The 40,922-nt window shown below is 64.6% G+C and carries 44 protein-coding genes; 29 read left to right on the top strand and 15 right to left on the bottom strand.

What is annotated here, in order from left to right; all coding sequences use genetic code 11:
- Nucleotides 1-178: 178 nt before the first annotated feature.
- Nucleotides 179-673 (top strand): DUF2244 domain-containing protein, encoded by a 495-nt coding sequence (locus tag Q0330_RS12850; protein WP_299479828.1) that lies wholly within the window; start codon nt 179-181, stop codon nt 671-673.
- Between the two features lie 76 nt (nt 674-749).
- On the opposite strand, the gene Q0330_RS12845 is transcribed toward Q0330_RS12850, so the two are convergent.
- Nucleotides 750-1,211 (bottom strand): GatB/YqeY domain-containing protein, encoded by a 462-nt coding sequence (locus Q0330_RS12845; protein WP_299479825.1) that lies wholly within the window; start codon nt 1,209-1,211, stop codon nt 750-752.
- Nucleotides 1,212-1,351: 140 nt separating this feature from the next.
- Here Q0330_RS12845 and carA point away from each other — a divergent pair, with 140 nt between their 5' ends.
- Nucleotides 1,352-2,512 carry a glutamine-hydrolyzing carbamoyl-phosphate synthase small subunit gene (gene carA / locus Q0330_RS12840; RefSeq protein WP_299479822.1) on the top strand — a complete coding sequence of 387 codons (1,161 nt, stop codon included), beginning with the start codon at nt 1,352-1,354 and terminating at the stop codon, nt 2,510-2,512.
- A 63-nt stretch (nt 2,513-2,575) separates the two neighbouring features.
- Nucleotides 2,576-4,765, top strand: a complete 2,190-nt coding sequence (locus Q0330_RS12835; protein ID WP_299479819.1) for a glycosyltransferase — start codon at nt 2,576-2,578, stop codon at nt 4,763-4,765.
- A 20-nt stretch (nt 4,766-4,785) separates the two neighbouring features.
- Here Q0330_RS12835 and Q0330_RS12830 read toward each other — a convergent pair whose 3' ends face one another.
- A complete protein-coding gene (locus tag Q0330_RS12830) occupies nt 4,786-7,578 on the bottom strand; it encodes a glutamine-synthetase adenylyltransferase (protein ID WP_299479816.1) in 2,793 nt (930 codons plus the stop codon).
- A 194-nt stretch (nt 7,579-7,772) separates the two neighbouring features.
- Between Q0330_RS12830 and Q0330_RS12825 the strand changes: the two genes are divergently transcribed.
- The 3 genes from Q0330_RS12825 to ilvN all read left to right on the top strand — a co-directional run bounded on the left by Q0330_RS12825 (nt 7,773) and on the right by ilvN (nt 11,075).
- Complete coding sequence (locus Q0330_RS12825; RefSeq protein WP_299479813.1) at nt 7,773-8,600, top strand: arginyltransferase; 828 nt, start codon at nt 7,773-7,775, stop codon at nt 8,598-8,600.
- 160 nt (nt 8,601-8,760) lie between these two features.
- Nucleotides 8,761-10,506 carry an acetolactate synthase 3 large subunit gene (locus Q0330_RS12820; RefSeq protein ID WP_299479810.1) on the top strand — a complete coding sequence of 582 codons (1,746 nt, stop codon included), beginning with the start codon at nt 8,761-8,763 and terminating at the stop codon, nt 10,504-10,506.
- Between the two features lie 8 nt (nt 10,507-10,514).
- Nucleotides 10,515-11,075 (top strand): acetolactate synthase small subunit, encoded by a 561-nt coding sequence (ilvN, locus tag Q0330_RS12815; RefSeq protein ID WP_299479835.1) that lies wholly within the window; start codon nt 10,515-10,517, stop codon nt 11,073-11,075.
- Nucleotides 11,076-11,120: 45 nt separating this feature from the next.
- Here the strand turns inward: ilvN and Q0330_RS12810 are convergent, their stop codons facing one another.
- Nucleotides 11,121-11,483 carry a hypothetical protein gene (locus Q0330_RS12810; RefSeq protein ID WP_299479807.1) on the bottom strand — a complete coding sequence of 121 codons (363 nt, stop codon included), beginning with the start codon at nt 11,481-11,483 and terminating at the stop codon, nt 11,121-11,123.
- 296 nt (nt 11,484-11,779) lie between these two features.
- On the bottom strand, nt 11,780-12,553 hold the full coding sequence (locus Q0330_RS12805) for a M48 family metalloprotease (protein ID WP_299479804.1): 774 nt from the start codon (nt 12,551-12,553) through the stop codon (nt 11,780-11,782).
- Between the two features lie 129 nt (nt 12,554-12,682).
- Here Q0330_RS12805 and Q0330_RS12800 point away from each other — a divergent pair, with 129 nt between their 5' ends.
- Nucleotides 12,683-12,919: a hypothetical protein gene (locus Q0330_RS12800; RefSeq protein WP_299479801.1), complete on the top strand. Its 237-nt coding sequence runs from the start codon at nt 12,683-12,685 to the stop codon at nt 12,917-12,919.
- Here Q0330_RS12800 and Q0330_RS12795 read toward each other — a convergent pair.
- Nucleotides 12,916-13,179, bottom strand: a complete 264-nt coding sequence (locus Q0330_RS12795) for a DUF167 domain-containing protein (RefSeq protein WP_299479797.1) — start codon at nt 13,177-13,179, stop codon at nt 12,916-12,918. The two genes, Q0330_RS12800 and Q0330_RS12795, sit on opposite strands and share 4 nt — an antisense overlap.
- An 87-nt stretch (nt 13,180-13,266) precedes the next feature.
- Between Q0330_RS12795 and Q0330_RS12790 the strand changes: the two genes are divergently transcribed.
- Both Q0330_RS12790 and Q0330_RS12785 read left to right on the top strand, forming a co-directional pair.
- Nucleotides 13,267-13,839, top strand: a complete 573-nt coding sequence (locus tag Q0330_RS12790; protein ID WP_299479794.1) for a nitroreductase — start codon at nt 13,267-13,269, stop codon at nt 13,837-13,839.
- Complete coding sequence (locus tag Q0330_RS12785) at nt 13,836-14,552, top strand: EI24 domain-containing protein (RefSeq protein ID WP_299479791.1); 717 nt, start codon at nt 13,836-13,838, stop codon at nt 14,550-14,552. Before Q0330_RS12790 ends, Q0330_RS12785 begins: the two co-directional genes overlap by 4 nt.
- On the opposite strand, the gene Q0330_RS12780 is transcribed toward Q0330_RS12785, so the two are convergent.
- The gene (locus tag Q0330_RS12780; protein ID WP_299479788.1) at nt 14,509-14,778 is read right to left on the bottom strand and encodes a DUF1467 family protein; all 270 of its coding nucleotides are present in this window, start codon (nt 14,776-14,778) and stop codon (nt 14,509-14,511) included. The two genes, Q0330_RS12785 and Q0330_RS12780, sit on opposite strands and share 44 nt — an antisense overlap.
- A gap of 270 nt (nt 14,779-15,048) precedes the next feature.
- Between Q0330_RS12780 and Q0330_RS12775 the strand changes: the two genes are divergently transcribed.
- Entirely contained in the window at nt 15,049-15,690 is a 642-nt protein-coding gene (locus Q0330_RS12775; RefSeq protein ID WP_366518333.1) for a response regulator, read from the top strand.
- Nucleotides 15,691-15,814: 124 nt separating this feature from the next.
- Here Q0330_RS12775 and Q0330_RS12770 read toward each other — a convergent pair whose 3' ends face one another.
- Entirely contained in the window at nt 15,815-16,543 is a 729-nt protein-coding gene (locus tag Q0330_RS12770) for a GNAT family protein (RefSeq protein WP_299479781.1), read from the bottom strand.
- A 280-nt stretch (nt 16,544-16,823) separates the two neighbouring features.
- Here Q0330_RS12770 and Q0330_RS12765 point away from each other — a divergent pair, with 280 nt between their 5' ends.
- The 4 genes from Q0330_RS12765 (at nt 16,824) to Q0330_RS12750 (ending at nt 21,073) form a co-directional block, all read left to right on the top strand.
- A complete protein-coding gene (locus Q0330_RS12765) occupies nt 16,824-17,969 on the top strand; it encodes a phosphoserine transaminase (RefSeq protein ID WP_299479778.1) in 1,146 nt (381 codons plus the stop codon).
- A 100-nt stretch (nt 17,970-18,069) separates the two neighbouring features.
- Nucleotides 18,070-19,659, top strand: a complete 1,590-nt coding sequence (serA, locus tag Q0330_RS12760) for a phosphoglycerate dehydrogenase (protein WP_299479775.1) — start codon at nt 18,070-18,072, stop codon at nt 19,657-19,659.
- Between the two features lie 104 nt (nt 19,660-19,763).
- On the top strand, nt 19,764-20,525 hold the full coding sequence (locus Q0330_RS12755) for a metallophosphoesterase (protein ID WP_299479772.1): 762 nt from the start codon (nt 19,764-19,766) through the stop codon (nt 20,523-20,525).
- On the top strand, nt 20,522-21,073 hold the full coding sequence (locus Q0330_RS12750; protein ID WP_299479769.1) for a DUF2585 domain-containing protein: 552 nt from the start codon (nt 20,522-20,524) through the stop codon (nt 21,071-21,073). The genes Q0330_RS12755 and Q0330_RS12750 overlap by 4 nt, the downstream gene beginning before the upstream one ends.
- 13 nt (nt 21,074-21,086) lie before the next feature.
- Here Q0330_RS12750 and Q0330_RS12745 read toward each other — a convergent pair whose 3' ends face one another.
- The gene (locus tag Q0330_RS12745) at nt 21,087-21,425 is read right to left on the bottom strand and encodes a carboxymuconolactone decarboxylase family protein (protein ID WP_299479766.1); all 339 of its coding nucleotides are present in this window, start codon (nt 21,423-21,425) and stop codon (nt 21,087-21,089) included.
- Between the two features lie 26 nt (nt 21,426-21,451).
- A complete protein-coding gene (locus Q0330_RS12740; protein ID WP_299479763.1) occupies nt 21,452-22,195 on the bottom strand; it encodes a sugar transferase in 744 nt (247 codons plus the stop codon).
- Between the two features lie 160 nt (nt 22,196-22,355).
- On the opposite strand from Q0330_RS12740, the gene Q0330_RS12735 reads away from it, so the two are divergent.
- The 4 genes from Q0330_RS12735 to rimI all read left to right on the top strand — a co-directional run bounded on the left by Q0330_RS12735 (nt 22,356) and on the right by rimI (nt 24,428).
- Nucleotides 22,356-22,811, top strand: coding sequence for a universal stress protein (locus tag Q0330_RS12735; RefSeq protein WP_299479760.1), 456 nt, complete (start codon nt 22,356-22,358; stop codon nt 22,809-22,811).
- Nucleotides 22,812-22,895: 84 nt separating this feature from the next.
- Entirely contained in the window at nt 22,896-23,450 is a 555-nt protein-coding gene (locus Q0330_RS12730; protein ID WP_299479757.1) for a NifU family protein, read from the top strand.
- Nucleotides 23,443-24,033, top strand: a complete 591-nt coding sequence (gene tsaB, locus Q0330_RS12725; protein ID WP_299479754.1) for a tRNA (adenosine(37)-N6)-threonylcarbamoyltransferase complex dimerization subunit type 1 TsaB — start codon at nt 23,443-23,445, stop codon at nt 24,031-24,033. Before Q0330_RS12730 ends, tsaB begins: the two co-directional genes overlap by 8 nt.
- Nucleotides 24,030-24,428 (top strand): ribosomal protein S18-alanine N-acetyltransferase, encoded by a 399-nt coding sequence (rimI, locus tag Q0330_RS12720; protein ID WP_299479750.1) that lies wholly within the window; start codon nt 24,030-24,032, stop codon nt 24,426-24,428. The genes tsaB and rimI overlap by 4 nt, the downstream gene beginning before the upstream one ends.
- Before the next feature lie 4 nt (nt 24,429-24,432).
- On the opposite strand, the gene secA is transcribed toward rimI, so the two are convergent.
- Complete coding sequence (gene secA / locus Q0330_RS12715; RefSeq protein WP_299479747.1) at nt 24,433-27,138, bottom strand: preprotein translocase subunit SecA; 2,706 nt, start codon at nt 27,136-27,138, stop codon at nt 24,433-24,435.
- Nucleotides 27,139-27,341: 203 nt separating this feature from the next.
- Here secA and Q0330_RS12710 point away from each other — a divergent pair, with 203 nt between their 5' ends.
- The 4 genes from Q0330_RS12710 (at nt 27,342) to Q0330_RS12695 (ending at nt 30,262) form a co-directional block, all read left to right on the top strand.
- The gene (locus Q0330_RS12710) at nt 27,342-28,181 is read left to right on the top strand and encodes a peptidylprolyl isomerase (protein ID WP_299479744.1); all 840 of its coding nucleotides are present in this window, start codon (nt 27,342-27,344) and stop codon (nt 28,179-28,181) included.
- 134 nt (nt 28,182-28,315) lie between these two features.
- Complete coding sequence (gene argJ / locus Q0330_RS12705; RefSeq protein WP_299479831.1) at nt 28,316-29,572, top strand: bifunctional glutamate N-acetyltransferase/amino-acid acetyltransferase ArgJ; 1,257 nt, start codon at nt 28,316-28,318, stop codon at nt 29,570-29,572.
- 50 nt (nt 29,573-29,622) lie between these two features.
- On the top strand, nt 29,623-30,021 hold the full coding sequence (gene mutT, locus Q0330_RS12700) for an 8-oxo-dGTP diphosphatase MutT (protein ID WP_299479741.1): 399 nt from the start codon (nt 29,623-29,625) through the stop codon (nt 30,019-30,021).
- Nucleotides 30,022-30,133: 112 nt separating this feature from the next.
- The gene (locus Q0330_RS12695) at nt 30,134-30,262 is read left to right on the top strand and encodes a hypothetical protein (RefSeq protein WP_299479738.1); all 129 of its coding nucleotides are present in this window, start codon (nt 30,134-30,136) and stop codon (nt 30,260-30,262) included.
- A gap of 187 nt (nt 30,263-30,449) precedes the next feature.
- Here the strand turns inward: Q0330_RS12695 and Q0330_RS12690 are convergent, their stop codons facing one another.
- Nucleotides 30,450-30,842, bottom strand: coding sequence for a LysR family transcriptional regulator (locus Q0330_RS12690; RefSeq protein ID WP_299479735.1), 393 nt, complete (start codon nt 30,840-30,842; stop codon nt 30,450-30,452).
- On the opposite strand from Q0330_RS12690, the gene Q0330_RS12685 reads away from it, so the two are divergent.
- The 5 genes from Q0330_RS12685 (at nt 30,834) to Q0330_RS12665 (ending at nt 35,424) form a co-directional block, all read left to right on the top strand.
- Complete coding sequence (locus Q0330_RS12685) at nt 30,834-30,968, top strand: hypothetical protein (protein ID WP_299479732.1); 135 nt, start codon at nt 30,834-30,836, stop codon at nt 30,966-30,968. The two genes, Q0330_RS12690 and Q0330_RS12685, sit on opposite strands and share 9 nt — an antisense overlap.
- 129 nt (nt 30,969-31,097) lie before the next feature.
- Nucleotides 31,098-33,242 carry a polyribonucleotide nucleotidyltransferase gene (pnp, locus tag Q0330_RS12680; protein WP_299479729.1) on the top strand — a complete coding sequence of 715 codons (2,145 nt, stop codon included), beginning with the start codon at nt 31,098-31,100 and terminating at the stop codon, nt 33,240-33,242.
- Nucleotides 33,243-33,306: 64 nt separating this feature from the next.
- Nucleotides 33,307-34,089, top strand: a complete 783-nt coding sequence (locus tag Q0330_RS12675) for a hypothetical protein (RefSeq protein ID WP_299479726.1) — start codon at nt 33,307-33,309, stop codon at nt 34,087-34,089.
- 75 nt (nt 34,090-34,164) lie between these two features.
- Nucleotides 34,165-34,956 (top strand): hypothetical protein, encoded by a 792-nt coding sequence (locus tag Q0330_RS12670; protein ID WP_299479723.1) that lies wholly within the window; start codon nt 34,165-34,167, stop codon nt 34,954-34,956.
- A 54-nt stretch (nt 34,957-35,010) separates the two neighbouring features.
- On the top strand, nt 35,011-35,424 hold the full coding sequence (locus Q0330_RS12665) for a hypothetical protein (RefSeq protein ID WP_299479720.1): 414 nt from the start codon (nt 35,011-35,013) through the stop codon (nt 35,422-35,424).
- A 146-nt stretch (nt 35,425-35,570) separates the two neighbouring features.
- On the opposite strand, the gene Q0330_RS12660 is transcribed toward Q0330_RS12665, so the two are convergent.
- Nucleotides 35,571-36,233 (bottom strand): peroxiredoxin, encoded by a 663-nt coding sequence (locus tag Q0330_RS12660; RefSeq protein WP_299479717.1) that lies wholly within the window; start codon nt 36,231-36,233, stop codon nt 35,571-35,573.
- A 179-nt stretch (nt 36,234-36,412) separates the two neighbouring features.
- Here Q0330_RS12660 and Q0330_RS12655 point away from each other — a divergent pair, with 179 nt between their 5' ends.
- Complete coding sequence (locus Q0330_RS12655) at nt 36,413-37,864, top strand: aldehyde dehydrogenase family protein (protein WP_299479714.1); 1,452 nt, start codon at nt 36,413-36,415, stop codon at nt 37,862-37,864.
- A gap of 90 nt (nt 37,865-37,954) precedes the next feature.
- Here Q0330_RS12655 and rpsO read toward each other — a convergent pair whose 3' ends face one another.
- From rpsO to Q0330_RS12640, 3 genes are all read right to left on the bottom strand, one after another.
- Nucleotides 37,955-38,224 carry a 30S ribosomal protein S15 gene (gene rpsO / locus Q0330_RS12650; RefSeq protein ID WP_299479711.1) on the bottom strand — a complete coding sequence of 90 codons (270 nt, stop codon included), beginning with the start codon at nt 38,222-38,224 and terminating at the stop codon, nt 37,955-37,957.
- Nucleotides 38,225-38,369: 145 nt separating this feature from the next.
- Nucleotides 38,370-39,173 (bottom strand): calcium-binding protein, encoded by an 804-nt coding sequence (locus tag Q0330_RS12645; protein ID WP_299479708.1) that lies wholly within the window; start codon nt 39,171-39,173, stop codon nt 38,370-38,372.
- Nucleotides 39,174-39,302: 129 nt separating this feature from the next.
- Entirely contained in the window at nt 39,303-39,845 is a 543-nt protein-coding gene (locus Q0330_RS12640; RefSeq protein ID WP_299479706.1) for a pseudouridine synthase, read from the bottom strand.
- A gap of 439 nt (nt 39,846-40,284) precedes the next feature.
- Here Q0330_RS12640 and Q0330_RS12635 point away from each other — a divergent pair.
- Nucleotides 40,285-40,922, top strand: a 638-nt coding sequence (locus Q0330_RS12635) for an aconitase family protein (RefSeq protein ID WP_299479703.1), incomplete at its 3' end; no start/stop codon positions are given.

The raw sequence follows: 40,922 nt of genomic DNA, 5'->3' as shown, positions 1-40,922 counted from the left end.
ACACGCTGGAATGGACCCTGCCCTCGCCGCCGCCCGAACACACGTTCGAGCAGCTTCCCAAGCGCGAGGACTGGGATCACAGCCACGCCCATTGATGGGACGGCAGACCGAATATCGGCCCCGGAGCAATCCGGGGCCGTTTTCACTTCTGGCCCCGTGACCATGGTGGAGGGCGCAGATGCCCTATGAATGGCAGACCGATGGCGACATGAGGCGGCTCAGGGCCTGGCCCTTCCGCTCGCTGCCGCGCAGGGGATTCGTCTGGTTCATCGGGGTGACTGCGGTGCTTCTGGCCTTGCCTTTGCTGGCGGTGCTGGGCAGCGCGGTGCTTTGGGCGCTGCTGCCCTTCATGCTCGCGGCCATCGCCGGCATCTGGTGGGCCATCGAGCGCAGCTATCGCAGCGGCACCAGCGAGGAACGGCTGGAATTGACCGCCACGCGCATCAGCCTGATTCGCCGCGATCCCGGACGGCCCGAGCGCAGCTGGAGCGCCAATCCCTACTGGATCCGCGCCGTGATCCGCCCCGGCCCGGTCGAGAAATATCTGGTCCTGCAAGGCGACCACGAATCGGGGCGCGAGATCGAGCTCGGCGCCTTCCTCACCCCCGAGGAGCGCGAATCGCTTGCGACCGAGATCAACAGCGCGCTGTCCGGCCTGCGACGCTCGCACTGACTGGCCGGCACATGCAAAAGGCGGCACCCCGACCGGGGCACCGCCTCAATACGTCGCCATATCTCAAGCCTGCCGCTTACAGCAGCTTTTCCTTGACCATCGCGCCAACCGCGCCGAAATCCATCTGGCCCGAGAAGCGGGTCTTCAGTTCCGCCATGACCCGGCCCATGTCGCGCACCGAGCTTGCGCCCAATGTGGTCACGATCTCGTCGATGGCGGCACGGGTTTCCTCGGCGCTCATCTTGCGGGGCAGGAATTCCTCGATCACGGCGATCTCGGCATTTTCCTTCTCGGCCAGTTCCAGCCGCCCGCCTTCTTCATAGGCGCGGGCCGATTCCTGGCGCTGCTTGACCATCTTGGCAAGAATCGCGACCAGATCGGCATCGCTCATCGGCGTGTTCTCGCCCTCGCAGGTGCGCGCGGCGATCTCGCGGTCCTTGATCGCGGCCGAGATCAGCCGCAGCGTCGACAGGCGCAACCCGTCCTTGGCGCGCATCGCGTCCTTGGTTGCAGTCTGGATTCTGGTCTTCAGGTCCATTTCGTCCCCATTTCCTGGCCGCTCATGGCTCAAGCGCCTTCAAATAGGCGTGGTTTTGCCCCGGTTCAAGCCCAGGCTCGCTTGACCGCGCAGGTCCCCTTCACTAGGTTCCGCGCGATTGCCAGATCAGGAGCCTTCCCATGACCGCGTCCCCCGCGAAGCCGACCGCCTGCCTCGCCCTCGCCGATGGCACGATATTCATGGGACAGGGGTTCGGCGCCACCGGAGAGGTCGTGGCCGAACTGGTCTTCAACACCGCCATGACCGGCTATCAGGAGATCATGACCGATCCCAGCTATGCCAGCCAGATCGTCACCTTCACCTTCCCCCATATCGGCAATACCGGCGTGACCGAACAGGATGACGAGGCCGCCGACCCGGTGGCCAGCGGCATCGTGGTGAAATGGGACCCGACCGAGCCGTCGAACTGGCGCGCGACCTCGGACCTGCAGGACTGGATGCGCCGGCGTGGCCGCATCGGCATGGGTGGCGTCGACAGCCGCCGCCTGACCCGCGCCATCCGCCAGCAGGGCAGCCCGCATGTGGTGCTGGCCCATGACCCGGACGGGAAATTCGATATCGAGGCGATGATCGCCAGGGCCCGCGACTGGAAGGGGCTGGTGGGCCTCGATCTCGCGCGCGAGGTGACGACGCGGCAAAGCTATCACTGGGAAGGCGGGCTCTGGTCATGGCCGGGCGAATTCGCCCCCCAGTCCGAGCCGCAGCCCTTCAAGGTCGTGGCACTGGATTACGGTGCCAAGCGCAATATCCTGCGCTCGCTGGTGTCGGTCGGGGCCGATGTCACGGTCCTGCCGGCCACAGCCACCGCCGAAGACGTGCTGGCCCATGCGCCCGAGGGGGTTTTCCTGTCGAACGGCCCCGGCGACCCCGAGGCGACCGGCGAATATGCCGTGCCGATGATCAAGGCGCTGCTGGAAAGCGACGTGCCGATCTTCGGCATCTGCCTTGGCCACCAGATGCTGGCGCTGGCACTTGGCGCGAAGACGGTGAAGATGGGCCACGGCCATCACGGCGCCAACCATCCGGTGCGCGACATCGACAGCGGCAAGGTCGAGATCACCTCGATGAATCACGGCTTCGCCGTCGATGCCCAGACCCTGCCCGAAGGCGTGCGCGAGACCCATATCAGCCTTTTCGACGGCTCGAATTGCGGGATCGAGATCGCCGGTCGGCCGGTCTTCTCGGTGCAATATCACCCCGAAGCCGCACCCGGCCCGCAGGATTCGGCCTATCTGTTCGAGCGTTTTGCCGATTCGATGCGCGCCCGCCGCAGCGTTTGAGGCCGATTTAACCGATATTTAACGGCTTCATGGCAGACATGGCGAAACCGAGGGGGATTCGCCATGTCTGCCAAGCTTGCCGCACCCGCCGCTTCGATTCCGCTGCGCCATCCTGCTGCATCACATGTCGGTCCACATGCCGCACATGTGCAACCGACGCTGGCGAGGCGCGATCCGCGGCATCTGGGGCAGATTCTTCTGGAACAGGGCGCGGTCCGTCACGGCGATTTGCTGAAGGCCATCGTGATGCGCCAGCGGCAGAACGTGCCGCTCGGCCAGATCCTGCTGTCGCAAGGCTGGGTCACGGAAGCGGCGCTGACCCATGCCCTGACCCGGCAATGGCGCACCTCCGAGATCGACCCCCTCGCCATGCCGCCCGACGCCCGACTGATCGACGAAATCGGTGCCGGTTTCTGCCTGAAACACGCCGTTCTGCCCTGGCGCCGGATCGGCGGGACCACCTTTCTTGCCACCTCGCGACCCGACGCGTTTGCTGCGCTTTCGGCAAAGCTGCCGCCAGGCTACGGACCGGTGCGCATGCTATTTGCCGCCGAAAGCGGTATTCATGCGGCGATCATGGCACGCCGCTCGACCGCGCTGACGCGGCAGGCCGAACAGAGCGTTCCCGGCCATCTGAGTTGCCGCAGTATGAACGGCGGCCGGGTCGCGCGCCTGGCGGCACTGGCAATCATGACGGTTCTGATCGGGCTTGCCCTTGCGCCTGTGGCGCTGATGGGCGCGCTGACCGCCTGGGCCACGCTGACGCTGCTTGCGGGCCTGATCCTCAAGACCTGCGCCTTCGCCGCAATCCTGCGCCAGACGAGCGAGAACGCGAATGAGCGGGCGCTGATCGCGACCGGACTGAAAGGCGCGCCGCAGCTGAAGGGCGGGTTGCCGGTGATCTCGGTCATGGTGCCGCTGTTTCACGAAAGCGACGTTGCCGGCAAGCTGGTCGGGCGGCTGTCGCGACTCGATTATCCGCGCGAACTGACCGATATCCTGCTGGTCACCGAGGCCACCGATCATGTCACGGCGGCGGCGCTGAAAGGCGTCGCGCTGCCGCATTGGATCCGCGTCGTGACCGTGCCGCCCGGCCCGGTGCAGACCAAGCCGCGGGCGCTGAACTATGCGCTGAATTTCTGTCGCGGCGATATCGTCGGCATCTGGGATGCCGAGGACCGGCCCGACCCCGACCAGTTGCACAAGGTCGCGCGCGGCTTTGCTGTCGCTGCGGATGATGTCGCCTGCCTGCAGGGGCGGCTGGACTATTTCAACCCGCGCACCAACTGGCTCGCACGCTGCTTCACCATCGAATATGCCAGCTGGTTCCGCGCCAATCTGCCCGGCATCGCCCGGCTGGGGCTGGTGGTGCCGCTTGGCGGGACCACCCTGTTCTTTCGCCGCGACATCCTGGAACGGATCGGCGGCTGGGATGCCTGGAACGTGACCGAGGATGCCGATCTTGGCGTCCGGCTGGCGCGGCATGGTCTGCGGACCGAATTGATCGACACCACGACGGACGAGGAAGCCAATTGCCGGCTTCTGCCCTGGATCAAGCAGCGCTCGCGCTGGCTGAAAGGCTATGCCGTCACCTGGGGGGTCCATATGCGCGATCCGGTCGCGCTCTGGCGCGATCTCGGCCCGCTGCGGTTCATGGGTTTTCAGGTCCAGTTCCTTGGCACGATTTCTCAGTATCTTCTCGCCCCCGTCCTGTGGAGCTTCTGGCTGCTCAGCCTCGGCCTGCCGCATCTTCTGGGCGGGCCCATGGTCGCAACGCTTGGCGGCAATGCCCTGGCCGCCATCTTCACGCTCTTCGTCGCCTCGGAACTGGTCGGAATGGCGATGAATTTCTGGGCGGTGCGCGGGGCCAAGCATCGTCACCTGCTGCCCTGGGTGCCGTTCATGCATTTCTACTTTCCGCTCGGCTGCCTTGCCGGATGGAAGGCGATCTACGAGATCGTCGCCAAGCCCTTCTATTGGGACAAGACCGTTCACGGGATTTTCGACGAATCGGAAGCGGTGACCGAGGCCGGGGCGAAGGACGATCAGCTTCAGATCCCGGTCATGGGCCGTATCGGCGATTCGCCACGCGCCGCAGGCATCGCCAGCCTCGCCCCGGCACTTGCTGCCGCATCCGGGGCGGCTGATATGGCTGCACCGGTCACGCCGAAAGCCACGGGCGACACCTATGCATCCGCGCTGCCCAATCCCTTCGATCAGGACAGCCAGTTGCGCAGCGCGAGACAGGCCTGACCCGCAGCCACCCGCCCGACTCAACCGGCGGTGGGTCCCGTCGCCACGTCGATGATGGCACCGGCACTTTCGACCACCCCGGACAGCCGTGTGCGAAGCGCGTCGAGATCGGCGCAATCGGTTTCTCGCAGCAGGAATTCCTGACCGCCGGGACCGAGTTCCTCCATGTTCAGTGCAGTCTCGCTCAGCAAGCGACCGGCAACCTGCAGCCGCCACAGGAAGCGCTGCGCCGAAAGCAGGGTCTCGACCCGATCCTTCGGCATCAGCCCGAGACGGCCACCGGCGCGCAACTGCGCCTCGGGGCCACGGGCGGGATCGGCACCGCGCAGGGCAAAGCTCTGGCCCAGCAATTCGATGTCCTGAAGCCGGCCCGGGCCGATCTTGGCCTCCCAGACGCCATCGGGCGATTTGGCCGCGAAAATGCGTTGCCGCATGTCGGCAAGATCGGGCATGACGCGATCATCACCGCCATGCGCCGCCATGACCTCGACCCGCAGGGCCTCGATCTCCTGGGCGAGGGCAGCACCCTCCGCGCCGCAATCGGCCACCACCCGGGCGCGGGTCAGGGCAAGGTGCTCCCATGTCCAGGCCTCGGTCATCTGGTAATTGCGGAATGACTGCACCGAGGTCGCGACCGGCCCCTGCCGGCCCGAGGGGCGCAAGCGCATGTCGACCTCGTATAGCCGCCCGGAGGCAGTCTGCGCCGACAGCGCCGTAATCAGCGACTGGGTCAGCTTCGCATACCAGGCGCGCGGTGCCAGCGGCTTGCGCCCCGTCGATTCCTCGACCCCGTCGGCATCGTAGATCACGATCAGGTCGAGATCCGAGGCCGCGTTCAGGCGCCGCGCCCCAAGCGAGCCCATGCCCATGACCACCGCCCCCCGGCCCGGCGGCGGACCATGCCGCACGGCCAGTTCATCGACGACATGGGGCAGCAGCGCCGCAATCGCCGCATCGGCGATATCGGCATATTCACGCCCCACCTGCGCCGCATCGGACAGGCCGCGCAGGTGATGCACGCCGACGCGGAACTGCCAGTCATGCGCCCAACGCCGCACCTCTTCCAACGCGCGTTCATAGCCGCCGTCGCGCGCCTCCATGCACTGGCGCAGGCGTTGCGACAGATCCTCGCGCAATGCGTCATCGCCCGGCCAAGGTTCGAAGAACGACCCGCCGAGCACGGCATCCAGCACCTCGGGATAGCGACCGAGATAGGCGGCCAGGCCCGGTGCCGTCGCGCAGATATCGACGATCAGATCGACCAGTTGCGGATTGGCCTCGAACAGCGAGAAAAGCTGCACCCCCGCCGGCAGCGCCTGCAGGAAACCGTCGAAGCGCGCCAATGCGGCATCGGAATGGGCGGCACGGCTCAGGCGTCCGAGAAGGTCGGGCTTGATGCGTCGGAAGACCTGCTGCGCCCGGGTCGAACGCAGCGCCGCATAGCTGTCCCAGCGGTCGATGATCGCCCTGGCCTCGTCGGAGAGATCCGGCAAGGGCGCGCTGTCCGAGGGCGCGAAGAAGGCGTCGGTCAGGGTCTCGACACGCTCCAGCCGCTGGCGCAGCCGATCGCTCCAGGCGTCGAGATCGCTTTCGCCCATCATATTGGCGATGTTCAGCAGCCCGTCCTGCTCTTTCGGCAGGTCATGGGTCTGGGCGTCGTTCACCATCTGGATGCGATGTTCGATGTCGCGGTGCTGGCGGTAATGATCGGTCAACTCGCGGGCGATGTCATCGGGAACCCAGCCCTTTACCGCCAAAGCAGCCAGCGCCCCGACCGTGCCGCGTCCGCGCAGGTCGGGGTCGCGGCCGCCGGCGATCAGCTGGCGGGTCTGGGTAAAGAACTCGATCTCGCGGATGCCGCCTTGGCCGAGCTTCATGTTATGGCCCGGAATGGTCAGCCTGCCGCCCAGACCCTTGTGATCGCGGATCCGCAGCCGCATGTCATGGGCGTCCTGAATGGCCGCGAAATCCAGATGCTTGCGCCAGACGAAGGGTCGCAGATCGTCCAGGAAACGCAGGCCTGCGGCGATGTCGCCGGCACAGGGCCTGGCCTTGATATAGGCGGCGCGTTCCCAGGTCCGGCCCTCGGCCTCGTAATAGGCAAGCGCCGCCGAGGCCGAGAGGCAGACCGGCGTCACCGCCGCATCGGGACGCAGGCGCAGATCGGTTCGGAAGACATAGCCGTGTTCGGTATTGTCCGACAGCGTCGCCGCCATCTTGCGGGTTGCCCGGATCAGCGCCGCCCGCGCCTCGTGCTGGTCGCCCGGGTCATAGGCTGCATCGTCGTAAAGCACGATCAGGTCGATGTCCGAGCTGTAATTCAGCTCTCCCGCGCCCATCTTGCCCATGGCCATGGTGAAGATTCCGCCGGCATCGGCATCGGTGTCGGGCAGCTTGCCACGGTCGATCTCGCGGCGCAGATGGGCGCGCAGCGCAAGATCGGTGGCGCGGTCGGCCAGATCGGTCAGCGCGCCGGTGACCTGTTCCAGCCGCCAGGCGCCGCCCAGATCCGCCAGTGCCGCCATCAGCGCGACCCGGCGCTTGGCCTGACGCAGCGCCGGCCCGAGCGCCTCGGCGTCGAGATCGGCGCAGCCTTCCAGCACCCGCGCGACCAGATCGTCGGTCAGTCCTGCCCCGGCCAGCCATTCGGCCTCTTTCTGCATCAGCGACCACAGATAGGGGCTGCACCCGGCTGTCCCCGCGATCAGGTCGGCCATCGGACCGGAAAGACCGGAAAAAAGCGCCCTCGCCTCAGCGGCGCGGGCGGGGTCATGGGCGATGGGCAGGCGGGTGATGCGGTCAGCGAAATCCATGACCCGAGTTAGGGCCTTCATCGCATCGGCGTCAATTGGCGCCGACCCATCGAACCAATATCAATGCTTGGCCTGAGCCGGGACTGTTGCTACCGTATTGCTCAGTAATTCGGCTTACGGGATCGCATGACAGCAGGTCTTGGCAGACAGCACCGCACCGTCGGAACACGCGAACAACTGATACGGGATGGACGATGCGCCATACGCTGACACATGCGCCGCAATTCTATGTCACGGCGCCACAGCCCTGCCCCTATCTGCATGGCCGGGCCGAGCGGAAGCTGTTCACCGCGCTGCATCCCGGCAATGCGCAGGAGCTGAACAACGCCCTGTCGCGGCAGGGCTTCCGCCGGTCGCAGAACGTGCTGTATCGGCCCAGTTGCGAAAGCTGCGTCGCCTGCATGTCGGCCCGCATCCGCGTCGCCGATTTCGTCCCAAGCCGGACTCAGCGCCGGGTCGCGCGCCAGAACGCCGATCTGCAAAGGCTCGCCACCAGTGCCTGGGCGACCGAGGAGCAGTTCGACCTGTTCCGCCGCTATCTGGATCATCGCCATGCCGATGGCGGCATGGCCGATATGGATATCTTCGAATTCGCCGCGATGATCGAGGAATCCGCCGTGCGCACCCGTGTCGTCGAATATCGCGGCCCCGACAGCACCAAAGCCAGCCCGGATACCGAGCCGAGCGATCTGGCCGCCGTCTGCCTGACCGATGTGCTCGATGACGGGCTGTCGCTGGTTTACAGCTTCTTCGATCCTCGGATGAGCGCGCGCAGCCTTGGAACGCATATCATCCTCGACCATATCGAACTCGCCCGGGAAACCGGCCTGCCCTATGTCTATCTGGGCTATTGGGTGCCGGGCAGCCGGAAGATGGACTACAAGTCCCGCTTTTCGGCGCTGGAGATCTACAAGGGCGGGGTCTGGCAGGATCTCGGCAACCCGGCGGATCATTGCGACGAGGCGCATCCCCTGGCGGTCGACCCCATTGTCGAGCAGGTGGCGCGGATCGACCTGCCCTGATCGCGAAATAATATTGCGCAAATTACCTCGCCCGCGTCATTTTTGTCCATTTTAACCATTGACCCTGCCGCGCCCCGCCCATAATTTGCGGCGGCGCGGCAAAGCCGTGCCTTGTTTCCGCTGCGGTCCTGCCACCGCAATCACAAGATGAGGTAGTCCCATGTCCCGAAAGATGACGGGTGCGAGAATGATTGTCGAAGCTCTGCGCGATCAGGGCGTCGACACGGTATTCGGCTATCCGGGCGGGGCGGTACTACCCATTTATGACGAGCTGTTCCAGCAGAACGACATCCAGCATATCCTTGTCCGCCACGAACAGGGGGCGGTTCATATGGCCGAGGGCTATGCCCGCTCGACCGGCAAGCCCGGCGTCGTGCTGGTTACCTCGGGGCCCGGGGCGACGAACGCTGTCACCGGCATGACCGATGCGCTGCTGGATTCGATCCCGCTGGTCGTTCTGTCCGGGCAGGTTCCGACCTTCCTTGTCGGCACCGATGGCTTTCAGGAGGCCGATACCGTCGGCATCACCCGGCCCTGCACCAAGCATAACTGGCTGGTGAAGGATACCGAGAAGCTGGCCGCGACCATCCACCAGGCCTTCAACGTCGCCACCTCGGGCCGTCCCGGGCCGGTGCTGATCGACATCCCGAAGGATGTGCAATTCGCCGAGGCCGAATATGTCGGCCCGAAGCAGGTCGACACCTCGAATTACCAGCCCCGCCGCAAGGGCGACATCGAATCCATCACCCGTCTGGTCGAGTTGATGGAACAGGCCGAACGCCCGATCTTCTATACCGGCGGCGGTGTCATCAATTCCGGCCCCGGCGCCAGCCAGCTTCTGCGCGAACTGGTCGACGCGACCGGCTTCCCGATCACCTCGACGCTGATGGGGCTTGGCGCCTATCCGGCCTCGGGCAAGAACTGGCTGGGGATGCTGGGGATGCACGGCATGTACGAGGCGAACCTCGCCATGCATGGCTGCGACCTGATGATTGCCGTGGGCGCGCGTTTCGACGACCGCATCACCGGGCGGGTGGCCGATTTCAGCCCCGGCTCGGTCAAGGCGCAGATCGATATCGACCCGTCCTCGATCAACAAGATCGTCCATGTCGAACTTCCGATTCAGGGCGATGTCGGCCATGTGCTGGAAGACATGCTGAAGATCTGGAAGTCGCGCGGCCGCAAGACCAATTCGGAGGCGGTCCGCAAGTGGTGGACCCAGATCGAGCAATGGCGCGAGGTGAAATGCCTCGCCTATACGAACTCTGACTCGGTCATCAAGCCGCAGCACGCACTGGAACGGCTTGAGGCGCTGACCAAGGACCGCGACCGCTATATCGCGACCGAGGTCGGCCAGCACCAGATGTGGGCCGCGCAATTCCTGCAATTCGACGAGCCGAACCGCTGGATGACCTCGGGCGGGCTGGGGACCATGGGTTACGGGCTGCCGGCCTCGGTCGGCGTTCAGGTCGCCCATCCCGACGCGCTTGTCATCAATGTCGCGGGCGATGCGTCCTGGCTGATGAACATGCAGGAAATGGGCACGGCGGTGCAGTTCCGCGCCCCGGTCAAGCAGTTCATCCTGAACAACGAACGTCTGGGCATGGTCCGGCAATGGCAGCAATTGCTGCATGGCGAGCGTTACAGCCAGTCCTGGTCGGACAGCCTGCCCGATTTCGTCAAGCTGGCCGAGGCTTTCGGCTGCAAGGGCCGGCAGGTCAGCGACCCGGCGGAACTCGACGATGCGATCCGCGAGATGATCGAATATGACGGGCCGTTCATCCTCGATGTGCTGGTCGAGAAGCACGAGAACTGCTTCCCGATGATCCCCTCGGGCAAGCCGCATAACGAAATGCTTCTGTCCCCAGAGGCAGAGGCATTCAGCGGCGGCGCGGCACTGGTTTAAGGAGCGAGATCATGGTTCTGAACATCAAGCAGGGCTCGACCAGCCATTCCGCCTATGACCTGCGCGACCCGAATGCGCAGATCGAGGAACGCCACACCCTCGCCGTGCTGGTGGAAAACGAGCCCGGCGTGCTGGCGCGGGTGATCGGCCTGTTCTCGGGGCGCGGCTATAACATCGACAGCCTGACCGTGGCCGAAACCGACCACGAGGGCCACCGCTCGCGCATCACCATCGTGACCCGCGGGACGCCCTCGGTGATCGTGCAGATCAAGGCCCAGCTTGGCCGCATCGTGCCGGTCCACGAGGTCCATGACCTGACCACCGACGGCCCGAGCATCGAGCGTGAACTGGGCCTGTTCAAGGTCGTGGGCACCGGCGATCACCGGGTCGAGGCGCTGCGCATCGCAGAAATCTTCCGGGCCAATGTCATCGATTCGACGCTGACCAGCTTCGTCTTCGAGATCAACGGCTCGCCCGAGAAACTGGATGCCTTCGCCGATCTGATGCGCCCGCTCGGGCTCAGCGATCAGGCGCGGACCGGGGTTGCGGCACTGGCGCGGGGCGCCTGAAGCGCAGCGTTTCCGGGGGCCGGTTCCGACCGGCGCCCGATATCCTCAGCATCCGGTCGCGGCTGACAAAGGCGGCCCTGCATCGAGGTCCTGATCTTCCGTTTCTGGCGCAGGCAGCGCATCGTTTCGATGCACGATCTGCAGGTGAGAACCCGGTCGGTTGGTCTTTCCCAATAGAGCATCGGGCAGTTGCGGACAGACCCTCGGCGCAATCAGGCTGACTGCGCGGGCGTGACGCAGGCTGCCTATGATTTCACATTCGAGTTGCAGAAGATCGCCCGGCACCGGCCAATCGGCATCGTCAAGCAGGCTGTCACATCCGCGCAGATAGGCCAGCGGACCCTGGTCCTCGCACCAGATCACCGCCTTTCGGGTCGCTTCACTGCTCCAGATAACGACGCCAATCATGCCTGTCTCCTATGGATGACATCGCGCATTGCGGTTCACCCGTTTCGCTTTTGCACCTAACTCGTTCAATACAGATCGGGACGCGGGCGGCCTGCGCAACTTCACCGCCAAATTTACGCTGCGTAATCTTACCTGGAACGACACTGCTCGCCAAAGGCAAGGATGCCGGCAACCTCGGCCCGGTCACGACAGCGCAAGCACAACTCCGGTTAATACCCGGAATTTAGGGCATCCACATCCCATACTTTCGGATGGGATTCAGCAAATTTGACATAGGGTAACCGGCAGCCGTTCGTTCAGCGCGTCCGTCCGGCCCGAACATCGGCAACGGCGCGCCGGACCTGGGCCATGCGCGAGGCGGTCGAGGGGTGCGAACCCAACACCCGATTCCCCGGATCCGGCATGCGGCGGAAGAACTCGGCGCCATTGACCGGATCATAGCCGGCATTCAACGTGATGATCGCCCCCATGTAATCGGCCTGAAGCTCCCAGTCTTTCGAATAGACCCGCGAACCAACCGTCGCACCGACGCGCTGGATGCTGCTGATCGTCGAGGAATCGGCCCCAGCCGCCGCTGCCAGCCCGCCCAGGATCACCGCCCCTGCCGTCGCCGAGTTTGCCTTGCGGTCGAGGTGGTTCAGGATGTGGTGGCTGGCCTCGTGCCCGACGACGAAGGCCAGTTCATCGGCATTCTGCGCCGCCGCAATCAGCGATACGGTAAAGCCGATGATCGGCCGACCGGAATCGTCCAGCGTCTGGAAGGCATTCGGTTCCATCTCCAGCCGGTCATCGACGACGAACTGGTAATCGCAATTGATATTGGCGGTGCGCCGGGCGACGCATTCGCGCTCTACCGCAGGCTCCATCTTGCTGATCACGCTGATGAAGTTGCGCGCGGCCTGCCGCGGTGATTGCGGTGTCACCTGAACAGGCGCCGCAACGGCAACTTCGGGCGTCTGCTGGCGCGGCGCCGGGGCATTCGGCGTCTCGGCCGGAATTGGGGCGCAGGCCGACAGGGCAGCCGCGCCAATGACGCTCAGCAGGGCAAGGCGAAGGGTCGTCACGCGCATGATCACTTTCCACAGATGTCCGACGCGCAGAATAGAGAAGCCCCCCTTGCGAGGCAAACCCGTTCCGTCCACCCTGCCGGGGAAACTGCGACATAATCGACACAAGACCGCGAAGCGAGGCAGGCCCATATGTTCACCATCGAGCACGACTTCGACGCCACCGTCATTACCCTGATCGACGAACCCGAAACCGCGCCCCTGCAAGGCGACGTGATCATCACCGCCTTCGACGACCGCGTGGTGCTGCGCCAGGACGAGCCCGATACCGACCGTTACAGCGAGATCACCTTGAGCATGCGCCAGGTGGACGAGTTGCGCGCGGCGCTTAACTTGCCCGAGGGCGGCTATCGTCTGGATCGACGCTAGGGATCGACGCGGAACTGCTTGTCGCGCGAGGTCTCGCCGCGCAGCAGTTCCAGCCGCGACGGCGCCAGACCAAGCGCCTTGGCCAGCAGTTTCCCCACCGCCGCATTGGCGCGCCCGCCTTCCGGCACGGTGGTGACGAAGACGCGGATCTGCCCGTCCTCATGCACGATCCGGTTGGCCGAGGCCTTGGGCGTCACCCGCACCTCAATAATGGCGCCGGGCCGGGCAAGATGGCTGAGATCTGGCAGTTTCGCTTTCATCCCCCGTTCATTTGCGCAGGAACCTTCCGCGTCAACCCTTGGCGTCGGTCGCAGGCCTGATTAGATGAACCGACAAAGGAGAGGCCGATGACCGACAAACAAGCCGCCGTGCTGGATTTCCTGAGCCAGCGCCGTTCCTATCCCCCCGCATTGCTGGGGGCGCCCGGCCCCTCGGCCGATGAGCTGACGGAGCTGCTGACCATGGCCGCGCGCGTCCCTGACCATGGCAAGCTGGAGCCGTGGCGCTTCATCGTGCTGCGCGGCGCGGCACTGGATCGGATCGCACCGCTGGTGGCGGAAGCATCGCTTGCCTCCGGCAATCCGCCCGAAAAGGCCGAAAAGCACGGCAATGCCTTCCGCGTGCCGGTTGTCGTGGCCGTGGTCTCGGCCCCGGTTGAAGGTGCCGCCATCCCCGAATGGGAACAGTTTCTCTCGGCTGGCGCAGTCTGCCTCGGTCTGGTGAATGCGGCCCTTGCCAGCGGCTTCGGTGCCAGCTGGCTGACCGGCGTGGCCACGGGCGATGCCTTCGCGCGGACCAATCTGGGCCTGACCGGCAAGGAACGCATCGCCGGCTTCATCCATATCGGCACCCGCGGAGAGGCCCGCCCGCCCGAGCGTCCGCGCCCCGACATCGCTGCCCGGACCACCGTCCTCGCATGATCTGGGCCCGCGCCCTCGCCCTTGGCTGGGGAGATCTGCTGCGTCCGCGCATCCTCGGGCTGGTGCTGCGTGGGATCGGGCTGACCGTCGGGCTGTTCGTGGCGCTTCAGGTCATTCTGTTCTGGGTGCTGCGCAACTTCGCCTCGGGCACGCTGAGCCTGCCGATGCTGGGCGAGGTGCCGGTCGGTTCCCTGCTGGGCTGGGGCAGCCTGCTGGTCCTGCCGGTGCTGGGCTTCTTCCTGATGGCCCCGGTCGCCGCCGCCTTCGCCGGCCTTTATGCCGAACGCGTCGCCTCGGAGGTCGAGGCGATCCACTATCCCCATCGACGCGGGGCCGAGCCCGATTTCTGGGACGGTCTGTGGGAATCGCTGGCGGTCATGGCGGCGGTCCTGCTGGTCGGGCTGGTGACGCTGATCGCCTCGCCCTTCCTCGGTCCGCTGGCGCCGGTGCTGTTCTATGGCGCCAATGGCTGGCTGCTGGGGCGCGAGTTCTTCCAGATGGCCGCGCGCCGGCATCTGGGCGATACCGAGGCCGCCACGCTCAGGCGCCGCAAGGCCGGCACCGTCACCCTGCTGGGCATCGCCATCGCCTTCGCCCTGACGGTGCCCTTCCTGAACATCGCCGTGCCGGTGCTGGCGGCAGCGGCCTTCACGCATCTGTTCCAGATGATCAGCGGATCAGCCGATCCCAGCCCATCACATCCTCTCGGGTGATCATCCCGCTGAGGATGACATAGGCGCAACCCGCCCAGAGCACCGCCGCAATCGCCGTGGCCCAGAGCATCTTGCGCCCGATCCGGGGCCGATGCGGCGCGCCCGAGGGCGTGCCCGGCACGACCTCGCCCGCCTCTTCCTGGCTGACCTCGCCAATGGGCAGAAGCACGAAAAGGGTCAGGAACCACAGGACCGCGTAAAGCACGATGCCGCCGGTAAGATTCATGAAACATGCTCCTGCGCAGGTCATATGCGGCCCCGCAATCACTGAACGCGAGGGCCCGCCCCCGGGGTTCTAGGGTGTCCGGGTCTGGAATCCAAGGCATGGCTGGAAGGCATTAAGAAAGCCTTAGCTATTGGTGACCTAACCTCGACAGATCAGGTGATTCCACGAGGGGATGGACGAATGCAGACAGAATCACGCCACTCCGCCGCCGGTTCAGCAATCTGGAAAGCCCAGCTTCCCGGTCGGCCACTATCCGGGCTGACCGTTCTGGTGGTTGAAGACTCGCGCTTCGCGTCCGAGGCAATTCGCCTTCTATGCTTGAGATCGGGCGCCCGGATCCGACGGGCCGATTGCATACTCGCGGCAAAGCGCCACTTGCAGACCTACCGCCCGACGGTCGTTCTGGTCGATATGGGCCTGCCCGATGGCAGCGGTGCCGACCTGATCCGCCGGATCACGACCCATGGTGAGCACGCGCCGTTGGTCCTGGGCATCTCGGGCAATCCCGACCTGCGTGATGACGCCCTCGCGGCCGGGGCTGTCGGCTTCATCGCCAAGCCGATCAACAGCCTTGCCGTCTTTCAGCAGATCATTCTGTCGGCGCTGCCGACGGGGGCGCCGATGCCCGGCCCGCGACCGGTGCCCAATGAGGTGGTGACCCCCGATATCAGCGCCCTGCATGACGATCTGGCCCATGCCGCCCAGATCCTGTCCATCGCAGCCAACGGTGACGCCATCGACTATATCGCCCATTTCCTGACCGGCGTCGCCAGATCAGCCCAGGACGCGCCGTTGGCCGCAGCCGCAACCGCCTTGGCCCAGGATCACGAGGCAGGGCGCGCGGTCGCCAGGAACCTCTCGCGGATCGGCGACATGGTTCATCAAAGGCTGGCGACGGTCGGACATGCCTGACCCCGGCCATTTCCCAGCCCGTGGTGGCCTGCTCCTCCACCACGGGCTGCCGGAAAATTCACGACCTCTCCCCGGCTGTCGGCGTCGTGTTTGGGTTCTGCGGACCGCCTGGCCACGCGGTCCGTCAGTTGGCAGCGATCTCGGCCCCGATCAGCAGCAATACGGGTTCGGTCAGCGAGGACAGGCTTTGCCGCTGCCTTCCCTCCGCATCGAAATTGCCGGGATCGAGCCAGTCGGCATAGGCCGGCGCCAATCGGCACCAATCCGAATCGGTCATGCCGTACCAGGCGGTATCGCGATTTCGCCCCTTCAGGATCATGTGGTTCCGAAACACCCCCTCAAAGGCGAAACCATACCGACGGGCGGCCCGCCGGGAGGGGGCATTGAGCGCGTTGCACTTCCACTCGATCCGGCGATAGCCCGCCGCGAAGGCCCAGCCGACCATGCGCATCAGCGCCTCCGAGGCCGCACGGCTGCGCTGCCAGGCCGTCGAGATCATCACATTGCCGATTTCCAGCACACCATTCGCCGCATCGATCCGCATGAAGCTGGCATAGCCCCAGGCCGCACCGCTGACAGGATCGACAAAGGCGTAAAACACGGCCTCCGACCCTATCGCCTGCGCCATCCAGCCATGCAGATCTTCAGCCGAGCGGAATGGACCGTTGCTCATGTAGTCCCACAGCGAATCGTCATCCTTGACGGCCTCGAACACGGCGGCGGCGTGACGCGCCGGGTCCAGGCGCTCAAGCCGCACCGAATCGCCGTCGATCACCTCCGGCCCGGGCCGAGGCGGTGCCTGCCAGCCCGCCAGCAGGGGGCCAAGCAGTCGTTCTGAAATCAGCTTATCCATGACAAAAGTCTATCCCGGCCAACGGTCGCCACAAGCGGTTTCAACGCCTGTTCGGAGGTGATCGTTCTGCTGTGCATATGCGGCACATCTGCCGAATGCCACGTGTCAATTAGGTGCCACTTTTCGTTACGCGTTCCCGTCTCGTTCTGCACCAAATGCCGGAACCTGCACGGGCAGCTTCGCAAGACTCTTTATGTATTGCGTTTTTTTCCGGGGTTTCGTAGAGGCGTCCTTGGGACACCTCTCCCCAACGAGAGGCTTTTGCCTGAAAGGGTAACTTATGGCGAATACGCTTCCGGCTGCGCGTCCGGCAAATCCGCGCTTCTCTTCTGGCCCCTGCGCCAAGATTCCCGGTTTCGATCTGAACATGCTGGCGGACGCCCCCCTGGGCCGGTCGCACCGTGCCGCCATCGGCAAGGAAAAGCTGGCGGGTGCCATCGAGACCACCCGTGACATTCTGGGCGTTCCGGCGGATTACCGCATCGGCATCGTTCCTGCCTCGGATACCGGCGCGGTCGAGATGGCGATGTGGTCGCTTCTGGGCGAGCGCCCGGTCGAGATGCTGGCCTGGGAAAGCTTCGGCTCGGGCTGGGTTACCGATGTCGTCAAGCAGCTGAAGCTGGACGCGAAGGTCCAGACCGCCGATTACGGCAAGATCGCCGATTTCGCCGCCGTCGATTTCGACCGCGACGTGGTCTTCACCTGGAACGGCACCACCTCGGGCGTGCGGGTTCCCAATGGCGACGTGATCCCGGCGGATCGTGGCGGGCTGACCATCTGCGACGCGACCTCGGCCGCTTTCGCGATGGACCTTCCCTGGGACAAGCTGGATGTGGTCACCTTCTCCTGGCAGAAGGTGCTGGGCGGCGAAGGCGGGCATGGCGTGCTGATCCTCAGCCCCCGTGCCGTTGCGCGGCTGGAAAGCTATACCCCGGCCTGGCCCATGCCGAAGATCTTCCGCATGACCAAGGGCGGCAAGCTGATCGAGGGCATCTTCAAGGGCGAGACGATCAACACGCCCTCGATGCTCTGTGTCGAGGATTATCTGGTGGCGCTGGAATGGGCGAAATCGGTCGGCGGGCTGCAAGGCCTGATCGGGCGCGCCAATGCCAATGCCAAAGCCGTCTGGGATTTCTGCGCTGACCGCCCCTGGATCGAGAATCTGGCCGAGGATCCGGCGACGGCCTCGACCACCAGCGTCTGCGTGAAGTTCACCGATCCGCGCATCAAGGACGGGGCTGCCTTCGCCAAGGCGGTTGCGAAACGGCTGGAGAAGGAAGGCGTCGGGCTCGACCTTGGCGCTTACCGCGACGCGCCGGCAGGCCTGCGGATCTGGTGCGGCTCGACCGTCGAGACCGCCGATGTTGAGGCGCTGCTGCCCTGGATCGAATGGGCATTCGAGGCCGAGATCGCCGCGCAGGCGTGAACGCTGGCCGGGGGCGCTGCCCCCCGGACCCCCCGAGGTTTTTTGACACCAAAGAGGCGCAAGGAGGCCGTGGCCCCGCGCTTTTGACAAGGAGCATGACATGCCCAAGGTTCTCGTATCCGACAAGCTTTCGGAAACCGCCGTCCAGATCTTCCGCGACCGCGGGGTCGAGGTGGATTACCTGCCCGATGTCGGCAAGGACAAGGACAAGCTGGCCGAGATCATCGGCCAATATGACGGTCTGGCCATCCGCTCGGCCAGCAAGGTCACGGAAAAGCTGCTGGAAAGCGCGGCCAATCTGAAGGTGATCGGCCGCGCCGGAATCGGGGTCGACAATGTCGACATCCCGGCCGCATCCAAGAAAGGCGTGATCGTGATGAACACGCCATTCGGCAACTCTGTCACCACCGCCGAACATGCCATCGCGCTGATGTTCGCCGTCGCCCGGCAACTGCCGGAAGCCAGCGTTTCCACCCATGCCGGGAAGTGGGAGAAGAACCGCTTCATGGGGGTCGAACTTTTCAACAAGACCCTTGGCCTGATCGGGGCGGGCAATATCGGCTCGATCGTCGCCGACCGCGCGCTCGGGCTGAAGATGAAGGTGCTGGCCTATGACCCCTTCCTGTCGGAAGAGCGGGCCGATCAGCTGGGCGTGAAGAAGGTCGAGTTGGACGAGTTGCTGGCCAAGGCCGATTTCATCACCATGCACGTCCCGCTGACCGACAAGACCCGCAATATCCTGTCGCGCGAGAATATCGCCAAGACCAGGAAGGGCGTGCGCATCGTCAATGCCGCCCGTGGCGGTCTGATCGACGAAGAGGCGCTGGCAGAGGCGCTGACATCGGGCCATGTCGCCGGCGCAGCACTGGATGTCTTCGCGACCGAACCCGCGACCGACAGCCCGCTGTTCAACCTGCCCAATGTGGTGGTGACGCCGCATCTGGGTGCCTCGACCAGCGAGGCGCAGGAAAACGTGGCCCTGCAGGTGGCCGAACAGATGTCGGATTACCTGCTGACCGGGGCGGTGTCGAACGCGCTCAACATGCCCTCGGTCACCGCCGAGGAAGCCAAGGTCATGGGTCCCTGGATCAAGCTGGCCGGGCATCTGGGCAGCTTCATCGGCCAGATGACCGACGAGCCGATCAAGTCGATCAACGTGCTTTACGACGGCGTCGTCTCGACCATGAACCTGAACGCGCTGAACGCGGCGGTGATCTCGGGCGTGATGAAGGCCACCAACCCGGATGTGAACATGGTCTCGGCCCCGGTCATCGCCAAGGATCGCGGCATCCAGATCGCCACCACCCGGCAGGATGCCGGCGGCGTCTATGACGGCTATATCAAGGTCAGCGTCGTCACCGAGGAGCGCGAGCGTTCCATCGCCGGGACCGTCTTCAGCGACGGCAAGCCGCGCTTCATCCAGATCCGTGGCATCAATGTCGATGCCGAGATCGGCGCGCATATGCTTTACACCCGCAACAAGGACGTGCCGGGCGTGATCGGCGCGCTTGGCAGCACCCTGGGCGAGATGGGCGTGAACATCGCCAACTTCCAGCTTGGCCGCGCGGCCAATGGCGGCGACGCCATCGCCATCCTCTATCTGGACGAGGCGCTGTCGCCCGAAGTGCTGGCGGCCTTGCAGAATACCGGCAAGTTCCTGCAGGCGCGCGCGTTGCGCTTCGAGGTCTGATCCGGCCTCGCCCGAGATGAAGGGGCCCGGCGGCAGATCCGCCGGGCCCTTGCCATTTCCGCCCTTTTGCTGTCGCTTTTCCCGGTTCCAACCGAAGGTTTCCGATGTCGTTCCAGCCCCCCTTCCAGCCCGTCTATGCCATCGGCGACATCCATGGCCGGATGGACGCGCTTCGCGAGACCCATGACCTGATCGCGCAGGATGGCGGCGAGGATGCGCATATCGTCCATCTGGGCGACCTGATCGACCGTGGCCCCGAGTCGCCCGCCGTCATCGACCATCTGATGGAGGGGCTGGCGCAGGGGCGGAACTGGCAGATCGTGAAGGGCAATCACGACAACAAGCTGCCGCGCTTCCTTGAAGATCCGGGCTGGATCGATCCGGGCACCACAAGCGGGCTGACCTGGATCGGGGACGCGCGGAATGGCGCGGCGGCGACGCTTCTGTCCTATGGCATCAAGGATGCCGATACCCGCCCGCAGGACGATGTTCAGGCCGAAGCCCTGCGCAATATCCCGGCGGAACATGCGCTTTTCCTCGACGGGCTGGCGCCTTACGTTCTGCATCCGGGCGGGTTTCTGTTCGTCCATGCCGGGATCCGGCCCGGCATCGACCTGTCGGCGCAATCGCGGGTCGACATGATGTGGATCCGCAAGCCGTTTCTGGAATCGAGCGACGATCACGGCGCACTTGTCGTCCATGGCCATACCGCCATCCGCGCCGCCACCCATTACGGCAACCGGCTGAACATCGACAGCGGCGCCGGTTACGGCCACCCCGCCAGTGCCGTCAGGCTGGATGCCGAAGGCGCCTGGCTTCTGACCACAACCGGGCCGCAGCGGCTTCTGCCGGAGGTCGCGGCATGACGCGCGGGGTCCTGATTTCGCTGCTGGTCATCGCCGTGGCGGCGGCGATCCTGGTCATCATGGGGCGGGTGCCGATCTGCGAATGCGGCTATGTGAAGCTCTGGCACGGCCAGACCATGAGCAGCGAGAATTCGCAGCACTTGACGGATTGGTATACGCCCTCGCATATCCTGCACGGGCTGATCTTCTATGCCCTGCTCTGGCTGGTGGCGCGCCGCCTGCCGATTGGCACCCGGCTGATCGTGGCCACGCTGATCGAGGCCGCATGGGAAATCGTCGAGAACTCCCCCACCATCATCGAGCGTTACCGCGCCACCACGATCTCGCTGGATTATTTCGGCGACAGCGTGGTCAATTCCGTGGCCGACATGCTGGCGATGATCTTCGGCTTCTGGCTGGCGCGGGTGCTGCCGGTCTGGGCCTCGGTCGCGCTTTTCATTCTGGCCGAAGCCGTCACCATCTACCTGATCCGCGACGGGCTGATGCTGAACGTGCTGATGCTGGTCTGGCCGCTGGAGGCGGTGCGCAACTGGCAATCGGCAGTTTAGACAGGCGCACGCTCTAGCCGGTGCAAAGCTCGTCCCAGATCGCCAGTGCCTTGGCGGCATACATGAGCGACGGGCCGCCGCCCATGGTCATGGCGACGGCGCAGATGCCGGCCAGATCCTCGCGCGTGCCGCCGGCCCGCTGCAGGGCACCGACATGGAACATGATGCAGGGCTCGCAACGCTCGCCGATGGCGATGCCAAGGGCGACCAATTCAACCTCGCGCGCCGGTAGACCGGATTTTTCCTTGGCCGCCTTCTGCATCTCGTTGAAGCTCTTGACCGTGTCGGGGATGGCCTTGCCGACTTCGCGAACCTGGCTTTTCAGCTCGGAGAACTTGTCGCTATAGCTCATGTCGCTATCCCTTTCGGTGCCGGCGCCTATTTTGCCCGCCGTTTCTTGCGCGGGTGATCGTGGCCGGGAATAAGCGCGATGAAGGTCTTCCACATGATCCACAGATCCAGCAGCGGAGAGGCCGCGCGGCGATAGACCAACTCGATCCTCAGCTTGGTCGGCAGACAGCGCGCGTAATAGGCGCGGTCGGTTTCCTCGGCGGTATCGCACTGGGCCATGATCCGGTCCTCATGGCGATGATAGATCAGCGTGGCCAGCCCGGTGACGCCCGGGCGGGCGCGCAGGACGGTGGAATAGAGAGAGGGAAAACGCTCGACATATTCGGGCAGCGGCGGGCGCGGGCCGACAAAGCTCATGTCGCCGACAAGGATGTTGAACAGCTGCGGCAATTCGTCCAGCCGGGTGCGGCGCAGGAACCGGCCAAGCGGCGTGATCCGCCAATGTTTGTGCGCACCGGTGGCGCCGCTGTCCTTGTCGACGCGGATCATGGTGCGGAACTTGTATTGCTGGAAGGGCTGTCCCGGCGCCTTCATACGACTGCCGGAATAGATCAGAGGCCGGCCCTGCATGACCAGCAACAACCCGGCCACAAGCAACATCGGCAAGGAAAGCAACGCCAGCAGGACGACTGCCAGAACGATATCCACGACACGCTTGCCGTATTGACGGTAAAAACTGTGGTCTGCGGCCTGACTGTCCAGCCCCCACAGCTCTGCTTCGGCAAAGCGGCGATCAGTCTCGATCTTGTCCCAATTCTGGTAAAGCGTCAAAGATCGGCCTCATTGCTTCGCGGATTTTCTGGTCCTGCTTAACATACGGAATTAGCTTTGAAACCGTCCGGGTCAACTTCCATTATCAACCTGTTGCCGGTTTAGCGCAAATGCGGCAGTCTCTACGCGAGTTTCCGCCGAACCACGAGGAAAAAGACAAATGCGCAAGTTCCTGGTCGTGCTGGACGATTCGCCCGAATGTCAGAATGCAATGCGGTTTGCGGCCATGCGCGCCGCGCGCACCAATGGCGGCGTGGTGGTGCTGGCGATCATCCCGCCCGACGCCATCCAGCACGGGATCGGCGTGGCCGACCTGATGCGCCAGGAGGCAGAGGACCGAATCACCTCGCAGTATCAGATCTTTGCGCGCTGGATGCGCGACAGTCAGGGGGTCGATCCCGAACTGGTCATCGTCGAAGGCGATCCGCCGACTCAATTGCTCAATCATATCGGCAAGGATCCCGAAATCGGGGTGCTCGTCCTCGGCGCGGGCACCGACAAGGACGGCCCCGGCCCGCTGATCAGCCGGCTGCTGCGCGATGTCTCGGGCCTGCCTTTGCCGGTCACGCTGATCCCCGGCAATATGTCGCGCGACCGGCTGGAGGCGATCTCATGACCCGCGATCGCTGAACCTGCGGCAGGTGCAGCGCTTGACCCAAGACCGGGGCGGGGCCATATGACTGGAACAAAGGAGCACGCCATGTTCATCCAGACCGAGACCACGCCCAATCCCGCGACGCTGAAATTCCTGCCCGGCCGCACCGTGCTGGAGGAAGGCACCGCCGATTTCACCTCGGAGGAGGCCGCCGCCGTTTCGCCGCTGGCCGCCCGGGTCTTCGGGATCGACGGGGTGAGCGGGGTCTTCCTCGGCTCTGATTTCGTGACCGTGACCAAGGATGACGCGGTTCATTGGGACCACCTGAAGCCCGCCCTTCTCGGCGCGATCATGGAACATTTCCAGTCCGGCGCCCCGGTCATGGAAGGCGCGGCCAAGGCCGCCCATGCCGAACATGACGGCGAGGATGGCGAGATCGTCACCCAGATCAAGGAGTTGCTGGACACCCGCGTGCGCCCCGCCGTGGCCCAGGATGGCGGCGACATCACCTTCCACGGTTTCGACAAGGGCGTCGTCTATCTGCACATGCAGGGCGCCTGCGCCGGCTGCCCCTCCTCGACCATGACCCTGAAAATGGGGATCGAGAACCTGCTGCGCCACTATATCCCCGAAGTGACCGAGGTCCGCCCCATTGCCTGAGGCCCTGACCCTCGGCTTCGACACATCGGCCGCGCATTGCGCGGCCGCTTTGCTGTCGGGCGAGACCCTGCTGACCACCCGGCAGGAGGAGATGGCGAAAGGTCAGGCCGAACGCCTGATGCCGCTGATCGAGGAATTGCTGGCCGAGGCCGGCATCGGCTGGCGCGATCTGGCGCTGATCGGGGTCGGCACCGGCCCCGGGAACTTCACCGGCATCCGCATCTCGGTCGCCGCCGCGCGTGGGCTGGCGCTGTCGCTCGGCATTCCCGCCATCGGCATCGGCGCGCCCGAGGCGCTTGCCTTCGGCCTGCCCCGCCCCTGCCGGATCGTCATTCCGGGACGCCGCGACATGGCGATCTGGCAGGATTTCGGCGATGACACGCCCAGCCAGCCCCGGCAGGACCCGCTGGACGCCCTGCCCCCCGGCCCGCCGGTCCTGAGCCCGCACATCGGCATGGCCGAAGGCATCGCCCGCCTCGCCCGCGCCCGCAGTGCCAGCCCGCAGCCGCGCCCGGCGCCGATCTATCTGCGCCCCGCCGATGCCGCCCCGGCGCGCGACCGGGGCCCCGTCATCCTGCCATGACGCCCGAGGAACTGGCCCGGCTTCACGCCATATGCTTCACCCGCCCGCGCCCGTGGAATGCGGCTGAATTCCAGGCCCTGCTGGCCGATCCGGCGAATTTCCTGCTGATGCGCGAATCCGGCTTCCTGCTTGGCCGCACCATCCTTGACGAAGCCGAACTGCTGACCCTCGCCATAGCGCCCGAAGCCCGCCGCCGGGGCATCGGCGCCGCCCTGCTGACCGGGTTCGAGACGCAGGCACAGGCGCGCGGTGCCGCGACCGCCTTTCTGGAGGTCGCCAGCGACAATGCCGCCGCGCAGGCGCTTTATGCGGGCAAGGGCTGGCAGAATGCAGGATGCCGCCGCGATTACTATGGCGGCGGCACCGATGCCGTGGTGATGCTAAAACCGCTTTAAGCCGTCAGGCCAGAGCGCCGTGGCAATGCTTGAACTTCTTGCCCGAGCCGCAGGGGCAAGGATCGTTGCGCGAAGGATTGCCCCAGGTCGCCGGATCGGTCTCGTCGAAGCCCGGCGCATGGGCCGAAGCCTCGCCGCCTTCGGCCTCTTGATGCGAGGGCGTCATCTGCTGCTGTTGCTGGGCCTGCTGTTCCTGATACTGGCGCAGCATCTGCGCCCGTTCTTCCTCGGTCAGCGGGCGGATGCGGCCGAGCTGCTGGGTCACGTCGGCGCGCAGCCCGTCCAGCATCGATTCGAACAGCTGGAAACCCTCGGTCTTGTATTCCGACAGGGGATCGCGCTGCGCATAGCCCCGGAAGCCCACGACCGAGCGCAGATGTTCCAGCGTCAGCAGGTGATCGCGCCATTTCTGGTCGATGGTCTGCAACAGGATCTGCTTTTCGATCTGGCGCATGGTCTCGGGGCCGAAATCGGCCTCTTTCTGGGTCATGTAGGCATCGGTCGCATCGGCGATGCGTTCCAGCATCACCGCCTGATCGACGCCGTCTTCGGCCGCCCATTCGTCGACCGGCAGGTTCATGTTCAGCTGCTCGACCACGGCCTTTTTCAGCCCGGCCACGTCCCATTGCTCGGCATAGGCGCGCGGCGGCAGGTGTTCGTCGACCATATCGTCGATGACCTGATGGCGCATGTCGGCGGCGACCTCGCCCACTTCCTCGCTGTCCATGATCTCGCGGCGCTGGCTGAAGATGGCCTTGCGCTGATCGTTCATGACATCGTCGAATTTCAGCAATTGCTTGCGGATGTCGAAGTTGCGGCCCTCGACCTTGGCCTGGGCGCGCTCCAGCGACTTGTTGACCCAAGGATGAACGATGGCCTCGCCTTCCTTCATCCCCAGCCGCGACAGCACCGCATCCAGCCGTTCCGAGCCGAAGATCCGCATCAGGTCGTCTTCCAGCGAGAGGAAGAACAGTGATCGCCCCGGATCGCCCTGCCGGCCCGAGCGACCACGCAGCTGGTTGTCGATGCGCCGGCTTTCATGGCGCTCGGTCGCCAGCACGAACAGCCCGCCCGCGCCAAGGACCTTTTCCTTGTCGGCGGCATGTTCGGCCTCGATCTTCGCGCGCAGCTCGTCGGGATGGGCCTCGGGATCGGCGGCAAGCGCCTGCATCACCTTCATCTCGACATTGCCGCCAAGCTGAATGTCGGTGCCGCGCCCGGCCATGTTGGTGGCGATGGTCACCGCGCCGGGCTTGCCGGCCTCGGCGACGATATAGGCCTCCTGCTCGTGCTGGCGGGCGTTCAGCACGTTATGCGCAATGCCGGCCTGGGTCAGCATCTGCGAAAGCATTTCCGATTTCTCGACGCTGGTGGTGCCGACAAGGGTCGGCTGGCCCTTGGCATGGGCCTCCTGAATGGCCTCGATCACGGCGGCGTATTTCTCGGCCCCGGTGCGATAGACGCGGTCATGTTCATCGACCCGCGCCACCGGCCGGTTGGTCGGCACCTCGACCACGCCAAGCTTGTAGATATCGGCGAATTCCTCGGCCTCGGTGGCGGCGGTGCCGGTCATGCCGCCCAGCTTATCGTAAAGCCGGAAATAGTTCTGGAAGGTCACGCTGGCCAGGGTCACGTTTTCGGCCTGAATGGCCACGCCTTCCTTGGCCTCGATCGCCTGATGCAGCCCGTCCGACAGCCGGCGGCCCTTCATGGCGCGGCCGGTGAATTCGTCGATCAGCACCACCTCGCCATTCTGGACCATGTAATTCTGGTCGCGCTGGAACAGCTTGTGGGCGCGCAGCGCCTGGTTGGCGTGGTGAACGATGGTCGTCGATTCCGGGTCATAGAGCGTCTGGCCCTCGGGCAGCACGCCCGCCCGGCTCAGCAGTTGCTCCATCTTCTCGTTGCCCTCTTCGGTGAAGGTGGCATTGCGGGCCTTTTCGTCCAGCTTGAAATCCTCATCCGTCAGTTGCGGGATGAATTCGTTCAGCGTGACGTAAAGCTCGCTGCGGTCCTGAGACGGCCCCGAGATGATCAGCGGCGTCCGCGCCTCGTCGATCAGGATGCTGTCCACCTCGTCGACGATGGCGAAGAAATGGTCGCGCTGAACCATCTGCTCGACCGAGCCCTTCATGTTGTCGCGCAGATAGTCGAAGCCAAGCTCGTTATTCGTCGCATAGGTGACATCGGCCTGATAGGCCTGACGCTTTTCCTCGTCCTGCTGGAAGGGATAGACGACGCCGGTGGTCATGCCGAGATGGGCGAAGACCTTGCCCATCCATTCCGCGTCGCGCTTGGCGAGGTAATCGTTGACGGTAACGACATGCACGCCCTTGCCGGCAAGCGCGTTCAGATAGGCCGGGAAGGTGGCGACAAGGGTCTTGCCCTCGCCGGTCTTCATCTCGGCGATATTGCCCTCATGCAGGAAGATCCCGCCCATCAGCTGGGTGTCGAAGGCGCGCAGGCCAAGGGCGCGACGCGCAGCCTCTCGGCAATTGGCAAAGGCCTCGACCAGCAGATCGTCCAGATCGGCGCCAGCCTGCGCGCGCCCCTGCAACTCGCGGGTCTTGGCGATCAACTCTTCGTCAGAGCGGGCCTGAACCTCGGGTTCCAGCGCGTTGATCTTTGCCACCAGCGGACGGGCCGCCTTTACCTTACGGTCATTGGGTGTCCCAAAGACCTTCTTCGCCAAATTACCTAGACCCAGCATGATCACTCCGGCCGTCTCGTTGCGGGAAAGGCGCGGGCACCGGCCCCTTGCCCGGACCGTCCGTCCTGCCGTATCAGTGCAGGGAATAAACGGCGCGGGCGCGCCTTTTCGGTTGCGCCGGATGTAGGCCCGCGACCATGCAGTGTCAACGCTTGCCCCCTTATTGCCGCGCCCCGGCGGGGCTTATCTTCAAGGAAATCCCCATGTTCAAACGCACCGCAACCGCACTGACCCTGATCGCCACCCTGACCGCCCCCGCCTTCGCGCAGGATGCCGACACCGTCGTCGCCAAGGTCGGCGACACGGAAATCACCCTTGGCCAGATGGCAGCACTGAAGCTGACCATGCCGCCCGAGATGGCGCAGGTGCCCGCGGCCGATCTGTGGAACGTGCTGCTGGACGAGATGATCCGTCAGGCCGCCTTGGCCAATGAGGGCGAGAAGGAACTGACCGCACTCGACCGTGCCTTCCTGGCCAATCAGCGCCGCGACTACCTGGTCCGTTCGGTGATGGAGCGTGTCGCCGATTTCGAACCGACCGATGCCGAGATCGAGGCCGCCTATGCCATGGCCTTCCCCGCCGATACGCCGATCACCGAATATGATGCCGATCATATCCTGCTGGAAAGCGAAGATGACGCGAAGGCCGTGATCGAGGAACTGAACAATGGCGGCGATTTCACCAAGCTGGCTGCGGAGCGTTCGACCGATACCGGCTCGGCGCCGAGCGGCGGCGATCTGGGCTGGTTCACCGCCGATCGCATGGTCCCCGAGTTTTCCGAGGCCGTGGCGGCGATGGAGCCCGGCACCACCTCGACCGCGCCGGTCCAGTCGCAATTCGGCTGGCATGTCATCAAGCTGAACGAAACCCGCGAGATGACCCCGCCGACCGTTGAGGAGATCCGCGACGCATTGGTCCAGCAGGTCCGCCGCGAGAAGGTCTCTGCCGAGATCGAGCGTATCTCGGGCGAAGCGGCGGTCGAACGCATCGAAGGCATAGATCCGACGGTTCTCGATCAGGATATTCTGGGGGTTCAAGAGTAATGGCCAAGGAAAGACAGAAGGATAAGGTCAAGGACGGCGGCAAGAAGAAGGACAAGAAGGGCAAGAAGTCCGACAAGTCCAAGGCCGCCAGAAAGGTCAGCGCCAAGCCGATCGTCGCGAAGAAGGCCGCGACAATGCTGGTCAGCACCGGCCCGCAGGTCTCGCCGCTGGCGCCGGCGAGTTTCCCCGACCTGCCGGTCATTGCCGGTGTCGAGTTCGCCTCGGCCGCTGCCGGGGTGAAATACAAGGGCCGAACCGATGTGATGCTGGCCCGGCTGGCCCCCGGCACCGCCATTGCCGGGGTGTTCACGCGCTCCTCGACGCGGGCGGCCTGCGTTCTCGATTGTCAGGCCAAGCTGGCCGGCAAGCAGGACCTTTCGAAAGGCGCGGCCATCGTCGTCAATTCCGGCAATGCCAATGCCTTCACCGGCGCCGCCGGTCAGGCCGCCGTCGACAAGGTGGCCGAAGCCGCCGCCGCCGCACTGTCTGTGCCGGCCGCACGGGTCTTCACCTCCTCGACCGGGGTGATCGGCGAGCCCCTGCCGTGGGAGCGGATCACCGCCACCCTCGGCGAGGCGACGGCAGCACTGGATGCCGGCGCCGCCGCCGCTGCCGCGCGCGCCATCATGACCACGGACACCTTCCCGAAGGGCGCCAGCGCCGTGATCGAGACCGAGGCCGGCCCGATCCATATCGCCGGCATCGCCAAGGGCTCGGGCATGATCGCGCCGGACATGGCGACGATGCTGGTCTATCTGTTCACCGATGCGAAGATCGCGCCGGAGCTGCTGCAGAAGATCCTGTCGAAGCAGGTCGATGACAGCTTCAACGCCATCACCGTCGACAGCGACACCTCGACATCGGACGCGCTGATCCTGGCCGCGACCGGGCAATCGAAGGCCGCGCCCCTGACCGACCTGCGCGCGCGCGAGGCGCGGGCCTTCGCGGACGGGCTGGGTCGGGTGATGCTCGATCTCGCCCAGCAGGTCGTCATGGACGGCGAAGGCGCGACGAAATTCGTCGAGGTTCAGGTGACTGGCGCCGCCAGCCCCGCCGACGCCCACAAGGTCGCCATGGCCATCGCCAATTCGCCGCTGGTCAAGACCGCCATCGCCGGCGAGGATGCCAATTGGGGCCGCGTGGTCATGGCCGTCGGCAAGTCCGGCGCCAAGGCCGACCGCGACCGGCTGACCATCCGCTTCGGCGATCTGGTGGTGGCCGAGAACGGCTGGCGCGCGCCCGGCTATGACGAAAGCCAGGCCAGCGCCTATATGAAGCGCGACCGGCTGGTGATCGGGGTCGATCTGGGCCTCGGCACCGCCGCGCGCACGGTCTGGACCTGCGATCTGACCCATCGCTATATCGACATCAACGCCGATTACCGGTCTTGACACAGGCGGGGGCTTCGGCCCCCGCTGGTTGTTTTTCCAAGGATTTCCCGATGAAGATCGTTCTCGTTGCCGCCGTCGCGCTGATCGACGCCGATGGCCGCGTGCTGCTGGCGCAGCGTCCCGAAGGCAAGTCCATGGCCGGGCTGTGGGAATTTCCCGGCGGCAAGGTCGAGCCGGGCGAGACCCCCGAAACCGCGCTGATCCGCGAGTTGCACGAGGAACTGGCCATCGACACCGAGACCTCCTGCCTCGCGCCGCTGACCTTCGCCAGCCACAGCTATGACGACTTTCACCTGCTGATGCCGCTTTTCGCCTGCCGGCGCTGGAAGGGCATCGTCCAGCCGATGGAGGGGCAGCGATTCGCCTGGGCGAAATCTCAGGATCTCAGGAATTACAATATGCCACCGGCGGATCTGCCCCTTATCCCGATGATTCAGGCATGGCTATGATATTTTTGTCACTTCCTTGAGCGCCAGTCAATAAACTGTTCCGTTTGCCTCATTTTCTTAACCAATTTCCTGAAAAACTATCTAATAGTATAGGTCCGAGGGAGAAAGAATCATGATTCGCACCATCACTATCGGTAGTTACATCTCGGTCCAGGGCTTGTTCGAACGCGTGACCGACACAGGCGACATCGTCATCCGTGTTGGTGACAAGACCTTTCAGGGCAAGCCGGTCAGCAAGTAAATCTCGTTAATTGGTGCAGGACTGTCATCTTCTAAGGGGCGCCGGGCGGCTGCGCGGCGCCCTTTCTCATGCCCGATTGCGCGAAAAAACGATCCTGAAGTTCGCAGGAAAGTAGAACATTCACCCCTTTTGCACGCGCAACCCGCAAATCTCGTGCCTGAGTTGTGAAATTTCGCCCATTTGCCAATCAGGCCTCGTCGGCATCGTCCGATTGCATCCGCATCGCCATCAGGGCGGCGCTGTCCTTTACCGACACCGCCCGCGCCTCGGCGCAGATGCGCCGGAACCGCGCCAGAACCTCCTGCCCCTCATTGGTCAGCCGGGCACCGCCACCGCCGGCGCCGCCGCGGACCCGCTCGACCAGCGGGGCGGAAAAGCTGGCATTCAACACTTCGACCAGCGACCACGCGCGCTTGTAGCTCATTCCCATCTGCCGCCCGGCTTCCGAGATCGAGCCGGTCTCGCCGATCAGTTCCAGCAGATCGGCCTTGCCGGGACCAAGCCAGATGCCGGGCGCCAGATACAGACGGATCTGCAGGCGCGGATAAAGATCGGGGTTGTGGAGGGGCGGATGCGACATGCTCCGATGATGCCGCGCACCGGCGCCGCCGGCAAGCGGCAGGTGCACAAGCGCCGCATCCCGAAGGGCCAGCGATTTCAGGGCGGTGCCGCCATTTCCCTTCCCAAACCCGTGGATTTCCTGTAAGGCCCCTCAATCTGTGACGTGATGCCCGCAGCCCCGGGGCGACGCATAAGGATTAGGGGCAGCGGCAATGGGGCCGCTATATGACATGAGGGATGGCCGGAGGGCCGGCGCATCCCGAGAGGAAATCAGATGTTTCAAGAAGTTAAGAAATCGATCCAGTGGGGCCAGGAAACCCTGACACTGGAAACCGGCAAGGTTGCGCGTCAGGCCGACGGCAGCGTCATCGCCACTCTGGGCGAGACCAGCGTCATGGCCAACGTGACCTTCGCCAAGGAACCGAAACCGGGGCAGGATTTCTTCCCGCTGACGGTTCACTATCAGGAAAAATACTATGCCGCCGGCAAGATCCCGGGCGGCTTCTTCAAGCGCGAGGCCCGTCCGACCGAGAAGGAAACGCTGACCGCGCGCCTGATCGACCGTCCCTGCCGTCCGCTGTTCGCGCCGGGCTTCAAGAATGAAGTTCTGGTCATGTGCACGGTGCTGTCGCACGATCTGGTCAACGATCCCGATATCGTCGCCATGATCGCCGCCTCGGCCGCGCTGACCATTTCCGGCGTGCCCTTCATGGGCCCGATCGGCGCCGCCCGCGTCGGCTTCGCCGATGGCGCCTATGTGCTGAACCCCGAGGTTCAGGACATGGACCAGTTGCGCAACAACCCCGAGCAGCGTCTCGATCTGGTCGTTGCCGGCACCAAGGACGCGGTGATGATGGTCGAATCGGAAGCCTATGAGCTGTCCGAGGAAGAAATGCTGGGCGCGGTGAAATTCGGCCACGAGCAGATGCAGCCGGTCATCGACCTGATCATCAGCCTCGCCGAATCCGCCGCGAAAGAGCCCTTCGACTTCCAGTCGCCGGATTATTCCGAGCTTTACGCCCGCGTGAAATCGCTGGGCGAGGCCGACATGCGCGCGGCCTATGCGATCAAGGACAAGAGCGACCGTCAGGACGCCGTGGCCGCCGCCAAGGCCAAGGTCAAGGACGGCCTGACCGAGGACGAACTGGCCGATCCGAACCTGGGTTCGGCGCTCAAGAAGCTGGAATCCGGCATTCTGCGCGGCGACGTGATCGCCGGCGGCGCCCGCATCGACGGACGCGACACCAGGACCGTGCGTCCCATCGACTGCGAAGTCGGCTTCCTGCCGCGCACCCATGGCTCGGCCCTGTTCACCCGTGGCGAGACCCAGGCCATCGCGGTCACCACGCTCGGCACCGGGGATGACGAACAGATCATCGACGCGCTGCACGGCAATTTCCGGTCGAACTTCCTCTTGCATTACAACTTCCCGCCCTATTCGGTCGGCGAGGTTGGCCGCGTGGGCTCGCCCGGTCGCCGCGAGATCGGCCATGGCAAGCTGGCATGGCGCGCGCTGCAGGCGGTGCTGCCGGCGGCGACGGATTTCCCCTATACGATCCGCGTCGTGTCCGAGATCACCGAATCGAACGGGTCGTCCTCGATGGCTTCGGTCTGCGGCGGTTCGCTGTCGATGATGGATGCGGGCGTGCCGCTGAAGGCGCCGGTCGCCGGTGTCGCCATGGGCCTGATCCTGGAAGATGACGGCAAATATGCCGTGCTGACCGACATCCTCGGCGACGAGGATCACCTCGGCGACATGGACTTCAAGGTCGCCGGCACCGCGAACGGCATCACCTCGCTGCAGATGGACATCAAGGTCGCCGGGATCACCCCCGAGATCATGAGCCAGGCGCTCGCGCAGGCAAAAGACGGCCGGATGCATATCCTGGGCGAGATGGGCAAGGCCCTGACCGAAGGCCGGCGCGAGTTCAGCGAACACGCGCCGCGCATCGAGACCATGCAGATCCCGACCGACAAGATCCGCGAAGTCATCGGCTCGGGCGGCAAGGTCATCCGCGAGATCGTGGAAGTCTCGGGCGCCAAGGTCGACATCAATGACGACGGCATCATCAAGATCGCCTCGGCCAATGGTGAATCGATCAAGAAGGCCTATGAGATGATCCATTCGATCGTCGCAGAACCCGAAGAAGGCCAGATCTACACCGGCAAGGTGGTGAAGCTGGTCGATTTCGGCGCCTTCGTGAACTTCTTCGGCAAGCGCGACGGTCTGGTCCATGTGTCCCAGATCGCCAACAAGCGCCTTGGCCACCCGAACGAGGTGCTGAAGGAAGGTCAGGAAGTGAAGGTCAAGCTTCTGGGCTTCGACGACCGTGGCAAGGTCCGCCTTGGCATGAAGATGGTCGATCAGGAAACCGGCGCGGAAATCACCGAGCCGAAGGAAGCCCCGGCCGAAAGCTGAACACGAACGACGGTCGGCCAGCACCTGGCCGACCGCCACGGCTGTTGCAATGAGGTGATTGATTTTGCGTGAACTGGCCTCTCTCTGGATTGGCGGCGATCTGGGCGCAATGGAACGGGCGAGCCTCAATTCCTTCGTTCGCGTCGGCCACCCTGTCACGGTTTACAGCTATTCCCCGATTTCGGACCTGCCCCCCGGCGTCACCGGGCGCGATGCGGCAGAGATCATGGCCGGGGACAAGATCCTGTATTATCACAACAAGCGCAAACCCAGCCCGGCCTTGCATTCGAACCTGTTTCGCTATGCCCTGCTCGACAAGACCGATGCCGCCTGGGTCGATCTCGACATCATCTCGCTCCGGCCCTTCCCGTCGAGCGACTATCTGATGGGCTATGAAACCAGCGAATCCATCAACGGCGCCGTTCTCAGCCTGCCACGAAACTCTCCCACCCTGCGCAAGCTGCTGGAATTTTCGCCCACCACCCGCGGCGTGCCGCCCCACATCACCGGGGCAAGGCGCCTGAAATACTGGCTTCGGACCTTCGGGCGCGGCTATCCCATCGAAAAATGGGCCTGGGGCAGCACCGGCCCGAAAGCCCTGACGATCTACCTGACCGAGAATAACGAGCAGCATCACGCCCTGCCGATAGAAGCCTTCTATCCCATCGGGGTGAACGATTACGCCGAGTTCATCGAGCCCGGCCGCTGGCAGCTCAGCGATTTCGGTGACGCGACCTTCTGCCTGCATCTCTGGGGCAGCCGGATCCGCAAGACGCTGCAGGAACGCCATGACGGCCAGCCCCCGGCAGGCAGCCTTTATGCCGAAATCCTGCAGACCTTCGCTTGACGAACGGGGCGCAGCCGCAAGAAGCTGACCGGGGCCGGATCTTGATGCTGCCCGTCATCGACAAAGGGGGCACGCTTGCGCGAACTCGCAACATTATGGGTGGGTGATCTCGGCCCTATCGAATATGCCAGCATCGCCTCTTTCCTGCGCCACGGCCACCGGCTGACCGTCTACAGCTATGCGCCGCTCGACGGATTGCCCGCCGGGGTGAAGGGCCGCGACGCGAACGAGATCCTGCCAACCCGGCAGGTCGCCCATTACCGCCGCGAGGGCAGCCCCTCTCTGCATTCCAACTTTTTCCGCTATGCGCTGATGGACCGGACCGAAAGCGTCTGGGTCGATCTGGATATCATCGCGCTACGCCCCTTCGACTTCCCGGGCGACCGCATCTATGCCCATGAAAACGCCGAGCGGGTGAATTGCGCCGTGCTGCGGATGCCCAAGACCTCGCCCGCCCTGGCAGAGTTGAGCCGCTTCCGGCCCGGAATGCGCGGGATCGCCCCGCATATCACCGGGTTGCGGCGGCTGAAATACCAGATCAAGACCCTTGGCCGGGGCGTCCCCATCGAGGAATGGCCCTGGGGCAGCACCGGCCCGCGCGCGCTGTCCGCCGCTCTCAAACGTCATGACGAGGTGAAATTCGCCCTGCCGGCAAAGACCTTCTACCCCATCGGACCCAGCAGATGCGTGCAGTTCGTGACGCCCGGCGCCCTCAGCGACGCAAGTTTCGGCCCCGAGACCTATGGCGTCCATGTCAGCGCCTCGAATGTCCATAAGGTCGTGGCCCGCGATTTCGGCGGCACCATCCCCGAGGACAGTTTTCTAGGCCATCACGTCGCCCGCGCCCGGGCGGCGGGATTCTTGTGAGGGGGGGGATTTGAGCCCATAGCGTACGCCTTCGGGCAGTAGTATGATAAAAGAATGGTTCGTTACGAAAAACTTTTGCCAGCTCACGTATTGGACAGCGCAACGCTACGGGGTAACGAATATGCTTGGCCGCTTGAAGCCATCCCGAAAGTTGTCTTCGCAGCGCAGGAAGCAGGGCTGATCAATGTTGGCGGACAACTCCAATTTCGACTGCCCGCTGGAACGTGCGAGTGTTACTGGATTGAAGTCGATACTCTGCGCGTGATGCCCAATCGCCTTTCCAAACAAGAAAAAATCGAGTGGACAGCTCAAGAAGCGCTGTCGCAATTCGAACAGCTTCCGCACAGATGGGATTTTCTCGCGGAGGGAAAGAAAGCCTTCACAAATGCACTTAATGAGTATGTTGCCGGCGGAGGCGACCCTCTGCGTGCAGTGTGTTTCGTATGGTATGTTGAGAAACCAAACTAGGCATAGTCGTCGAAAAGTATTTTTGACAATCTGGCCCGCTTGTTGCTTGAGAAGATCAAATGCAAATGGCGGGTTCGTCCCGCACAGCAGCCCCCCACAAAAAAGGCCGCGCCCGAAGGCGCGGCCCCTTGTTCGTCGCAGCGGCCTCAGCCGTGCTTCGGGTCCTTGGCGAAGCGCAGATAGGGCAGCTTCTTGTCCAGCTTGCCGTATTTCGCCTCGGCGGCGGCATCGTCCAGCGACAGCGCCACGATCACGTCCTGACCCGGCACCCAGTTCGCGGGCGTCGCCAGCGGCACGCCGTCGGTTTCCTGCACCGCGTCCAGCGCGCGCAGGATCTCGGCGAAGTTGCGGCCCACCGACATCGGATAGGTCATGGTCAGGCGGACCTTCTTGTCCGGCCCGATGATGAAGACGGTGCGCACGGTCGCCGAATGCTGGGGCGTGCGGCCCTCGCTCGGCAGGTAATATTCCGCCGGCAGCATGTCATAGGCCTTGGCGACGGTCAGATCGGTATCGTCGATGATGGCGAAATTCGCCGGCGCGCCGGCGAAGGCGGCAATGTCGTTCTTCCATTTGACGTGATCCTCGACCGAATCGACGGAAACGCCGACGACCTTGGTGCCGCGCTTCTCGAATTCCGGGGCCAGCTGGGCCACGGCGCCAAACTCGGTGGTGCAGACCGGGGTGAAATCGCGCGGGTGAGAGAAGACAAGCGCATAGCTGTCCCCCAGCCAGTCATGGAAGTTGATCGTGCCTTCCGTGGAATTCGCGGTGAAATCGGGGGCGGTATCGTTGATACGCAGGCTCATCTCGGATCCTTTCAAGTAACCTGTGGCGAACATAGGTCGCCTGCGCCAGTTTCCAAGGGCTTTTTCGTCGCGTCATCCGATCTGGTCGGACCGCGCCATCGTTCCTAACTCTGCAAGAACCCGCCTTGCGCGGGGCAAATGTAAATGCGACCATTCGGTCAATGAATGGAGGACTCAAGATGAGCGAGCTTCTGAACAAGCGACAATTCTATATCGACGGCAAATGGGTGGACCCCGCCCGCGCCAATGACCTGGAGGTCATCGACCCCTCGACCGAGGAAGCCGTGGCGGTGATCTCGCTGGGCGATCAGGCCGATACCGACGCCGCCGTGGCCGCCGCCAAGCGCGCCTTCCCGGCCTGGTCGGCCACGCCCCCGGCGGAGCGTCTGGCCTATGTCGAGAAGATTCTGGAGATCTACAAGCGCCGCGCCGGCGACATGGCCTGGGCCATCACCCATGAAATGGGCGCGCCCTCCGACATGTCCTCGGGCGATCAGGTCATGGCCGGGGCCTTTCACACCCAGAATTTCATCGACGCCTTCCGCGATTTCGAATTCATCCGCCCGCTGAACGCGGCCTCGCCCACCACCATGATCGCGTGGGAGCCTATCGGCGTCGTCGGCCTGATCACGCCGTGGAACTGGCCGATGAATCAGGTCACGCTGAAGGTGATCCCGGCGCTGCTGGCCGGCGATACCATGGTGCTGAAGCCCTCGGAAATCGCGCCGCTGTCTTCGATGGTCTTCGCCGAGATCGTGGACGAGGCCGGCCTGCCGCCCGGCGTCTTCAACATGGTGAACGGCGACGGTGTCGGCGTCGGCACCCAGCTGTCCACCCATCCCGATGTCGAGATGATCAGCTTCACCGGCTCCACCCGGGCCGGGATCGCCATCTCCAAGGCCGCCGCCGACAGCCTCAAGAAGGTGGCGCTGGAACTGGGCGGCAAGGGCGCCAACGTGATCTTCGCCGATGCCGATGACAAGGCGGTGCTGCGCGGCACCCGGCATGTGTTCTACAATTCCGGCCAAAGCTGCAACGCGCCGACCCGGATGCTGGTGCAACGAGAGGTCTATGACCGCGCCGTCGAAACCGCGCGCGAGGTCGCCGAAAAGACCCCCGTCGCCAGCGGCCATGACGCCGGCCGCCATATCGGCCCGGTCGTGTCGAAGGCGCAATGGGACAAGATTCAGGGCCTCATCCAGAAGGGCATCGACGAAGGCGCCCGCCTGGTCGCCGGCGGCACCGGCCTGCCCGAGAATCTCAATCGCGGCTATTTCGTCCGCCCGACGGTCTTTGCCGATGTGAACAACGACATGACCATCGCGCGCGAGGAAATCTTCGGCCCGGTCCTGTCGATCATCCCCTTCGACACCGAGGAAGAGGCGATCGCCATCGCCAATGACACCGCCTACGGGCTGACCAACTATGTCCAGACCCAGGACGGCAGCCGCCGCAACCGCCTGGCCCGCAAGCTGCGCGCCGGCATGGTCGAAACCAATGGCGAGGGTCGCGGCCCCGGCGCCTTCTTCGGCGGCATCGGCCGCTCGGGCCGGGCCCGTGAAGGCGGCGTCTGGGGGATCGAGGAATTCATGGATTCCAAGGCCATCAGCGGCTGGGACCCGGAAAGCTGACCGCCCCTTACCGCCAAAAGAAAACGCCCGCAGCGCAAGCTGCGGGCGTTCGTCATTCCGGTCACGCCCTTCCTGCGAAGGGCGCGGCGCTCAGCGGCGGATGCCCAGGCGCTTGATCAGGTCCTGATAACGGCCCTCATCCTTGCCTTTCAGATAGTCCAGCAGCTTGCGGCGCTGAGCCACCATCATCAGAAGGCCACGACGAGAGTGGTTGTCCTTCTTGTGGGTCTTGAAATGCTCGGTCAGCGTGGAAATACGCGAGGTCAGAATCGCGACCTGAACCTCGGGCGAACCGGTGTCGCCTTCCTTGGTCGCATATTCCTTCATCAGGCGATTCTTTTCTTCGACAGTAATCGACATCGGGGTCTCCTTTCAGAAACAAGGGGTTATGGCGCAGGCCGGGATGTCGTCCAGCACAGGCCCATGGAGGGTGCCGCGCCGGTTCAGACCGGCGGACGCGCGCCTATACGCAATTTCATCCCGAAAAGAAAGCCCCCGCGCGCCCTCAGCGATTGGCGATCAGCGTGATATCCGCGTCCGAGAGCGCATCGGCATGGACCACCCGCGCCACCGCCGCGCCATCGACCAGCAGGGTCGCGCTGCCATCCTCCTGCCGGATAATGCTCAGCTTGGCCTCGGGGTTCTCCACGTCGATCTCGATCCGGTCGCCGGCGGCGAAATCGCCGATACTGGCCACGCCATCGCCATCGGGTTCGATCACGAAGACATCCTCGCCCGCATTTCCGTCCAGCCAGTCGCCACCATGCCCGATCAACGTATCGGCACCCGCGCCGCCATGCAGGTAATCGACCCCCGCGCCCCCGTCGAGCACATCTTCGCCCGTCCCCCCGGACAGGTCGTCATCCCCGGCCCCGCCGGCCAGAACATCATCGCCGGCACTGCCGACCAGCTCGTCATCGCCCGCGCCACCGTGAATCCTGTCGTCGCCATCGCCCCCGAACAGCCGGTCGTCGCCTTCGCCGCCCTCCAGCGCATCGTCGCCGCCATTGCCGGCCAGCGTATCGTCGCCCGCACCGCCGAACAGAAGATCATCGCCCGCCGCCTCTGGCGCGTCGTCGCCGAAGATCCAGTCGTCGTCGCCCTCGCCATAAAGCGTATCATCGCCATCGCCGCCGGTCAGGTCGTCGCGCCCCGCACCCCCGCTCAGGTGGTCGTCGCCCGCTCCGCCAAGCAACTCTCCATCGCCGGACAGCACCAGATCGAGAAGGTTCCCCACCTCCTCCCCTTCGCCTTCCGGCAATTTCTCCGGCGTCTCGGCGGTTGCAGCCTCATCGTCATCGTCACTCATGGCCCCAACAGCGGCACCTGCCGCAATCGCACCAAGAACACCGGCAAGAATCAACATGTTACACCTCTTTGACAAGGGTAGAACATATCGCAAACAGTTAACCTGCAGGTAAGGTTTCTGAAGAAACGGTTAACGCAGCCCGGCCTCGCGCCATGTCCCGGGCGCGATCCCGTCCAGCGTCCAGCCCCCGACCTGCCAGCGCACCAGCCGCAGCGTCGGCAGGCCGACGGCGGCGGTCATGCGGCGGACCTGCCGATTGCGACCCTCGCGGATGGTCAGGCGGATCCAGGCATCGGGCACGGTCTTGCGCATCCGCACCGGCGGATCGCGCGGCCACAGATCCGGCGGCGCGATCAGCTCGGCTTTGGCCGGCAGGGTCGGGCCGTCCTTGAGCGTGACCCCCTGTGCCAGCGCCGCCAGTTGCGCGGCCTCGGGCGCGCCCTCGACCTGCACCAGATAGGTCTTTTCCATCTTGTGCTTCGGGTCCGAGATCCGCGCCTGCAACCGGCCATCGTCGGTCAGCAGCAACAGCCCCTCGCTGTCCATGTCCAGCCGCCCCGCCGGATAGACCCCCTGCACCTTGACATAATCCGCCAGCACCGGCCTTGGCGGGACCGAGTTATCGGTGAATTGCGGCAGCACGCCGTAAGGCTTGTTCAGCAGGATCAGCATGTCCCGCTTGTGACAAGCCCCGGGCACCAGTGCAAGCCGCCGGGCAGCGGCCGACCGCGGGTGGCCGCTGCCACGCCAGAGCGATACACTTTATCGCGCCGCCCCGCCGAACGGATGCGCCGGCGCGGACCGGCACCGAAGCGGCCGCCCAGGGGGCGGTCGGCCGCTGCCCGGCGGCGCTGCGCGCCTCGATTCCGGGCGGGTCCACAGATCGAACCGACGACCCCAGCATTCGCGCCCCGTCAGCTGGGCACCCGAATCCCTTGCCTCGACGCGGCAAGGGGCATAAATTGCCGCCCATGATGCGCTATTTCAACATTCACGACCGCGCCCGCCTGCCGGGCCGCTTCTATGGCGAAAGCCTGTCCGTGACTGCCCGACTGTGATCCGGCCCCTGCCCGATCACCCCTGAAAGCCATTCCTGAAAAAGAGAACAGCCATGACCGGCACCACCAAAGCGGGCGCGCCCCGCACGCTCTATGACAAGATCTGGGACGCCCATGTCGTCGACACCACCGCTGACGGCACCTCGCTTCTCTATATCGACCGCCACCTGGTCCACGAAGTGACCAGCCCGCAGGCCTTCGAAGGGCTGCGCATGTCGGGCCGCAAGGTCCGCCGCCCGGAACAGACCATCGCCGTGCCCGACCATAACGTGCCGACCACCGCCGACCGCGTGAACGGGATCGAGAACCCCGAAGGCCGCATTCAGGTCGCCGAGCTTGACAAGAACGCCAAGGAATTCGGGCTGAACTACTACCCGATGAGCGATATCCGTCAGGGCATCGTCCATATCGTCGGCCCCGAACAGGGCTGGACCCTGCCCGGAATGACCGTGGTCTGCGGCGACAGCCATACCGCCACCCACGGCGCCTTCGGCGCGCTCGCCCATGGCATCGGCACATCCGAGGTCGAACATGTTCTGGCCACCCAGACGCTGATCCAGTCGAAATCGAAGAACATGAAGGTGGAAATCACCGGCAAGCTGCGCCCCGGTGTGACCGCCAAGGACATCACGCTCTCGGTGATCGGCGCGACCGGCACCGCCGGCGGCACCGGCTATGTCATCGAATATTG

It is taken from the genome of uncultured Paracoccus sp. (genome assembly GCF_937873615.1).
GTDB lineage: Bacteria > Pseudomonadota > Alphaproteobacteria > Rhodobacterales > Rhodobacteraceae > Paracoccus.
This window is presented reverse-complemented; position numbering and strand designations above follow the sequence as displayed.

What these genes read in the sequence shown, in the direction of transcription:
- Q0330_RS12755 (WP_299479772.1), top strand. Translation starts at nt 19,764, where the DNA reads ATGTCGTTCCAGCCCCCCTTCCAGCCCGTCTATGCCATCGGCGACATC.
- Q0330_RS12695 (WP_299479738.1), top strand. Translation starts at nt 30,134, where the DNA reads ATGATTCGCACCATCACTATCGGTAGTTACATCTCGGTCCAGGGCTTG.
- Q0330_RS12770 (WP_299479781.1), bottom strand. Translation starts at nt 16,543, where the DNA reads ATGGATAAGCTGATTTCAGAACGACTGCTTGGCCCCCTGCTGGCGGGC.
- Q0330_RS12850 (WP_299479828.1), top strand. Translation starts at nt 179, where the DNA reads ATGCCCTATGAATGGCAGACCGATGGCGACATGAGGCGGCTCAGGGCC.
- Q0330_RS12795 (WP_299479797.1), bottom strand. Translation starts at nt 13,179, where the DNA reads ATGAAAGCGAAACTGCCAGATCTCAGCCATCTTGCCCGGCCCGGCGCC.
- serA (WP_299479775.1), top strand. Translation starts at nt 18,070, where the DNA reads ATGCCCAAGGTTCTCGTATCCGACAAGCTTTCGGAAACCGCCGTCCAG.
- Q0330_RS12735 (WP_299479760.1), top strand. Translation starts at nt 22,356, where the DNA reads ATGCGCAAGTTCCTGGTCGTGCTGGACGATTCGCCCGAATGTCAGAAT.
- Q0330_RS12745 (WP_299479766.1), bottom strand. Translation starts at nt 21,425, where the DNA reads ATGAGCTATAGCGACAAGTTCTCCGAGCTGAAAAGCCAGGTTCGCGAA.
- Q0330_RS12655 (WP_299479714.1), top strand. Translation starts at nt 36,413, where the DNA reads ATGAGCGAGCTTCTGAACAAGCGACAATTCTATATCGACGGCAAATGG.
- Q0330_RS12830 (WP_299479816.1), bottom strand. Translation starts at nt 7,578, where the DNA reads ATGGATTTCGCTGACCGCATCACCCGCCTGCCCATCGCCCATGACCCC.
- Q0330_RS12825 (WP_299479813.1), top strand. Translation starts at nt 7,773, where the DNA reads ATGCGCCATACGCTGACACATGCGCCGCAATTCTATGTCACGGCGCCA.
- argJ (WP_299479831.1), top strand. Translation starts at nt 28,316, where the DNA reads ATGCTGGTCAGCACCGGCCCGCAGGTCTCGCCGCTGGCGCCGGCGAGT.
- Q0330_RS12805 (WP_299479804.1), bottom strand. Translation starts at nt 12,553, where the DNA reads ATGCGCGTGACGACCCTTCGCCTTGCCCTGCTGAGCGTCATTGGCGCG.
- Q0330_RS12785 (WP_299479791.1), top strand. Translation starts at nt 13,836, where the DNA reads ATGATCTGGGCCCGCGCCCTCGCCCTTGGCTGGGGAGATCTGCTGCGT.
- Q0330_RS12730 (WP_299479757.1), top strand. Translation starts at nt 22,896, where the DNA reads ATGTTCATCCAGACCGAGACCACGCCCAATCCCGCGACGCTGAAATTC.
- carA (WP_299479822.1), top strand. Translation starts at nt 1,352, where the DNA reads ATGACCGCGTCCCCCGCGAAGCCGACCGCCTGCCTCGCCCTCGCCGAT.
- Q0330_RS12750 (WP_299479769.1), top strand. Translation starts at nt 20,522, where the DNA reads ATGACGCGCGGGGTCCTGATTTCGCTGCTGGTCATCGCCGTGGCGGCG.
- Q0330_RS12845 (WP_299479825.1), bottom strand. Translation starts at nt 1,211, where the DNA reads ATGGACCTGAAGACCAGAATCCAGACTGCAACCAAGGACGCGATGCGC.
- Q0330_RS12710 (WP_299479744.1), top strand. Translation starts at nt 27,342, where the DNA reads ATGTTCAAACGCACCGCAACCGCACTGACCCTGATCGCCACCCTGACC.
- mutT (WP_299479741.1), top strand. Translation starts at nt 29,623, where the DNA reads ATGAAGATCGTTCTCGTTGCCGCCGTCGCGCTGATCGACGCCGATGGC.
- Q0330_RS12660 (WP_299479717.1), bottom strand. Translation starts at nt 36,233, where the DNA reads ATGAGCCTGCGTATCAACGATACCGCCCCCGATTTCACCGCGAATTCC.
- Q0330_RS12800 (WP_299479801.1), top strand. Translation starts at nt 12,683, where the DNA reads ATGTTCACCATCGAGCACGACTTCGACGCCACCGTCATTACCCTGATC.
- pnp (WP_299479729.1), top strand. Translation starts at nt 31,098, where the DNA reads ATGTTTCAAGAAGTTAAGAAATCGATCCAGTGGGGCCAGGAAACCCTG.
- Q0330_RS12685 (WP_299479732.1), top strand. Translation starts at nt 30,834, where the DNA reads ATGCGACATGCTCCGATGATGCCGCGCACCGGCGCCGCCGGCAAGCGG.
- Q0330_RS12780 (WP_299479788.1), bottom strand. Translation starts at nt 14,778, where the DNA reads ATGAATCTTACCGGCGGCATCGTGCTTTACGCGGTCCTGTGGTTCCTG.
- Q0330_RS12690 (WP_299479735.1), bottom strand. Translation starts at nt 30,842, where the DNA reads ATGTCGCATCCGCCCCTCCACAACCCCGATCTTTATCCGCGCCTGCAG.
- Q0330_RS12645 (WP_299479708.1), bottom strand. Translation starts at nt 39,173, where the DNA reads ATGAGTGACGATGACGATGAGGCTGCAACCGCCGAGACGCCGGAGAAA.
- Q0330_RS12765 (WP_299479778.1), top strand. Translation starts at nt 16,824, where the DNA reads ATGGCGAATACGCTTCCGGCTGCGCGTCCGGCAAATCCGCGCTTCTCT.
- rpsO (WP_299479711.1), bottom strand. Translation starts at nt 38,224, where the DNA reads ATGTCGATTACTGTCGAAGAAAAGAATCGCCTGATGAAGGAATATGCG.
- Q0330_RS12835 (WP_299479819.1), top strand. Translation starts at nt 2,576, where the DNA reads ATGTCTGCCAAGCTTGCCGCACCCGCCGCTTCGATTCCGCTGCGCCAT.
- Q0330_RS12640 (WP_299479706.1), bottom strand. Translation starts at nt 39,845, where the DNA reads ATGCTGATCCTGCTGAACAAGCCTTACGGCGTGCTGCCGCAATTCACC.
- Q0330_RS12790 (WP_299479794.1), top strand. Translation starts at nt 13,267, where the DNA reads ATGACCGACAAACAAGCCGCCGTGCTGGATTTCCTGAGCCAGCGCCGT.
- secA (WP_299479747.1), bottom strand. Translation starts at nt 27,138, where the DNA reads ATGCTGGGTCTAGGTAATTTGGCGAAGAAGGTCTTTGGGACACCCAAT.
- Q0330_RS12810 (WP_299479807.1), bottom strand. Translation starts at nt 11,483, where the DNA reads ATGATTGGCGTCGTTATCTGGAGCAGTGAAGCGACCCGAAAGGCGGTG.
- rimI (WP_299479750.1), top strand. Translation starts at nt 24,030, where the DNA reads ATGACGCCCGAGGAACTGGCCCGGCTTCACGCCATATGCTTCACCCGC.
- Q0330_RS12820 (WP_299479810.1), top strand. Translation starts at nt 8,761, where the DNA reads ATGTCCCGAAAGATGACGGGTGCGAGAATGATTGTCGAAGCTCTGCGC.
- Q0330_RS12665 (WP_299479720.1), top strand. Translation starts at nt 35,011, where the DNA reads ATGGTTCGTTACGAAAAACTTTTGCCAGCTCACGTATTGGACAGCGCA.